This window comes from Stenotrophomonas bentonitica (assembly GCF_002887735.1).
Lineage (GTDB): Bacteria > Pseudomonadota > Gammaproteobacteria > Xanthomonadales > Xanthomonadaceae > Stenotrophomonas > Stenotrophomonas bentonitica_A.
The window spans coordinates 1-57,671 of sequence record NZ_PKQP01000008.1; the positions used below are offsets into that span (position 1 = coordinate 1).

At 64.7% G+C, this 57,671-nt stretch carries 42 protein-coding genes and 1 pseudogene (1 of these 43 running past the window's edge); 22 read left to right on the plus strand and 21 right to left on the minus strand.

What is annotated here, in order from left to right; translation table 11 throughout:
- Positions 1 to 2,617, plus strand: a 2,617-nt coding sequence (locus C0R07_RS14380) for a Tn3 family transposase (protein WP_102789234.1), incomplete at its 5' end; no start/stop codon positions are given.
- Here the strand turns inward: C0R07_RS14380 and C0R07_RS14385 are convergent.
- Complete coding sequence (locus C0R07_RS14385; protein ID WP_174704360.1) at positions 2,584 to 3,162, minus strand: adenylate/guanylate cyclase domain-containing protein; 579 nt, start codon at positions 3,160 to 3,162, stop codon at positions 2,584 to 2,586. The two genes, C0R07_RS14380 and C0R07_RS14385, sit on opposite strands and share 34 nt — an antisense overlap.
- A gap of 2 nt (positions 3,163 to 3,164) precedes the next feature.
- Entirely contained in the window at positions 3,165 to 4,085 is a 921-nt protein-coding gene (locus tag C0R07_RS14390; protein ID WP_102789235.1) for a TIR domain-containing protein, read from the minus strand.
- A gap of 136 nt (positions 4,086 to 4,221) precedes the next feature.
- Here C0R07_RS14390 and C0R07_RS14395 point away from each other — a divergent pair, with 136 nt between their 5' ends.
- The 7 genes and pseudogenes from C0R07_RS14395 to C0R07_RS14415 all read left to right on the plus strand — a co-directional run bounded on the left by C0R07_RS14395 (position 4,222) and on the right by C0R07_RS14415 (position 12,370).
- Positions 4,222 to 5,754: an adenylate/guanylate cyclase domain-containing protein gene (locus C0R07_RS14395; RefSeq protein ID WP_102789236.1), complete on the plus strand. Its 1,533-nt coding sequence runs from the start codon at positions 4,222 to 4,224 to the stop codon at positions 5,752 to 5,754.
- Positions 5,754 to 6,458 (plus strand): annotated as a pseudogene (locus C0R07_RS20310) (E2 domain-containing protein); the annotation flags it as partial. The gene C0R07_RS14395 and the pseudogene C0R07_RS20310, both read left to right, overlap by 1 nt.
- Position 6,459: 1 nt before the next feature.
- The gene (locus C0R07_RS14400; protein ID WP_146027614.1) at positions 6,460 to 7,098 is read left to right on the plus strand and encodes a Pycsar system effector family protein; all 639 of its coding nucleotides are present in this window, start codon (positions 6,460 to 6,462) and stop codon (positions 7,096 to 7,098) included.
- An 862-nt stretch (positions 7,099 to 7,960) separates the two neighbouring features.
- Positions 7,961 to 8,194 (plus strand): hypothetical protein, encoded by a 234-nt coding sequence (locus C0R07_RS14405; RefSeq protein WP_102789238.1) that lies wholly within the window; start codon positions 7,961 to 7,963, stop codon positions 8,192 to 8,194.
- Between the two features lie 779 nt (positions 8,195 to 8,973).
- Positions 8,974 to 9,522, plus strand: coding sequence for a hypothetical protein (locus C0R07_RS19755; protein WP_146027615.1), 549 nt, complete (start codon positions 8,974 to 8,976; stop codon positions 9,520 to 9,522).
- On the plus strand, positions 9,519 to 11,408 hold the full coding sequence (locus tag C0R07_RS14410) for a hypothetical protein (protein ID WP_146027616.1): 1,890 nt from the start codon (positions 9,519 to 9,521) through the stop codon (positions 11,406 to 11,408). Before C0R07_RS19755 ends, C0R07_RS14410 begins: the two co-directional genes overlap by 4 nt.
- The gene (locus C0R07_RS14415; protein ID WP_102789240.1) at positions 11,405 to 12,370 is read left to right on the plus strand and encodes a hypothetical protein; all 966 of its coding nucleotides are present in this window, start codon (positions 11,405 to 11,407) and stop codon (positions 12,368 to 12,370) included. The genes C0R07_RS14410 and C0R07_RS14415 overlap by 4 nt, the downstream gene beginning before the upstream one ends.
- Positions 12,371 to 14,554: 2,184 nt before the next feature.
- Here C0R07_RS14415 and C0R07_RS14430 read toward each other — a convergent pair.
- Positions 14,555 to 16,126 carry an NAD-dependent succinate-semialdehyde dehydrogenase gene (locus C0R07_RS14430; protein WP_254427859.1) on the minus strand — a complete coding sequence of 524 codons (1,572 nt, stop codon included), beginning with the start codon at positions 16,124 to 16,126 and terminating at the stop codon, positions 14,555 to 14,557.
- Here C0R07_RS14430 and C0R07_RS14435 point away from each other — a divergent pair.
- Positions 16,099 to 17,676: a PQQ-dependent sugar dehydrogenase gene (locus tag C0R07_RS14435; protein WP_102789244.1), complete on the plus strand. Its 1,578-nt coding sequence runs from the start codon at positions 16,099 to 16,101 to the stop codon at positions 17,674 to 17,676. The two genes, C0R07_RS14430 and C0R07_RS14435, sit on opposite strands and share 28 nt — an antisense overlap.
- Positions 17,677 to 17,817: 141 nt before the next feature.
- Here C0R07_RS14435 and C0R07_RS14440 read toward each other — a convergent pair whose 3' ends face one another.
- Complete coding sequence (locus tag C0R07_RS14440) at positions 17,818 to 18,879, minus strand: BRCT domain-containing protein (protein ID WP_254427860.1); 1,062 nt, start codon at positions 18,877 to 18,879, stop codon at positions 17,818 to 17,820.
- Positions 18,880 to 19,001: 122 nt separating this feature from the next.
- Here C0R07_RS14440 and C0R07_RS14450 point away from each other — a divergent pair, with 122 nt between their 5' ends.
- Positions 19,002 to 20,117 carry a hypothetical protein gene (locus tag C0R07_RS14450; RefSeq protein WP_254427861.1) on the plus strand — a complete coding sequence of 372 codons (1,116 nt, stop codon included), beginning with the start codon at positions 19,002 to 19,004 and terminating at the stop codon, positions 20,115 to 20,117.
- A gap of 112 nt (positions 20,118 to 20,229) precedes the next feature.
- Positions 20,230 to 21,069, plus strand: coding sequence for a restriction endonuclease (locus C0R07_RS14455; protein WP_102789247.1), 840 nt, complete (start codon positions 20,230 to 20,232; stop codon positions 21,067 to 21,069).
- A gap of 105 nt (positions 21,070 to 21,174) precedes the next feature.
- On the opposite strand, the gene C0R07_RS14460 is transcribed toward C0R07_RS14455, so the two are convergent.
- The 3 genes from C0R07_RS14460 to C0R07_RS14470 all read right to left on the minus strand — a co-directional run bounded on the left by C0R07_RS14460 (position 21,175) and on the right by C0R07_RS14470 (position 24,923).
- Entirely contained in the window at positions 21,175 to 21,696 is a 522-nt protein-coding gene (locus C0R07_RS14460; protein ID WP_102789248.1) for a DUF6622 family protein, read from the minus strand.
- 155 nt (positions 21,697 to 21,851) lie between these two features.
- Positions 21,852 to 23,234: an aldehyde dehydrogenase family protein gene (locus C0R07_RS14465; RefSeq protein WP_102789341.1), complete on the minus strand. Its 1,383-nt coding sequence runs from the start codon at positions 23,232 to 23,234 to the stop codon at positions 21,852 to 21,854.
- Positions 23,235 to 23,267: 33 nt separating this feature from the next.
- Positions 23,268 to 24,923, minus strand: a complete 1,656-nt coding sequence (locus tag C0R07_RS14470) for an acetolactate synthase large subunit (RefSeq protein WP_102789249.1) — start codon at positions 24,921 to 24,923, stop codon at positions 23,268 to 23,270.
- 294 nt (positions 24,924 to 25,217) lie between these two features.
- On the opposite strand from C0R07_RS14470, the gene C0R07_RS14475 reads away from it, so the two are divergent.
- Both C0R07_RS14475 and C0R07_RS14480 read left to right on the plus strand, forming a co-directional pair.
- Positions 25,218 to 29,831 carry an autotransporter outer membrane beta-barrel domain-containing protein gene (locus tag C0R07_RS14475; protein ID WP_146027617.1) on the plus strand — a complete coding sequence of 1,538 codons (4,614 nt, stop codon included), beginning with the start codon at positions 25,218 to 25,220 and terminating at the stop codon, positions 29,829 to 29,831.
- A 77-nt stretch (positions 29,832 to 29,908) separates the two neighbouring features.
- Complete coding sequence (locus C0R07_RS14480) at positions 29,909 to 31,096, plus strand: DUF6708 domain-containing protein (protein WP_217350026.1); 1,188 nt, start codon at positions 29,909 to 29,911, stop codon at positions 31,094 to 31,096.
- 58 nt (positions 31,097 to 31,154) lie between these two features.
- Here the strand turns inward: C0R07_RS14480 and C0R07_RS14485 are convergent, their stop codons facing one another.
- The 8 genes from C0R07_RS14485 to C0R07_RS14520 form a co-directional block, all read right to left on the minus strand.
- Positions 31,155 to 32,327, minus strand: a complete 1,173-nt coding sequence (locus C0R07_RS14485) for an MFS transporter (RefSeq protein WP_102789251.1) — start codon at positions 32,325 to 32,327, stop codon at positions 31,155 to 31,157.
- A gap of 101 nt (positions 32,328 to 32,428) precedes the next feature.
- Positions 32,429 to 33,334: a LysR substrate-binding domain-containing protein gene (locus C0R07_RS14490; protein ID WP_102789252.1), complete on the minus strand. Its 906-nt coding sequence runs from the start codon at positions 33,332 to 33,334 to the stop codon at positions 32,429 to 32,431.
- Positions 33,335 to 33,484: 150 nt separating this feature from the next.
- Positions 33,485 to 34,462, minus strand: a complete 978-nt coding sequence (locus C0R07_RS14495) for a hypothetical protein (RefSeq protein WP_139146394.1) — start codon at positions 34,460 to 34,462, stop codon at positions 33,485 to 33,487.
- A gap of 67 nt (positions 34,463 to 34,529) precedes the next feature.
- Positions 34,530 to 36,782: a TonB-dependent receptor gene (locus tag C0R07_RS14500; protein WP_102789253.1), complete on the minus strand. Its 2,253-nt coding sequence runs from the start codon at positions 36,780 to 36,782 to the stop codon at positions 34,530 to 34,532.
- A gap of 226 nt (positions 36,783 to 37,008) precedes the next feature.
- Positions 37,009 to 38,007: a dipeptide epimerase gene (locus C0R07_RS14505; RefSeq protein ID WP_070474085.1), complete on the minus strand. Its 999-nt coding sequence runs from the start codon at positions 38,005 to 38,007 to the stop codon at positions 37,009 to 37,011.
- Between the two features lie 184 nt (positions 38,008 to 38,191).
- Positions 38,192 to 39,634, minus strand: coding sequence for a serine hydrolase domain-containing protein (locus C0R07_RS14510; RefSeq protein ID WP_102789254.1), 1,443 nt, complete (start codon positions 39,632 to 39,634; stop codon positions 38,192 to 38,194).
- Between the two features lie 37 nt (positions 39,635 to 39,671).
- On the minus strand, positions 39,672 to 41,294 hold the full coding sequence (locus C0R07_RS14515; RefSeq protein WP_254427862.1) for an N-acyl-D-amino-acid deacylase family protein: 1,623 nt from the start codon (positions 41,292 to 41,294) through the stop codon (positions 39,672 to 39,674).
- Positions 41,291 to 42,448, minus strand: a complete 1,158-nt coding sequence (locus tag C0R07_RS14520) for an alpha/beta fold hydrolase (RefSeq protein WP_102789256.1) — start codon at positions 42,446 to 42,448, stop codon at positions 41,291 to 41,293. The genes C0R07_RS14515 and C0R07_RS14520 overlap by 4 nt, the downstream gene beginning before the upstream one ends.
- 202 nt (positions 42,449 to 42,650) lie before the next feature.
- On the opposite strand from C0R07_RS14520, the gene C0R07_RS14525 reads away from it, so the two are divergent.
- From C0R07_RS14525 to C0R07_RS14540, 4 genes are read left to right on the plus strand one after another with little or no spacing between them, the layout of a single operon-like run.
- The gene (locus C0R07_RS14525) at positions 42,651 to 44,003 is read left to right on the plus strand and encodes a TolC family protein (RefSeq protein WP_254427873.1); all 1,353 of its coding nucleotides are present in this window, start codon (positions 42,651 to 42,653) and stop codon (positions 44,001 to 44,003) included.
- Positions 43,996 to 45,012: an HlyD family secretion protein gene (locus tag C0R07_RS14530; protein WP_019183699.1), complete on the plus strand. Its 1,017-nt coding sequence runs from the start codon at positions 43,996 to 43,998 to the stop codon at positions 45,010 to 45,012. Before C0R07_RS14525 ends, C0R07_RS14530 begins: the two co-directional genes overlap by 8 nt.
- Positions 45,009 to 46,196 carry an ABC transporter permease gene (locus C0R07_RS14535; RefSeq protein WP_102789258.1) on the plus strand — a complete coding sequence of 396 codons (1,188 nt, stop codon included), beginning with the start codon at positions 45,009 to 45,011 and terminating at the stop codon, positions 46,194 to 46,196. The genes C0R07_RS14530 and C0R07_RS14535 overlap by 4 nt, the downstream gene beginning before the upstream one ends.
- A complete protein-coding gene (locus C0R07_RS14540; protein ID WP_019183697.1) occupies positions 46,193 to 47,305 on the plus strand; it encodes an ABC transporter permease in 1,113 nt (370 codons plus the stop codon). Before C0R07_RS14535 ends, C0R07_RS14540 begins: the two co-directional genes overlap by 4 nt.
- Positions 47,306 to 47,337: 32 nt before the next feature.
- Here the strand turns inward: C0R07_RS14540 and C0R07_RS14545 are convergent, their stop codons facing one another.
- Positions 47,338 to 47,694, minus strand: a complete 357-nt coding sequence (locus tag C0R07_RS14545) for a YkgJ family cysteine cluster protein (RefSeq protein ID WP_102789259.1) — start codon at positions 47,692 to 47,694, stop codon at positions 47,338 to 47,340.
- Between the two features lie 161 nt (positions 47,695 to 47,855).
- Between C0R07_RS14545 and C0R07_RS14550 the strand changes: the two genes are divergently transcribed.
- Positions 47,856 to 48,260, plus strand: a complete 405-nt coding sequence (locus tag C0R07_RS14550; RefSeq protein WP_102789260.1) for a response regulator — start codon at positions 47,856 to 47,858, stop codon at positions 48,258 to 48,260.
- A gap of 94 nt (positions 48,261 to 48,354) precedes the next feature.
- Here the strand turns inward: C0R07_RS14550 and C0R07_RS14555 are convergent, their stop codons facing one another.
- The 4 genes from C0R07_RS14555 to C0R07_RS14570 are packed head-to-tail and all read right to left on the minus strand — an operon-like array spanning position 48,355 to position 53,249.
- Positions 48,355 to 49,626 (minus strand): carbohydrate porin, encoded by a 1,272-nt coding sequence (locus C0R07_RS14555; protein ID WP_102789261.1) that lies wholly within the window; start codon positions 49,624 to 49,626, stop codon positions 48,355 to 48,357.
- Entirely contained in the window at positions 49,623 to 51,020 is a 1,398-nt protein-coding gene (locus C0R07_RS14560; protein WP_070474065.1) for a c-type cytochrome, read from the minus strand. The genes C0R07_RS14555 and C0R07_RS14560 overlap by 4 nt, the downstream gene beginning before the upstream one ends.
- A complete protein-coding gene (locus C0R07_RS14565) occupies positions 51,017 to 52,657 on the minus strand; it encodes a GMC family oxidoreductase (RefSeq protein WP_102789262.1) in 1,641 nt (546 codons plus the stop codon). The genes C0R07_RS14560 and C0R07_RS14565 overlap by 4 nt, the downstream gene beginning before the upstream one ends.
- 46 nt (positions 52,658 to 52,703) lie before the next feature.
- Positions 52,704 to 53,249 (minus strand): sugar dehydrogenase complex small subunit, encoded by a 546-nt coding sequence (locus tag C0R07_RS14570; RefSeq protein ID WP_102789263.1) that lies wholly within the window; start codon positions 53,247 to 53,249, stop codon positions 52,704 to 52,706.
- Positions 53,250 to 53,430: 181 nt separating this feature from the next.
- Between C0R07_RS14570 and C0R07_RS14575 the strand changes: the two genes are divergently transcribed.
- A complete protein-coding gene (locus tag C0R07_RS14575; RefSeq protein WP_070474060.1) occupies positions 53,431 to 53,676 on the plus strand; it encodes a hypothetical protein in 246 nt (81 codons plus the stop codon).
- A gap of 6 nt (positions 53,677 to 53,682) precedes the next feature.
- Complete coding sequence (locus C0R07_RS14580) at positions 53,683 to 53,877, plus strand: hypothetical protein (protein ID WP_070474059.1); 195 nt, start codon at positions 53,683 to 53,685, stop codon at positions 53,875 to 53,877.
- 123 nt (positions 53,878 to 54,000) lie between these two features.
- Here C0R07_RS14580 and C0R07_RS14585 read toward each other — a convergent pair whose 3' ends face one another.
- Complete coding sequence (locus C0R07_RS14585) at positions 54,001 to 54,300, minus strand: hypothetical protein (protein WP_046272818.1); 300 nt, start codon at positions 54,298 to 54,300, stop codon at positions 54,001 to 54,003.
- Positions 54,301 to 54,508: 208 nt separating this feature from the next.
- Here C0R07_RS14585 and C0R07_RS14590 point away from each other — a divergent pair, with 208 nt between their 5' ends.
- A complete protein-coding gene (locus C0R07_RS14590) occupies positions 54,509 to 56,095 on the plus strand; it encodes an SDR family NAD(P)-dependent oxidoreductase (protein WP_102789264.1) in 1,587 nt (528 codons plus the stop codon).
- A gap of 122 nt (positions 56,096 to 56,217) precedes the next feature.
- A protein-coding gene (locus C0R07_RS14595) for a bifunctional diguanylate cyclase/phosphodiesterase (protein ID WP_070474055.1) crosses the window boundary here: on the plus strand, positions 56,218 to 57,671 show its 5' portion. Its footprint extends 334 nt past the window's final position; 1,454 of the gene's 1,788 nt are visible here — the first part of the coding sequence; it begins with the start codon at positions 56,218 to 56,220; its stop codon lies beyond the right edge, outside the window.

The following is a 57,671-nucleotide window of genomic DNA, read 5'->3' on the forward strand; positions in this document are numbered from 1 at the left end:
GGCCACCGGAGCAGCCCAGACCAAGCACACTATCCCGGACATCGTGAACGTCCTGCTCGAAGAGCTGGTGCACCACCGCTACGAACTGCCAGGCTTCCGCACCTTGGAGCTGGCCGCCATTGGCGCACGCGAGCGGGTCAATTTGGGGTACTACCGCAGCATCAGCCACGCACTGACGCCTGCCACACGCACGCTCATTGACGAATTGCTGCGCGCACCGGAAGGCTCCAGATTTACTGGCTGGCAATCGCTCAAGCGCGAGCCTGGCCGGCCGACCAACAAGGAAGTTCGTTTTTATCTGCAGCACATCCGCATGCTGCAGCAGTTGGCTGACCAACTGCCTCCCATCGATGTGCCGGTGCCCAAGCTCAAGCAATTCCGTGCAATGGCTCGGGCCTATGACGCCAGCGAACTGGCCGAATTGGCTGAGGACAAGCGCTATGCGCTGGCCACCATCTTCATTCGCTCCCAGCACGCCAAGACGCTGGATGATGCAGCCGAGTTGTTCATCAAGCAGGTGCGCGGGCTGGAGAACACGGCCCAGCAGAAGCTGCTGGCTTACCAGCTCGAACATGCCAAGCGGGCCGACTTCCTCATCGGCCAGCTCAAGGAGATCCTGCAGGCCTATCAGCTCGACGGCAGCGATAGTCAGCGCGTGGATGCCATCGACAACAGCCTGGAAGCGGAAGTGTCGACCTTGCTGGCCGAATGCGAAGAACATATGGCCTACGCCGGGAAGAATTACCTGCCTTTCATGCTGCAGCCCTATGGCGCGGTCAGGCCGCTGCTGTTCAATGGGCTTGAGCTGATGAACTTGCGGGCGACCAGCCACGATGCCGGCATGGAGCCGTTGATCGCAGCCGTGCTCTCGCTGCGCAACCAGCGCCGTGAGCTGATCGAGGTCGCTTCCCTCGGTTTGGACCCGGAAAAGGACTTCGACTGGATGTCCAAGCTCTGGCGTCAGCACGTGTTCGGCAAGCGGGCCAGCGCGGCCGGCGCCGGCTGGATGCACCGGAAGTATTTTGAGGTGGCCGTGCTGGTGCAGGTCAAAGACGAGCTGAAATCCGGAGATCTCTTCATTCCCAGCAGCGAACGGTTTGACGACTACCGCGAGCAGCTGGTCGATGAAGCCACCTTGGCCCAGGAACTGGAAGCCTATGGTCAGGTGTCAGGCCTGCCCACCGACGCCGAGTCTTTCGTGGCGGGGTTGCGTGCACAATTGACCGCCTTGGCCGATGAGGTTGACGCGCGTTTCCCGGAAAACGCGCATGCGGACATCCTAGATGGGCGCCTGGTGCTGCGGAAGGGGCAACGGGCCGAAGTCTCCAGCGCGATTACCGCCGTGGATCGCCTCATCGCCGAACGGCTCCCAGAGTCCAGCATCGTAGATGTCCTGATCGATGCCAGCCAATGGCTGGATCTGCACCGTTTCTTCCGCCCGATCGCCGGTACCGAGAGCCAAGTCGAAGATCTGCCCCGACGTGTGATCACCACGCTATTTTGCTATGGCTGCAACCTGGGGCCGACGCAGACGGCGCGGTCGATCAAGGGTTTCAGTCGGCGCCAGGTCGCTTGGCTCAACCTCAAATACGTGACCGAGGATGTGCTTGAGAAGGCCATCGTGGAGGTCATCAATACCTACAACAAATTCGACTTGCCGGGCTATTGGGGCAGCGGGAAGAGCGCCTCAGCAGATGGCACCAAATGGAGCGTCTACGAGGACAACCTGTTGTCGGAGTACCACATCCGTTACGGCGGTTACGGTGGCATCGGCTACTACCACGTATCCGACAAATACGTGGCGTTGTTCAGTCACTTCATTCCCTGTGGCGTGCACGAGGGCATCTACATCCTCGACGGCCTGCTGGCCAACACGTCCGACATCCAGCCTGAGATCGTCCATGGCGACACGCAGGCCCAAAGCTACCCGGTCTTCGGTCTGGCCCACATGCTGGGCATCCAGCTGATGCCCAGGATACGAAACATCAAGGATCTGAATTTCTTCCGGCCCGAACCTGGCAGGGCCTATAAGAACATCCAGGCATTGTTCGGAGACAGCATCGACTGGCAACTGATCGCCACCCATCTCCACGACATGCTGCGGGTGGTGATCTCGATCCGATTGGGCAAGATCACCGCGTCCTCGATCCTGCGCCGGCTGGGCACCTATAGTCGGAAGAACAAGCTGTACTTCGCCTTCCGGGAACTTGGCAAGGCCGTCAGAACGCTGTTCTTGCTGCGCTACATTGATGACAACGAGATCTGCAAAACGATCCATGCTGCGACCAACAAGAGCGAGGAGTACAACGGCTTCGTGAAGTGGGTCTTCTTTGGCAGCCAGGGGATCATTGCTGAGAACGTCCAACACGAGCAGCGCAAGATCATCAAGTACAGCCAGCTGGTCGCCAACATGATCATCCTCCACAACGTGGAGGGCATGAGCCGCACCTTGGCTGAGATGCGGAAGGAGGGGATTGAACTGACGCCCGAGATCCTGGCCGGCCTGTCGCCGTATCGGACCAGCCACATCAATCGCTTCGGCGACTACCATCTCGACCTTGATAGGGAAGTGGCGCCGCTGAGCTATACAGCGAAAGTCCTTGAACAGGCCCCATAGACGGGGAGATCCGCTATCGGGACAAGGAAATTATGATTTTGTTTCAATCGCTTAGGCGGTTTTTGGCCCTGTACGTAACGATTCCCTGCCGACCCTCTACTACTGTCGATTCCGACCACCTGCTTCACGGTGCCGGCCCAGTGCGGATACTGGCGCCGCAGTGCCGGCACGACGATATTCTTGACCGCGTAGTTTATTTTCAACCCTGCCTTGGCCGCTGGCGTGGCTTGCCGGTTACCGACCCAGATACCCATGACGCGGTCACCGTCGTAGGAGGTAATCTTGCCGCCCTCCTTCTTGATGATGGTGGCGGCGCAATGCAGGAACGCTTTGTAGATCTCCGCGCTCAGCCACCAATGCTCGGCATCGACCATCTTGGTGGAGCCTTTAAGGTCTGCGTACAGGACCGTGGCGCGATCAAACTCGACTGCGTCGTTGCCGAGCCGCAGATCCTCAGGATCGGGCACGACCTGGCCCTGTCGGGTTGACCATTGGTTTTGCGTGATCGCTTCCACTGCTGCCGTCATCTCTTCCAGCACTGTCATGGTCAGTCTCTCGGTCCAGCGGCGAGAATCCGGGCGCGGATCTGCTCGCACGCCGGTGCCAGCAAGGCACGGGCATCGGCACCAGGTTTGTATCGGTAAGGAACGGTAGTCAGCCCCGCCAGATCGCTCGGCAGCTTCAGCTTGTCTTCGCGCGGCTCCATCAGGAAGGCGCGCCGACGTCCCAGAAACCCAATGAACATGCCCAGCTCAAAGACGACGTTGTCGCGCATGACCGGCCACTCGTCACCGCGGCTGATCACCATGTCGTCGGCATGCGCCACGGCAATTGCAAAGTCCGCCTGCTCCAGCTGGGCCTCCAGCTCATCAAGGGTGTAGTTGGCCGCGCGGAAAACGCCGTGGTCCCAGACCACCGTCAGGAAGGGATCGTGCTCGAAATGCTGCACCAGCAGGCGGGTGACCGGCAGCGCCTCCACCGAGGACATCACGAAGACCCGGACCCGTTCGCGGGGGGCCGTAATCATTCGGTTACGCTCCTTCAGCCGGCGCGACAGAGCAGCTGCCAAGCGCCGCCAGATCAATGGGTGTGCATCGGCAGCGCGACTGAAATCGCTTTCAGGCACCTTCAACACCACTGTGGGCTCGGTGGCGGTAATGGTGGCCGCACGCAACTGGGTCGGCTCGATGGCTGCCATCTCCCCCACGTGTTCCCCGACTCGGCGGGTATTGACCACCTTGCCATTGACGATCACGTCCACCGCACCGGCAACGATGAAAAACACGTCGGTTTCGGCATCTTCTTGCGTGATGAAGGACGCGCCAGCCGCGACTTCCAGCAGTTCCCCGGCCTCAGCCAGCTGCGTGGCAGCAGCCTCCAGCCCCGCCAGGGTGCGGAACTCGGCCAAGGCCGCCACCAGTCGCCTGCCGCCGTCGGCAGAAAGTCGCTCGATAATGCTCGCCCCCATACCTTCCCTCCCTTGAAAGTGTGAACTGGCTCCCAATATACGACAAATGAACCAGCCGAAAACCGGTTGGTGCCCGGCCCGAGAGCGACGCGACCCGCTCCGGCTCGGTCTCCATTTGGCCGCAGGGAGCAGGACGATGGGACATAGCTGGAAGGAAGACCGCACCAAGAAGCGCCTTACCACGCGTTACGAGGAAGTCCGTAAGGTCGATATTCGTGACTACACGCGCGAGACCTCGTTGGACAATATCGCGGTCAACCGCGCCTATCGGGTTAACGGCGCGCATGTCTACATCGACATCGTCAATCTGCAGGACATGCTCAACTGCACCAATGTTGAAGGGGAAACGTGCCACAAGCGCGCTCTCCGCTTCCTGAATCAGCATTACCGCGCCGTCCACCGCCTCCTGGTCGAGAGTGAGACGGTCCGCGTGGATTTCCACAACCAACGGTTGCATGCGGTGGTCACCAAGCCCTATGGCGATGCCGATGAGCGCGCACGGATCGAGCGCGCGGTGGCCATTGCCCAGCTGACCATCGACGTTCTGGCCGAAACGGGCGATACGGATGAGCACATCCCTAATGCACAGGTCCGTGTGGGTATCGACAGCGGGCTGGCACTGGCCGTCAACAACGGTCGCCGCGCCAGCCGCGAGCCGCTCTTCCTGGGCTCCCCGGCAAATCAGGCCGCCAAGTGCGCCGGCCATGGCGTGGCGGAGGGCATTTACCTCACCCATGGTGCACGGGCGCTGCTCGAGCTGCCGGCGCTGAGCGGCGACAAAGACCGCACCACGCCGCTGACCCAGGATCAGGTGGCGGCCTGCGTTGAGGCGGCAGGCTTGGGCGTTTCCAAGACGCGGATCATAGAGCTCTGGAAGGAGGAGCAGGAGGACCTGCCCATTGGCGAATTCGAATTCAGCCGCCCTACCCCGCCGATTTCCGATCTGGACTTCAGCCTGCTTAGCGCTGCCAAGTCCAAGCGCTTCGAGGGTGTGTCGCTGTATGCAGACATCGACGGCTTCACCAACTTCGTAGATAAGCATCTGGATGAGGATCCGCAGCATCTGGTACGCGCTCTCCACGTGCTGCGGTCAGAGCTGGATGCGGTAGTGCACTTGGACTTTGCCGGGCGGCGCATTCGCTTTATCGGCGATTGCCTGCAAGGCGTGCTGCTGGAAGGTACCTCAAAGGAGACCGACACCGAAGCGACGGTGAGTACAGCTGTACAGTGCGCAGGCGCACTTCGCAGCAGCTTCGCCGTGGCCATTGACTACTTGAACTCCGAGGGTTCGATCACCGAGGAGCTGGGTCTGGCCATCGGCTTTGAGCTTGGGCCGCTGGCACTGTCCCGGCTGGGAATGAAGGGCAGTTTGGTGCGCTGCGCAACCGGCAGGGCGGTGCTGGCCTCGGAGGCCGAACAGCGGCAGTGCGATGGCGTGCAGACCGCGATCGGTGAGAAGGCCTACAACGCCGGTACCGACGCAGTTCGTCGAGTGTTCGCATCTGACCGAAAGGTGGCCAACCTCGATTACGCGGCAGCGGTGGAAGAACTGGCCGCGTCGGGTGACCCAGTGGCCAAGGCGGTGTTGGCGGCCCATTACGCAGAGGCGGCCCCCGCGGTGGTTCCCGGCCTTGAACAGCCGATCCGCCCGCACTCAGATATCCACTGATGGCGTTGGCCTTCGAATTGCTGCAAGGCGTGGCATCGGACTACGGTGCCACGCTGCATCGCGCCGCAGGCGGAGGGAGGGCTGAGATCTCGGTCACTCGTCCAGGCGGGGCTGTGCATGTTTTCACCCTGGCGATCTCCATCGCCGGGGAGCACGTGTCTGCTAAGGAAGCCCCAGGACACCACCAACTTCCGCAATTCTGCCCTGACAGACACATCAACCCCAACCAAAGCTTCTGCCTGGGATGGGGTGACGGTAAGCCGGGGCACATTATCGACGAAGCGGCAGCCAGACAGTGGTGGTCGACGGTGTATCGATTCTTGGCCCATCAAATCAGCGCGAATGTACGCAGGGTCTTCCCAGGTGCAGAAAACGGCCGCGCCCATGGCGACGCGGCCAAGCATCAAGCTATCGCGGAGCAGGCGGCCGAATGCCTGGGCCCAGAATTCAAGGCGGCGGCGCAAGCCGGTCTGTTCGAAGTCCGGCAAGATGTGCGGCCGGGAAAGCGTCGACTGGAGCTGTGGCGTGGCGATCAACTGATTGCGCGCGTTTCACTTCGCAGCAATTCCCTGATTTCCGGAAAGCTGGCCTGCCCCTGCGGTTGCCGACCGAAGCGCACGACAGCGGAATGCGCGGACCACGCCGAAGCTCTGGCGACCTATGTCCTGGAGCGGCACCGCTGCGCGCTAGCCGACAGGGCCTTCCTTGATCAATGCGCTGCAGCGGGAATGGCTTGCTGCGGGACCTTGGAGACATGCGGTCTTCGCAACGCCATCCGGCGCAAGCAAGTCGGATGCACGAAGAAAGAGAACCCTCAACATGCAAGAAGTTCGAGATACTGGCGACCGCCAGCCAAATCAAAGCGACCGCGTTAACGCTGCATGGCAGCAGCTTCAACTCGTTCTTGGCTTCTTCTCGCGAGTGGACACGAAGCTATCGGTGGGTCTGGGCATCAACCTGGGCATGCTGGCGATGCTCTCCACCCGAATCCCCAAGCCAGAAGATCTCACCCTGCTTGTTTCAGTCGTTGGCGTGCTGTTCCTGACGCCCCTCACTTTGAGCTTCTGGAACCTGTGGTTGGGCTATTTTCCCGATCTTCGCGGCGGATCCAATTCGCTGATCTTCTTTAGTCGAATCGAAAAAATGACCGAGTCTGAGTTCCTGCGCGCGTGTGAAACCAGAACGCTGGATGGGTTTGAGCGCGACGTGTTGGGCCAATGCTGGAGGAATTCCAAGATCCTGGTCGCTAAGTTCAAGTGCTTGAAGAGGTCTTACCTCGCTACCGCCCTGACCATTGCACCTTGGATGGCGCTCATTACCCTGCTGCCACCGCCTGTAAAGTAGCAGCACGCTATCGATCCGGTAAAGTCGGCACCATGGCACCTTGATTGAATGAATCCCCCTCGAATCAGGTGGGGGCGTCACCCCTTGGCAGCCATTGCATTTGGCTTTCGGGAAACAAGAGGGCCGACGGTCGCCAGGGTCTTTCCCTCATACAGTCCTCATCCATCGCCATTGCACCCCATCGAGCCACCAGCTCGACAGTACGTCCATGGAACGACTGCCTCACCGGATCGAGGGAAGCGGCGTGCGTGATGTCGCCCTCGCCGGCATACGTCCCAGCGGCGGCAATCCATCTCGCAGATGTCCGACTTCGGCCAGAAGTGGGCATCTACCCTACCCCCGATAACGAATCCTAATCATGAAGCTGGATGCCTCCTCCCGCGTTTGGCGGAGGACAACTTCCGGCCCAAAGCACCTCACAACCCGGCGTCCGAGTCTTCTGCTCGACTGCGTCTTCTACGCCGCCCTCTACTCCGCGATTCCCAGTGCATCATGCTTTCTGATTTGATCTTCCGGCTAAGCACCGGCTCTGGATGCCCTATCCATGGGGGGGGCGCTCCTCAAGGGAGATCGCTTTTCGGAACGTTGCAGGAGTCGAACGCTACCGGGGTGTCTCCTAGCTCCTCACAAGCGGTCGCTAATGACACGAGGAACTCAACCGCAAGCTTTCAAGCTTTGAAAGCCCAACCGGCGCAATTTCGCATTCCCAACCATGCGATTTGAAAGTGCTTCCACGCCTAATTGCCCGCAATTAAGTGCATTGCAATCAATATGTTAGCCATATTGCAGGGGGTTGCGCGCACGAGTAGAGTTGTTGTCAGTGCGCGACCTTGCGCGGCCAGACCACGACTGAGTACGGCAGATGTCCGAAGACTCGCTCGAAACGAAGTACCTGCGCACCTTCGGCGCTGTTCTGTCTGCGGCCCAGACCGCAAGGATCCTTGGCTACAAGAGCACTGCGTCGTTGGCCAAGGCGCGCGCACGCGGGTCGCTGCCCTTCCAAATGTTCCTGCTGCCCAAGCGCCGCGGCTGGTTTGCCGACACTGTCGATGTTGCCGCCTTCGTGGATTCTGCGAAGGCATCGTCCGGCGGCTAGCCGCATTTCCCAACCCACCAGGAAGCCCTGAGCATGAGCTGAAACCGCCCTCTCTGACCCCTGGAAATGACAATGCCCCCGCGTCAACGAGGGCATTAGCCTCTCGAAAGAGCGAGAGGTAGGAAGTACTAAACACCAACAGGTTTAGGCTCCTTCATTTCTTCCGCGAAGTCAAGCCGCCAGTGATGGTCGGCCAGACAGGTGTTGCCTTTACATGGGCCGGCATATGCCGACCCGAGTGAAGGTTGCGCCCTGGCCCGCCCCGTCCCTCGCGGTGTGGTGCCACCGTGCACCTAATCCGGAGAAAACCATGCTTTCAGGAGCTGCCTGCCCGGTAATGTTCGACACTGCTCGGGTCAATCACCCCAACCTGCGCCCCACCGAAACTTCTTATGCCGCTTGGCCTGTACGCCGAAGCCGGCTAGTCGCCACTCTGCGCGGCATCACCCGCCACTACCCCGTGATGACTGCCGCGAACAGTCACCATGACTGGCTAGCTGGGTACGCGGCTCGCTTCTTTCAGTTTCGGTGCCATGCCCTTGCCGCTCCTCCGGTCACCGCCTCCCCTGCCGGCCACCGGCTAGGGATTCAATGGGAGAGGCGTCATGGCTAGTCTTCCCCACCCTTCAGTCACCTCATCAGACACCCCGCCCGCGTCTAGCAAGGAGGCGTACACCGCTCGCCCACTCACGCCCTCTGAATCCACCAGACTGGACGCCTACTACTACCAGTCACCAAGGAATAACCAACGCCTGGTTGCTGTCGTGGAACCATGCCGCTTGGCCTTGGCGCTGGATCTGGAGTTTGATCCAAGCGTGGCAACCTACGTTGAGCGCCCTAGAACATTACTGGTGCGTGGCCGAGATGTTGAGCTCTGCTTCTGGATCTCCAGGAAGTGTGGCACCGAAAGCTTCATCGTATTCCGCAGACAGGCCGCCGCCACTGTTCCGGCGCTCCGCGCCGAACAGCAGTTTTGCGCCGAACTGATGGAAGCTTCACAGCGTGCGGGTTTGGACCTTGCAATCCGGAAGTTGCAGTCCATTCTTGCAGCACGGGTGGCCAATGCCACGCGACTTGAGCTGCTTCCTTATGTGCAGGCAGCTAGACGGTCGCGAGGAATCAGTGTCTTCATTGACGCAGTGATGACCCACATGAGAAGGCACCCCGTCAGCTCTTTCCATGCAATCGAAACGAGCCTGCGCCCGACGTTCGATTGGCGGGATATTCGCAGTGCGACCTGTCTTCTGGTACATCGCGGGGACCTGGCGATCAACTTCAATGAGAGGCTTCGGACCTCGTCGTCAGTTACGCTGGGAGCAAACCCATGAGCGGGGTGAGTCGCGAGGAGCTACTGTCCTGGGATCTGCTTAGTCCTCAAGGGCTGACCTCAAACCAACTCAAGTCCTACCAGGCTCGCGTTGACGCAGTTCATGCCGTCGTCGCAGGCTCCTCGATCGCTGCGGTCGCGAAGCGTCACGGGCTGAACGCCAAGACGCTTGCATTGACGCTGCGAAACACACAGCAGACGTCCCCAGATGGGCGGCCGTGGGGTTGGCGCGCCTGCCTGCCATACAGAGTAAGAAATACCAGCCAACGCCTTGCCGCAGAATTTCCAGCCGCTGCGGGACCGGGAGCATTCAATTCGTTCCTGAGAAAGCTCCCGGAATTCGAAGAAATGCTCATAGGCTACGCCGGCCCACTGCCTTCGAGAAATGAGCGCAGCCCCAAGTTTGATCGATTCTTCAAACTACTGAAGAAGACTGTGCAGAAGTCGGTTCCGGCAGATCGCTATCCAGCTAACGACAAATCATGTGCGAGGAGAAGCGTCCTGCAGTACCTAAAAAGACTGCGTCAAGGCTCTCCGTTTGTAGATGATGGCTTCGAGATAGAGGACGCAACCCTAGCCAGCCAGCTGAACGAAGTGTTTGCGCTACAGATGGGTGACTGGGTGCAGTTCGATGGACACTCTTTGGACACGAATTTCAATGTTGAAGGCGAGGACGCGGATGGGAACCCGTTCTTCCAAACGATCACGAAGACGTGGTTGATAGTCGGCTACTTCGCGCTGATGCGGCTCTGCTCTAGCTGGTGGCTCTCCTTCTCCACCAACTACAACGGAACCGAATTCAACGCGGCATGCGCAGAAAGCTTGCGAGAAAGGTCCGTTCGTGACCTCGTTGTGCCCTCAATGAACTATGAGCCAGGGGCGTGCATCGGATCCTTGTCCGTCATTGGATTTGTGGCAACGGGAGCAATTACGAGTGTCGACAATGCGATGGCTCACAAATTGAAGGTCAATAGGTTGCGAATGGCGTCGGAGCTGATGGGTGTCATTCATCTTGGGCATAGCCATGTTCCTGAAACGCGTGGTCACCTCGAAGCGTGGAACAAGCGGATGGAAGAAGCGGTGGTCCGAAAGCTGCCAGGCGGGTTCCGGCCGGCGGGCGAGCTGTCCGATGCGACCAAAACGAATGGCTACAAATTCGAGAACTTCCCAATGCAGCCCACGGCACTCGAAGATCTCATGGATGTCACGATCGCGGCTTCTAACATATCGCCGATCAACACGCTCCAGAACCGCACGCCAGTCGAGGCGCTTCAGTCTTTTGCAGCGTCTGGCGGATGGCTGTTTGCCACCAAGGATCACGAGGATCGGGCTCGGTCACTTTCGAAGCACAACTTCTCCGTAACCATTCGTGGAGATCGACGTAAGAGGCGTCAGCCCTATGCGCGCTTTGGGCACGCGAAGTATCGAGCCGCATCAATGAAGAACAGGTGGGACTTGTTAGGCCAGAAATTCGCGGCAGAGGTCGACATCCACGATGGAAGGTTCTTGCATCTATACACCGCGTCAGGAGAGCTGTTCGTAGTCCTGAGGGCGCTCCGCCCTTGGGGTCGCTCACCGCATAGCCTTGCGCTTAGGCGGTTAATCCAACGCCGAAGCCGAACGGATGGCTTCGAGATCAGTGGTGCAGAAGATGCGGTCATCGCGTACAGGGAGCATGTAAGAAGGAACTTCAGCTCAGAGCACGGCGCTGCGCTTGCAGCAACGCGACACCGGCGTGACCTAGATGCGGCATCTGAGGCTTCACCGGTGGCTAAGGAAACGACACTGCCTTTGGCCGAGACCGGCCAACAGCGAGCACCTGCTGAGGACTTGTTCGTACCCATTACCGGCCGGGTCAACTTGGGCAGGAAGGGGCCGAAGCAATGACAACGTTCAACTACAAAGGAGAGCCCATCATCCCGACCCGCGGCATGGAAGATGCTCTGACCAAGATCATCTCCGCACTTGAGGTTGACTACCGCGGTATCGGGTTTCATTCGCTGACCCGGTTCGGAAAAAGTACCCTCGCGCAGTTCATCTGCGCAAACACTGAATGGACAGAATGCAAATACGTGGCCAAGCAGGCAAACCTCCGGGTGCTTGGTCCTGGAGAGTCCGCATTCCTGGACTGGTTCATTTCACAGCTCGGCTCACAAGTGATCTCCCACCAGGCTGCTGACCGAAAGATCGAGAGGATCGTTAATACCGTTGATCTGATGCTCAGGTCTGCAGGCGGCGGATCGCTATTCTTCATCGCCGATGATGCAAACTTGCTGGAGCAAGCCGCCTTTCAACATTTCATTACAATCGATAACGCGCTGGAGAAGAAGGGCATTTCGCTCTTTGTCATCTTCCTGTTTCAGGACAATCACACTTCCAGCCGGCGCGAAGAGATCAATAGAACCACGGTCACACCTCAGGTCCGTGGGCGCTTCTTGACCCGCTACCATCGCCTGCATGGAATTCGAGGGGCCCTGGACGTTGAGACGTTCTTGGAGCGCTTCGAGGACGAGGTAGAGGCTAGCGCCGGAGCCGGCGTTACCTTGCCCAGGAGCCTTGCGCCAGAGCTCTACGACGGGGAGTTCCGTTTACGGCATTTCAGTGAGCAGATCTGGAATGCCGGTTGCAGCTGTCGCGCCGCAGCCGGGCACTCCAGTCAAGATGAGTGGCCTCTCAAGGCTATGCGCCTCATTGCGTACTACTTGGCGACCAGGGTCATCTGCAAAATTGGCTTCAAGGAGGTCACGTCTAGTGACATTGAAATGTCGGTCGCCTTCTCGGATCTTGCTGCCTTTGATGGCGAATCGGGAGCGCTGACTTTCACAGCAGATGGAGGCATCAATGGATAGCGACAGTGAGGTCAGAACTGTAGCCCACCTACCGCCAGCGTGGAGTGCCGGCATTTCCCCGTTCGGATTCGTTGTTCAGACGCTGAGATTCAATAGCCTTTACTGCAGTGATGGTCATGGTGCGTTCGGCATTCGCCCAAGGTACACCGAGGATTTGTGTCGTCAGCTCTGTCTCTCTGCAAAGGCCAGAACTTCGATTGCGGCAAGAATTCCTGCTGCGTCTATCCTCGCGCCACTGTGGCAGCCAACTGCTTGGCAAGCATTCGGCGGTTCTGCGACGCACTGGCGTCCATACCTGTCGGGGTGTACTGAGTGCATGAAAACTGGGTATCACTCGATGTTGTTCCAGATGCCTTGGGTCAACCGGTGTCCGTGGCACTCGCAACCCCTCTCATCTCAGTGCGACCATTGCTCGAGACCGCTATGGCATGGCTTTCGCTCCGATGCCCCTCCCCTACTATGCCCATGCGGGCATGACCCGGTTTCGAGCCGGAATACCCTTGACGAAGAAGGTAGGATCGAGGACCTTCGTGGCAGCTGGATAAAGCGATACCTTCGCTGGGCCGGGGCGAGTCGAGGTCGGCGAACGCTGATCGGGGTGGGAGATGATCTGACGTCCGCCGAGGAGGCGGCAGTCCTGTTTCGCGGCAGGGCTTACCCTTGGTACCGACCGAAGTACGCCTCGTCGGACGTGCTCATCAGGGCGTCTACCGTACGTCATGGGCAATCCGTCGAAGCTCGCTCCCAGAAGGCCGCGTTCTCGCGCCTTGCCCCGTCCATGGGGCCAGGTCGTGACTTCTTTCTTGAGCTTCCTCAGGCGCTTGAAAGACCGATGGCGCGTATCACGGCCTCAGTTGCGGCGAAGTTCCGCGAGTCGACCTTCTCGGCACGTGAGCGAGCCTGCTTAGGCTTGCCTGAGGCCTCGGAAGGTGGGGGGCAGCCATCCTCGCGCGCTTCGGTTGTATTGCTCCCCGCCTACAGAGTCCGCGAGCACCTGTTCCTGGATGGCCGTGTATTGGGTAGGCCCACACAGGCGGTCCTAAGAGAGATCGCGCAGGCAATGTCTCTCCTCCCGTCTGACAACCCTGCGATCGAGGCCCTGGCGCGGGCATACGAACGGGTACTGGGTCGCGGCTTCGCGAGCTCCGCCCTTCACTTGCTCGGCCGACTTGACGGCTCTGCTACCGATGATGAAGCCGCACTGATCCGCCCAGTGGTGTTGATCAGACATAGAAGGAGCTCGTGCCTTCTGACTCTGGCGTGGCTGGGCTGCGCCCGCAAGGAGCGAAGCAGAGCCGGCGGTCAGGTGTAGTGGATGGAGGATCCTTCCCTGCCAAACCTGGACCGCCCCTTACTAGTTCGTTGAGATGCAGAATTGTCTGCATCGGATCTCCGAAGAGCGGAATTGTCGGCATCTGACCTTCCAGTGGAAGGAATGTCTGCGACTGGCATCCTAGGCACAGAAAGATCTGCGTTGGATCATGGAGATTGTGGCGTTGCGATAGAATTATGACCCAAGAAATCAGTGACTTAGCTTGCCGTCAAATCTCTGCGACGAACAGCAGAAGCTAGGCCGTAGCCGACACAAAACCCCATTCGCACCCCTGGCTACCGCTCCCGACATCGCTGCCAGTCGCCTGCAGCAGCATGGACCTGCTCCCATCCATTCGGGAGTTTCCGGAACGCCTGACCGCCGATACATGCTGTTCCCGAACGCTTGGAGTCCTCTGATCCCAAGGGTGGCAGGTTCATCACGCTGTCCGACGGTCCCGGGCGCCCGGCGCGTTGGGCCTCAGCTGACAGAGTACGGGCCTCAACGCGTTCGCAGTAAGCTTTCATGCCGGGATGTGGGTGATTCGGCCACGCCAATTCTTCGCAATTGAACGGCGTGGTGCTCTTCGACATCGAGTTGTAGGCCGCCTTGGGCGCCGGAGGCAACGGCTTGGGTCGGGGACCCGTTGCAGAATGCACTTGCGCCAGCGAAGAGCAGGCAAGCGAAAAAAGCAGCAATCCTGCTGAAATCCTTTTGAGCATGAGCTTCCCCCTGTGCTGGGGGAAGCTTACCGCTTCAAGCCTGCGCCCGACGAGCGTCGGAGCCGCTACGCCCGACGCCCTACCCGGCTCTGCCAACGCACGCAGGGAGGCGCAGAGTCCTGTAGCCCGGCGCCGGTGCCGGTGCCGAAATCAAGCCGACGCTGTAGCCGCAATCTTGATCGACTTGACGTTCACGAACTCCTTCAGACCTTCCGGACCATGCTCGCGGCCATAGCCCGACGCCTTCACACCGCCAAACGGAAGCGTTGGCGATGCCACGTCGAAGGTGTTGATGAAGATCATGCCGGTGTCGAAGTACTTGGTGGCCAGCTCCCGGGCACGTTGCACGTCGCGGCTGAAGATGCCGCCGCCCAGGCCGTAGCGGCTGTCGTTGGCGATGCGCATCGCATCCTCATCGTCCTCGGCGCGGATGATGGCCGCTGCAGGGCCGAACAGCTCATCCTCGTAGGCCACCTGCCCCGGCGCCACATCCGCCAGCACCGTGGCCGGATAGAACCAGCCCGTGCGGTCCGGTACTTCGCCGCCAACCACCAGGCGTGACCCCTGGGAGACGCTCTTGGTCACCTGTTCGTGCAGCTTGTCGCGCTGCGCCTTGGAGACCATCGGGCCGAGCTGGGTGTTGTCCGCATTCGGGTCGCCCATCCGGATCGCTTCGAAGGCCTCTGCATAGGCGCTCACGAAGGCCTCGTAATTCTTCTTTGTCACGATGAAGCGCTTGGCGTTGACGCAGGTCTGCCCGTTGTTGAACAGGCGGCCTTTGACGCAGGTCGCCACCGCCAGCTCCAGGTCGGCGTCGTCCAGCACCAGATAGGCGTCATTCGAGCCCAGCTCAAGCACCGTCTTCTTGAGTGCCGCGCCGGCCTTGGCGGCCACGGTGCGTCCCGCGGCCTCGCTCCCGGTCAGCGTCACCGCGCGCACCAGGTCGTTCTCCACGATGTCATTGGACTGGTCGTGGGTGATCAGCAGCACCCCGAACAGCCCCTTGGGCAGCCCGGCGCTTTCGTAGATGTCACGCAGCAGCAGCCCACTCCCGGTGCAGCTCTCGGCATGCTTGAGCAACACCCCGTTGCCCGCCATCAGGCTGGCGATGGAATAGCGGATGGCCTGATAGGCCGGGAAGTTCCACGGCTGAATGCCGTAAACCACGCCGATCGGGGCGTGAGTCACAATGCCGGTGGCGCCCTCCACGTCGCGCTCTTCATCGGCCAGGGCGACGGGCCCTTGCTTGGCGGTGTAGTCGCAGATGCTGGCGCACAGCTCGACTTCGGTACGGCTGTCTTCAATGAGCTTGCCGACCTCGTCGGTCATCAGCTGCGCGAACTCTTCCTTGCGCGCACGAAGCGCCTTGGCGATGTCCGCGATGACGTTCGCTCGCTCATCCAGACTGCGCAGTCGCCACTGAAGAAATGCGTCATGGCTTGCCTTCACCGTGGCGGCGGCTTCGCCGTCAGACATGTAGGAATAGGTGGCGAGCACTTCTTCGGTCAGCGGATTGATGGTCGTGAGTTGCTTGTTTGGCATGGGAAGAGAGGCTTTACGTAGAGGGGAGGTCCGTAGAGGGTCGCCGCCGTGCAGTTCCTCCGCTGTGAATTCTTCAGCGGAATGCATCACTGGAGGTTCACCGGATCTCATTGCTAGAGTGTGGATTCGGCCTGCTTTGACGAACTCCCTGCATGCGCTCCTGGTTGCGAACAGTCTCAATCACCCTCACTGCTGCACTGGCCACGGCCGCTGTTGGCAGCCTACTCCAGACCCAGATCAATCTGCATGCCCTTACCCAGCTGGCCCTGCAAGTCAGCTGGCCGGCACGGGCCGCAGTCACCGTCGAAGATCTGGCTCGGTTCGGACCTGTAATGTTCAGCTTTTCGCTGGCCGGCGGCGTGCTTGCGTCATGTCTGCAGCCAATTCTGCGCCGGCTTGGCCTCCATGCCCTGCCCTGCGCACTGCTCGCCGGTGTAGCCGGGCTGGCGGTCGTGCTGGCGCTGCTGCGCAGTGTGATTCCGATGCCGGCAGTGGCCGCCATCCGGGAGATTCCCGGCTTCGCCCTGCTCAGTCTGTGTGGGCTGGTGGGAGGCTATGTGAGCTACACGCTGAGGGCGCGTGCCGTGCGCGAAACGCACCCCCACGGCGGAGTTGCCTTGCTGTTGCCGGCTGGCCTGGTGCTGCTGCCGCTTGTCTCATTCATGTTTATGCAGCCAACGGCGCAACGTGCACAGCCGCCTGCGGCAAACGACTACCAGGTCGCAACCGTTGCCAGCGGCCTCCAGTGGCCGTGGTCGCTGGCGGAACTGCCCGATGGAACGCTGCTCGTCACCGAAATGGCTGGCCGCCTGAAGCTGATTGACCGCGCCGGTGCACGTGTGGACGTCAATCTCTCCGAAATGCCCGCGGGCTATCAGCGTGAACGCGTGATCGGCCTGATGGACATTGCGCTGTCGCCGGATTTCGAGACCGATCGCCGCGTGTATCTGACGCAGGGTTATCGAGATCAACGCGGCGTGGGTGTTCGCTTGATCCGTGGCGCGCTGGAACGCGTTGGCGATGCGTGGTCCATGGAACAGGTGGAGATTCTTTTCGAATCCACGCCAAAAGCCAGCGACGGCAACAATGGCGGCCGCTTGGCCTTTCTCGACGCGCACACCCTGCTGATGACCGTGGGCGACGGTAGTGCCCGCCGGGAGGAAGCGCAGAATGTGCGCAACTCGCTGGGCAAGGTGATGCGCATAGAGCTCGCGCCTGGCGCGAGCGTGGGGACCCTGTACACCTCCGGGCATCGCAACCCGCAGGGCATCGTGCATGACCCTGTCACAGATTCCATCCATGTCAGCGAACACGGGCCGCGCGGCGGTGATGAGCTCAACCGACTTCGACCGGACGCAAACTACGGCTGGCCGATGGTCAGTCACGGGATCGACTACCCATTTGCACGGGTGAGCCCGTTTACCCGGCACAAGGCGTTCGAGGACCCTGAGGTGGTCTGGTCGCCGTCCATCGCGCCCTCGGGTCTTGCCGTGTATCAAGGCGCCCTCTTCAAGGGATGGCAGGGAGATCTGCTGGTGCCTGCATTGCGTGAGCGGAGCATCCGCCGGCTCGTTCGTGACGGTGATCGCGTGGTGCGCCAGGAGCGGCTGCTCGTCGAATTGGGTGAACGGATTCGTGACGTCATGGTCGCTGCAGATGGCTCCGTCTATGCGCTTACCGATGGGGTGGACGGCAAGCTACTGAGACTGATACCGGAAGAAACCCTGTGAGCATGCCGCTCAGGTGAAGTCGTGTGCGGAGGATTGACTCCGCACGCTCACGCTCGCCAGCAGGCGCGCGCCGAAGGCAAGCATGGGGCCACCGACGCTGGGTGTATCGCTGGCCCTAAGGCTGTTTGCGGCCCAGGCGAATCAGCCGCCGTGGTCGGCCAATGCATCGTGAAAGTCGAGCTCGTGGACGAGTACGAGCCGTGACCCTGATTTACGAAGCTCAATGGCCTTTTCGACCTTGCGTCCGTAGCAGGCAAAGGCCCAACAAGGATTGCCTTCCGCGCCGATGACCAGGTAGTGGACCTTCTTCGATGGGGCTGAGTGGGCCGATCCCCCGAGCCTCTCGACGATCTGTTGGAACTCGGTGCGGGTGAAGCGTGACGATGCGCCGGTAAAGCAAAAGCCCCTATCCAGAAAGTTGATCTCGGGATCCACGGCGCACAAGCCGACGATCCTCTGTTCTTTCAGTACGAGCGGATTGGTAATCGTACGGTCGTCGAGCAGTGGCGTGAACTCCGCGAAGAATGCGAGGAGCAACGCGTGTTCCTTCGGGTCTATCTGTCCGTCGGCGAGTACGCCTGTGATGAGGCTCCCCACCTCGTCAAATGGCCAGCATGTCCTCAGGTGCTCGTGATCTGCCATCCAATCTGACAGGGCGCGGAGCTCTTCCATGGAGATGTGCGTATCCGCAACGATGCCCCCCAGGATTCCGTGCAATCGCTGCAGGTCGGCAGTCACATCGGCGTAGAACTCGGTGGAGCGCAGCCGTTCGCACAGCCACAGGATGTCTGCGCGCTCTTCCTCGGTCAGGACGCCGTCGGCCACGGCGGTAGTGACAACCGGCACCAGCTCGTTGAATGGGTGCTGCTCTCGCACTGCCTCGTGCTCGACCAACCACAGGTTGAGGTAGTCGAGCTCAAGGGGATTGATCTGGCCGTCGATCACGATCCCTTCGACGATGCCGATCAGGGCGTTGACGGATTGGTTCAGTCGGGCTTTCGAGGTGAACCTGAAGTAGCTGCGGTGATCGGGGTGCATTGAGGTACGTCCCTGTTGGACGCCGTCCAGCGGCGTGTCATGGAAACTTACCGCGTCATTGACATCTGGCGCCAGAGGCAGGCTGGCCCCTGTAACGATCCAGTTGCAGCATCGCAGCTGCGGCGTGACTACAACCAATGGCACACGAGCCAGGGGGCTGTGCACGCTATGTTGGTTCCAATGGAATGGAGGGAGTACGTGTGAGGCGTCTATTTTTCTCGGCAGCGCTGCTGTTGATGTGTGCGACGGCCGGAGCAGGTTCCAATGCCGCCGACGGGACGACAACCGTGATCGTGCTTGGCGTGGACCACGCTGCCCAGCTTGTGGCCAAAAATGACCGCCCTGCCCGCCTTGCGGCCTTCCTGGCGCATGCCAGGCCCGATGCCATCTGCATCGAGCGGTCGCCGCAGGCCTTCGCACGCAACGACTATTACGAGTTCACCTACGAAGTTCAGGACGTCGTGGTTCCTTTCGCCCGGCGCAACGGGATCGATCTGTGTCCCATCGACTGGGAGCCACCCGTCGAAGATGCCAAGCTTGGATTCGGCCTGGACCTGGGGGCCCCGCCGGAACTGCGCCCTGCCAGCGGGTTCCAGCAGTTCCTTTCATTCCCCTCCCCGAGCCAGCTCACGCGGGATCTCTTCCACGCCGACGAGGCAAAGAACGTGGAGCGGATCGCGCAATGGGCCGCAACGCCGGCCAAGCGGGCAGCGGATGACCTGCCGCGCAGGCTGTATCTCTATCGCACCTACCTGCAGGCGCAGCGGGTAGCCGCCGCGGTGAAAGCGCGCCCCGGCGGCACGGTTGTCGTGGTGGTTGGCGAGTTCCACAAGCGGGACATCGAAGCGATCCTGGCCGCTTCCCCGGACCTGCGGATCGTACAGCCCTCCAGCCTCGGCGAACCCGGTGAGGCGCTGGTGCAGCGGGAGGGGCGCCGTGAGTACCACGCCGCTGTCGCCAGCTTCAACCTGCTGGGCGTCCAGTCTGGCACCGGCAACATGGACCGCGCGTTTGTTCGGGAGTCGGTGCAAGCCCTCAAGGTAGAGCGCAACTCGCCTGAAGTCGCGTTGCTGCAGACGCGCCTGGATGTGCTGGAAGGCAGGGCCACGCCGGCGATGGCCGTGGACCGGTACCGATCCGTTGCCACGGAGGCGGGCGAAGCACGCTTCACGTGGACCGGGGTGGCTGACGCGTCACGCCTTGACTCTTACTTCGACCCCTTCGGTAACCTCAACGTACGCCAGCGGGCGCTGCTCGAGACGGCCCGCGAGTTGTACCGTGCCGAGCGTGGCGAGGAAGCAGCAGGGATACAGCAGACCCTCGGCAGCGAGCTGAGCAACCGAAAGGCGGCTCAGCTTGCCGGCTACTGGGAGCGCTACGTCGTGAGGCCGGCAAAGCCGTGACGTGCAAGACGGCGAGATCGCACTGACCGGGAGCGGCTTACCTCCTGCCGCACGGCATCAGATATTGGCCCTCAGGGTGGTATGTTGGCGCCAGGGGAAACAGGCTGCCTACATGGGACGTAGAAGGACATCGACCGGATTTGACGCCTTGATCGGCCTGCCTTGGCCGGTCGGGATCCTGGTCGGCATGGCCGGCTACAGCGCGCTTCGGTACGGGATCCCGTGGTGGTTCTCGCGCCAGGGCGGCACGCTGGCTGCCGGCCTTGCGGGAGAGTTCGGACAGGTACTCGCCCCGCTCGCCTGGGTGCTGCTGGGTCTCTGCTGGATGGCCGCCCTCCTCTCGTTCCTGCGTGCCAGATATCGGCGTCACCTGCTGGATAGCAGGACCACGCTGGAGAGTCTGGCCGTCGGTGGCTGGCGCCAGTTCGAACAGTTGGTAGGCGAAGCGTTTCGCCGGCAGGGCTACACCGTCGAAGAGACGGGCCTTGGCGGCCCGGATGGCGGCATCGATCTGATCCTTCGCAAGGACGGCCGGCGCATTCTGGTCCAGTGCAAGCAATGGAAGCGCCAGCAGGTCGGCGTGAGCGTTGTGCGCGAGATGGCTGGCCTGTTGGCCCACCATCGCGCGGATGCGGTCAGGATCGTCTGCATTGGGGCATTCACCCGCGACGCTGAGGCGTTTGCACAGGGCAAGCCCATCGAGCTGATGGACGGGGCAACGTTGCTGGAGATGATCCAGGCGTCACGCAACGCGGATGTGTGGCCAACCGCGCCCAACCCACGTATTGAGCCAAAGATCGCACCGCCGAAGGAAACACCTGCGTTGAGTGAGGGCTGTCCTCGATGCGGCAGCACACTGGTGCAGCGAACCAACCGGCGCACCGGTGAGTCGTTCTTTGGCTGCAGTCAGTTCCCCCGCTGCCGGGGAAGTGCGGATCGACGTCTCGCTTGAAGCCACGCCGATGCTGTGTCGCGCACTCTGCTCGGTGCCTGGGTCGCGGTGAACCATAGCCGGATGAGTCTCTGACCGGGACTGCCGACGTGCGCCGGTACCAACTCAGCCCGCCGCATCCAGGGTTCTACCCAGTACAGCAAGCCGAGACGCGCGCAGGTACCGCAGATACTTGCCGAGGAAGATGCCCGTGAACCCGCCAGACAGCAGCAGATACGCGGCGCGGAAACTGCCGTCCGCGCTCAGTGAGGGGGATACGGATAGCGCGCACTCGAAGCCGTACTTCACCGCAAACGTCACCAGGAGCAGCGGCAGGAGACTGTAGTCCGCACTGCGCCACAGCTCTCCCGTCGACGGATTCAGGGTGAGCGTTGCCCGGCGCAGCAGCAGCCATCCAAGGCCCACGCCTGCACCGATGCCCACCGACCACTGACCCCACGCTTCCCAGGCATTGCCGAACCGGTGGTTTATCGACACGATGCCCCACGCCACGAAAAGGGCCGGCACGATGGCCAGTTTCGTGAGCGAGGTTTCTCCAGGTTTCATGGCGGCGACGCCCCGTGCGACCAGAAAGACCAGAAGCGCCCAGACCCACACCGGGGTGTTCGAGAGAAGGGGATGCAGCATGTTCACGGGGCGTCCTTGAGCTGGGTGGGTGCCGGCGATGCAGCGCCGTGCGGGAATGGGTCCATTCTCGCTTTGCACCGACCCGTCACAAGTGACAGGTGTCAGGCATACGGACGTACATTACGCAGCCAACGCCGTAGACGTCGCCTGCCCGCTCAGCTCCTGCGCATCAGGATCATCTTCTCCTGTGACATGTCCCGCATCGTGTACGGGATGCCGCCCGTGCCATACCCCGACTCGCGGCGCCCGGCGAAGGGCATCCAGTCGGTCCGGAACGCGGTGGCATCATTGATCATCACGGCCGAGGCATCCAGCCGGTTGGCGGCGCGCATGGCGATATCGATATCCTGCGCGAATACGCTCGCCTGGAACGCGGTAGGCAGTGAGTTGGCACGCGCGATCGCCTCGTCCAGGTCGGTATAGCGATACACCGCCACCACCGGCCCGAACACTTCCTGCATGGTGATCCGTGCGTCGCTGGCCGGATCCAGCAGCACCGTGGGCTGCAGCATGGTCTCGGAAAGTCGCTTGCCGCCGGTGGCCAGCTGCGCCCCGCCACTTACTGCTTCGTCAATCCATTCGGCGACGCGGTCGACCTCGCGTGGCTGGATCAGCGGGCCGACATTCGTGTCCTTCAGCGTGGGGTCGCCGGTGCGCAGGCGCTCGACCCGTGCGATGAGTGCCTGGGTAAAGTCATCGGCAACATCCTCGTGGACGAAGACGCGCTGGGTGGAGACGCACACCTGGCCTGCATGGTAGTAGCCGCCTTTGACGACCGGTTCGATGATCCTGCCGAGGTCGGCGCTGCGATCGACGATGGCCGGGGCGACCCCGCCGTGTTCCAGCGCCGAACGCGCACCGTGTGCGAGCTTGGCGTGCAGCGACCACCCTACCCTGGCCGAGCCGATGAAGCTCAGGAAGGCCACCCGCTTGTCGGTGGCCAGCGCCTCGGCCAGGTCGTTGCCCTCCGGCAGGAAGCTCTGGCACCACGGCTCGGGCAGCCCGGCCTCGTGCACCATCGCGACGAATTCCAAGCACGACAATGGCGTCGCGGAGGCAGGTTTGATGATCACCGGGCACCCGACGGCGATGGCCGGCGCCACCTGGTGGACGATCAGGTTCAGGGGGTGGTTGAACGCAGAGATCGCGGCAACCACGCCGATCGGCTCCCGCGTGGTGAACGCCCAACGGCCCTCCGCCGCGGCCGACAGCCCCATCGGGATTTCGCGACCGGCGAAGTTGCGCAGCTCGTCGGCGGCGTTGTGGACACCGTCGATGGCGCGCGTGGTTTCGACGATGGCGTCCGGCAGCGGCTTGCCGCCCTCCCGGGCAATCTGCAGCGCCAGATGATCACGCCGGGCGTCCATCAGCGCGGCGAGCCGGCGCAGGATCGCGATGCGCTGGTGCGGCGCGAGCCAGCCGTCGCGGTCCTTGAATACCCGCTCGGCGGCACTAAGCTTGCGCTCCAGGGCCGCGGCGGTATCCAACCCGATCTCGGCGATGGGGGCACGGTCGAACGCCTGGACGACAGTCAGCATGTTGGGTTCCTTGCTCAGCATCAGGGATGACGATCAATCACAGCCCACGTCCGGCGTGCGGTTGCGAAGTTCATCGACCAGCACGCGGGTGTTCTCGGCATAGTCGATCGGTACATCCAGCACGTGGACGCCGCCGCCGGCGAAAGCGGCTTCGATCATGGGCACCAGGTCGCCTACTGCGGTCACCCGGCTCCCCTTCGCACCGTAGGCTTCGGCATACTTCACGAAATCCGGATTGCCGAAGCGCATGCCGAAATCGTCGAAGCCATCCACTGCCTGTTTCCAGCGGATCATGCCGTAGGCGCTGTCGTTGAGGATCACCACCACCAAGTTGAGCCCCAGGCGCACCGCGGTTTCCATCTCCTGGGAGTTCATCATGAAGCCGCCGTCACCGCATACGGCCATGACGCGGCGCTGCGGGTACAGCATGGCAGCCATCATCGCCGACGGCAGGCCAGCGCCCATGGTGGCGAGCGCGTTGTCCAGCAGCAGCGTGTTGGCCACGTGCGTGCGGTAGTTGCGCGCGAACCAGATCTTGTACATGCCGTTGTCGAGGCAGACGATGCCGTCGTCCGGCATGGACCGGCGCACGTCGTGCACCAGCCGCTGCGGCGTGACCGGGAAACGGTCCTCTTCGGCGCGGTCGTTGATGCGGGCCAGGATTCTCTGGCGCAGGGCGATCATGCCCTCGTCCGCAGGCAACCGCCCTTCCAGCCGTTCGGCCAGGGCATCCACCGAAGCCCCGATGTCGCCCAGCACTTCGATATCCGGCTGGTAGACCTGCTCCACGGTCGCGGACTGGAAGCTGATGTGCACGACCCTGGGTCCGCCGCCGCTCTTCATCAGGAACGGTGGCTTTTCGATGGTGTCATGGCCGATGGCGATGATCAGGTCGGCGCGGGCGACCGCCTCGTGCACGTAGTCGCCCTCGGAGAGCGCGGCCGTACCCATGTAGAGGTTGGAGCCGCCGGTGACCGCACCCTTGCCCATCTGTGTATTGAAGAACGGCAGGCGCGTGCGCGCAACGAATGCGGAAAGCGCCTCGGCGAGCCACGGGCGGCTTCCCGCCGCACCGATCATCACCAGCGGCCGTTTGGCGGTCAGGATGGCCGCTTCTGCGCGGTCGAGCGCGGCAGACGGTGCGATCGGACGCTCCAGCGGATGAACCGGGATGACGGGGATATCCTCCACCTCCTCGCCGGCGACATCCTCCGGGAGCTCCAGATGCACCGGCCCTGGGCGCTCTTCCATGGCCACGCGGAAGGCATCGCGCACCGTGGCCGGAATCGCGGCCGGGCTGACGATCTGACGCGTCATTTTCGTGAGCGGCTTCATCGAGGCCACGATATCCACGATCTGGAACCGTGCCTGCTTGGCGCTCATCACCGGCTTCTGCCCCGTGATCAGAATCATCGGCCACGCGCCGAGGTGGGCATAGGCCGCGCCGGTGGAGAAATTCAGCGCGCCCGGGCCGAGCGTGGCCAGGCATACACCTGGCCTGCCGGTGAGCCGGCCGTGGGTGGCGGCCATGAACGCGGCCGCCTGCTCGTGGCGGGTGAGCACCAACTCGATGCGCGAGGTCCGGAGCGACTCCAGGAAGTCCAGATTCTCCTCGCCCGGCACACCAAAGATGCGGTCGACGCCCTCGTTCTCCAGCGCCTTGACCAGTAGATCCGAGCCCTTCTGCATAGCTTCGATCCTTGCGGTGAAGTCAGGATCACTATACCCGGGCCGATGTCAGCGCTGCGTCGGATGTCTGCGGGAGGCTGTGCGCCGCGGGTGCCGGTAGTTTTACTGACCTCACCCCGCACGTATTGCGGTTGAGCACGTGGAGCGCTGTGGCCAGACTCGAGTCACACCCGGTGCCCGCCATGCGTGGCGACGTCGTGCATGTAGATCAACACAGCACATCATGGATAAAACGTGGAGACTTCCCGATCTGGTCGCCGAGCAGCCTCCGGCGTGACGTGTGCGGGTACGTTCGTGTCACCGCAATCGATCCGCGGCAGCCTGCTCGTGGTCGGGCTGGCTGCGTCGGCGCCCTGGTGCGCATTGGCGCAGAGCGTGGACGCGGCCAGCTGTATCACGGTACCGGCAAGCGTACCCGCCCAGCAGGTCCGCGCGAACGGCACGGTCCTGACGGTCGCAAGCGGCACCTACGCGCCGACCACCGTCGGTGCACCGGCCTTCTATGCCGCCAATGCCGGCGTGATCAACGCTACCGGCGCGGTGGCGTTGATCACCAGTGCCGCCAACACGGCCACGGTCTGCTCGACCAACGCGGGCGCGGTCAACTTCCTGGCGGCCGGCTCCACCGTCAGCCGGCTGGGCGCCGGGGGGCCTGCTGCCCGCCTGGAGGCAGGCACCACGTTGACCTCCAACGGCACGCGTTTCTACACGTCCCTGGCCAACAGTGAAGGCATCCAGGTCGCAGGCGGCCGCTTCACCGGCAGCGGCGATGTCATTGCCACCGGGATATTGCTGGGGACGCAACCCGGCAATCCCGCCACCTACGGTCTGCCGGTGGACGCCAGCGGCAATCTCGTCACCGATCCCGATGCCTACGTGGGCAAGGCCGCAACGGCGGCCCACGGCATCAGTGCCATTGACGGCACCGTCCGGTTGAATGTGGACAGCGCCGGCGTTCCCACGGGTGGCACCACATCGATCCATATCCTCGGCACCGGCGCCGGTGCAACCAATGGAAGCCACGGGTTGCTCGGCGCCAGCGGCGCGCAGTTCGACGTGCATGCGGTGAACATCCTCACCCGCGGCAACAACAACAGTGGTGGACGCTTTGCCACCGGTTCGCGCCTCCAGGCATCCCAGCTTTCCATCGATACCACCGGCACCGGCGCGACCGGCCTGGTGTTCGCTGATGCGCAAGGCACCTTGTCCGGGCTGACCATCAACGCCACCGGCATCACCGCGCACGGGCTGTCGGCCACCGGCACCTCCCAGGTGCAGGTTGATGGGCTGGACATCCGCGTGGCCGGGCAGAATGCGCACGGCGTGCTGGCCGGGAGCGGCAGCACGGTCACACTGGCAGGAGCGCCGGGTGTCGTCATTGCTGCAGGACAGACCGGCAATGCGCTGCGGGCCGAAGGCGGTGGCAGCGCGCTTACGGCAAACGGGCTGCGCCTCTCAACGCTGCTCAACGGTGCCATCGCTGGCCATGCGCTGACATCAGGCACGCTCACGCTGAGCGGCAGTGCGATCTACACCTCCGGCATTGCCGGCGGCAACGCGGCGGTTGGCCTGCAGGCCGCCAGCGGCGGTACCGTGGTCAGCCAAGGCAATGCCCTGCTGACCGGCGTACAGCTCGGCACGGATCCTGCCGCCGCCAGCTATGGCCTGCCGGTGGATGCCGGCGGCAATGCCACCACGGATCCTGCCGCGTATGTGGCCACCGGCACCACCGGGGCGAACGGCGCGCAGGTGTCCTCCACGGGTGGCACGCTGCGGCTGGACGTGGCGGCCGATGGCTCAGCGTTGGGCACCACGACCCGTATCGAGACCTACGGCAACAACAGCACCGGCGTGCTGGTAGCCCAGGCGGCTTCCGCGACCTCGCGGCTGCAGGCAGCAGACACGGTGATCACCACGCACGGGATGAACGCCAACGCCGTGCTGGTCCAGGGCGCCGTCGGCGGGGTCGGACCACAGGCGGCGTTGCTGCGCCTGGACACGCGCACCACCGATCTCAATGCCAACGGCGTGTATGGCCAGGCTGGCGCGCAGGTCAGCGTCACCGACAGCATCCTGACCACCTCGGGAAGCGGGGGCGGTATCCGTGCCGATGGCGCGGCAACCCGCATCACCGCGCGCAATCTCTACATCGGCGGCGGTGGCGCGGGTGGCATCGGGCTGAACGCCACCGGCGGCACCATCGACAGCGCTGGAACGACCATCATCAACTCAGGCCGCCCCGGGATGACGCTCAACGCCAGCGGTGGCACCGCGGGCACGCTGATCTCCAGTGGCGACACGATCCGTACCGGCGTCCTGCTGGGAACCGACCTGGCGCTGCCGACCTTTGGCAGGCCGATCGATGCAGGCGGCGACCCGGTGACCGACCCCGCTGCCTTCATGGCGTCCGGCATCTCCGGGCACGGGGTGTATGTGGGCACGGCCGGGGGGCGGGTCTGGATGAACGTCACTCCGGTGACGGGGCAGGCCGACGGCGCACGCAGCAGTATCACTACGCTGGGCAACGCCAGCGAAGGCTTCAACATCCAGGGCGTGGATGCGATCGCGACCCTGGCCAATGTGAGTGTCTCCACGTGCGGCACCGATTCCATCGGTGCACGCGCGGCGGGGGCTGGGCAGATCCGTACGAGCGGCATGACCGTCACCACCAGCGGGTTGCATGGCTACGGGCTGGCCGCGTATGCCGACAGCCTGCTGACCGCGACGGCAAGCAGCATCGCCACCACAGGCTTGCAGGCGCACGGGCTGATTGCCTGGGCCGACAACGGGCACCTGCTGCTGGGCGGCGGCAGCCATGTCACTACCCGCGGTGCGCTGGCCCACGCAGCGGTGGCATGGAACGGCGGTCGGGTGGACGTGGCGGATACCACGCTGGCCACGACCGGTCCCGGCGCGGCGGCGTTGCTGGTCCGTGGCGACCCCGCCCCAGCCTCGGCGTTCGTTACGCAGTCCACGCTATCCGCTGCGGACGGCCCCGGCGTGGGCGCCATCGGTGCGGCGCAGATCGACCTGACCGGCACCACGGTGCAAGGCCGCGACCTGTGGCTCAAGGTCGGTGCCATTGCCGATTTCGACGGGCTCGACGCCGCTGTCCCGCTCCTTCCCCCGGACCTTCCGCCCGATGATCCGCCAGTGCCCCTGCCGATGGCCTTACCGGCGCCGCAGGGTGTGTTGCCGGCCGCCGACACCCCGACCCTTGCCAGCATCACCGCGACCGGCAGCGTGCTCACCGGCGCCGCGATCACCCTGCCCGGCAGCCTCTCCAATGTGGCGCTGCATGACACGCTGTGGAACCTGACCGGCAGCTCCACGCTCACCACGCTGCTCAATGATCGCAGCCGGATCGCGTTCGCGGTGCCTGGCGGAGATCCCGTCCAAGTGGTCAGCTACAGAACCCTGACCGTGTCGCGCTACAGCGGTAATGGCACGCTCGCGCTGAACACCTGGCTGGGCGACGATGCCTCGCCCTCGGACCAGCTGGTCGTGGTGGATGGCAGCAGCAGTGGCCCGGGCGTGCTGGAGATACACAACACCGGCGGACGTGGCGACCGGACGCTGGCCGATGGCATCCGTGTGGTGCAGGCACGCAACGCCACCAGCACGCCCGACAACTTCGCGCTGGCGGCACCGGTGGTGGCGGGTCCGTACGAGTACTTCCTGTACCGCGGCGGCGCGGCCACGGTCTCCGGCGCGGATGTGGAGAACAGCTGGTACCTGCGCTCGGTGATCGACTGCGCCAGCCCGGGCGCGCCGGTACCGCCCTGCCCCGCCCCTCCTCTCCCGCCGCCACCGGATCCTGCTCCGCCGGATCCCGTGCCCCCTGAACCGCCCAGCCCCTCGCCACCCCCGGCCTATCGCCAGGAGGTGTCGCTGATCGCGGCCGTACCGGCGATGGCCCAGGTGTACGGCCGCACCCTGATCGATACCCTGCACGAACGGGTCGGCGATGAGCAGCTGCTGCATCAGCGCGGCGACCTGGATACCGAACGTAGCGGATTCAATGGCGCCTGGATGCGCTATCTCGGCCACGACGGCGAACATGATGGTGGCCGGCGCGGCATCTATGGCGATCGCGGGCCCGACTTCGACTACCGTTTCGATGCGTTGCAGATCGGTACCGACCTCTACCGGCGCGTGGATGCCGATGACCTGCGCCGCCGTCACGCCGGTGTCTACCTCGCGTATGGCAAAGGCAAGGGCGAGGTGCGGCACAACCTCCTGGATTACCGCTTCCATGCTGGCACTGACCGGTTCAAGGCCGGCTCAGTCGGCGGCTACTGGACAGCGTTCTCCGCCAAAGGCGCCTATATCGACGCCGTGGCCCAGTACACCTGGTATGACATGCGCCTGCAGTCCCCGCGCACGTCCGACAGTTTTGTCGATGCCGATGGGCTGGCGCTGTCGCTGGAAGGCGGCTGGCCGTTCATCCTCAACGAGGGCGACGGGTCCTCCGGCGAGGACGGGCGTTGGCGTCTGGAGCCGCAGGCGCAGGTGATCTGGCAGCAGATCGACGTCGACGACCTCGATGATCACACCGCGCAGGTGCACTTCAGCGACGGTGACTCGCTGGTCGGGCGCATCGGCGCGCGATTGAATCGCACCGGCCAGCACGAGACCGCGCAGGGTGAGGCCCGCAGCAGCAATGCCTGGCTGCGCGCCAACGTGTGGCACGAGTTCCGCGGCACGCCCCGCGCCGCGTTCGCCACCAACAGCGGCTACGTGCAGTTCGCCGTGGATATGGGCGGCTCATGGGGCGAAGTGGGCATCGGCGGAACCTGGCAGGTCACCCAGACCGGCTACCTGTTTGCCGATCTCGATTACAGCTGGAGCTTCAATGGCGACGAGAACGCGTGGAACGGCAAGCTGGGCATGCGGTGGAACTGGTAGACGCTGTGATTCCAGGGGATGGTGACAGCCGATAGTGCCTGTGAAATCATGCGCGGTTGTCCGCCCGGCGAGCTTGCATGTTTCAACGATTCTTCAGGAAGAGCCGCACGACTGTGGCAGCGACCGCTGCGCTCGACGTCCGCAGTCAACGCCCTTCAGCGGGCGAGATCCGGGTTGAAGGCGCGACCGAGACGCTGTTCCTGTCTCCCTTGCCGGTGTACACCGGGCAGGTGCAATCCTCCCGTCGCCATTTTTCGGACATCAATGATGTGTTCCTGGACCTGGGAGGGAGCAACTGGGGAACCGTAGAGGGCGGCAAAATGCTTGCCGGCGGAATCGTCGGCCTGTTCGTGCTCGCGTTCATCGTGCCCGCGCTCATCATGTTCTACCTGGTGCTCGCCTACCCGGAGAACTTCCCGACGCCATGGGCGGATTTGAAGATGTTCATTCAAGTGTTTTCTGCCGGCGCGCTTCTCGGCATCCTCCCCTTGGGGGCATTCGCCTACGGGATGTTCTCGGATGAGTTCAAATGCGCAAAGCCCTATCCGGTGCGCTTCAACCGTCAGCGTCGCGAGGTGTGCTACATCGACCGCGAGAGCGGCCGTGCCCTGATCGTGCCCTGGGAGAGCATCGTTGCCTGGGTGTCCAATTCACAAGGCATCACCCCGTATGGCACAACGCGCCAGTACACCTTCGGCATGGGCCTGGAGGATGAAGAGCGCGACACCGTGCAGTTTGTCCTGCTGCCACAACCCAGTGATTCGCACTCACTGGGCCTGTGGGCGTCGATCCGGAACTACATGGAGGACGGGCAGTTGTTCAATGCACCCAACCCATGGTTCCAGGCATTGGGGTTGGTCCCGACCAAGGATCGACTGAAGCCGTATGAGGGCATGCACACCTTTGAGATCGAGCGTGAGGATGCTCGCGCGATGGGTTCGCTCGACGACGGCGGTGATGATCTGACGCTGGAACAACGGGAGAAGTATGGCTACGACAAACGCTCCTACTGGCCGCTCCGTCGCTGGTACGCGTGGCGTGTCCTTACCTTCTGGAAGCTGCCCTACCTGCTCGCCGAATGGGTCCATCGCCGCGGCCGTCCTTCGCTGCCGGCCGTGGTGGAAGCCTGGTCCCAGGCATTGCCGGAAGCGCAATGGGCCACCCCCAGCGGGGCGCTTGTGACCGCCAGCAAGCGCGTGAGAACGGCCATGGATAAACAAGGCGCGACGTTCGTCGATGCCTGCAAGGCAGCCGGCTTCAAGTGAGGTGACTGCTCCAGAGCATCTCGAGGGTATTGAACGGCAGCGGACGTGATCCACCACTTCAAACACGCGATCCGTGCCTGCGGCGAGCAAGGCGATACAACACGGTGCCAGCCAGTACCGCGGCCACGGCCCCTGTCAGCGGTACCGATGCCAGCGTTGCATAGCTGATCGTAAGGCTGCCCATGGCGCCCCCGAGCGCGGTGCCCAGGTTGAAGGAGGCGATGTTCAACCCGGCCGCGACCGGGCTGTAGGCGGGAATCAAGCGCTGCGCCTGCTTGAGCAGACGCAGCGTCAGCAGCGTCACGATGCAGAAGAAACAGATGCCCAGCGTGCCGATCAGCAGCATCATCATGGCCGGCATGCTGGCGAACACGTAGAGCCCGAGCAGATTCAACGCCAACGCGCACAGTGCCAACTGAAGGCTGCGGTCCCCGTCCATCGCGTCGCCCAGCGCTCCCCCGAGCAGGTTGCCTGCGATCGCACAGACGCCGAACAACAGCATGCCCAGGCTCAGCCACTGCACGTCCACACCAGTGACCTGCTGCAGATACGGCGAGACGAAGGTGAAGAACGAAAACGTCGCGACGCTCACCAGCGCGCCGATGCCGGCCGTCGTCAGGAGCTGGGGATGGATGATGGCCTGGATGCCCTTCCATGCCCCGCCGCGGGACGGGGCCGAACCGGCAGCTCCCCTCGGCATGCACAGCGCCAGACCCAGCATGCCGACCACGCTGAGGACGCCGATGGACAGGAAGACCACGCGCCACGACCAGAGACTGCCCAGGTACGTGCCGATCGGAACGCCGAACGCCAGCGCGAGGGTCAACCCGATCCACACGACCGACAGCGCCCGGCCGGATCGCTGCGGGTCCACGAGCCGGGTCGCCGCGTCGGAGGCGACCGCCATGAAGACGCCGTGGCCGAGGCCGACCACGAAGCGGATGGCCAGCAGTGTAACCAGATTGGGCGAGGCGCTCATCAGCAGGCTGCCCAGTCCGAGCAACGCCGTGGCCAGCAGCAGGATCTGCCGGTCCCGCCAGTGCGCGACCAGGGCGGTGATGAACGGTGCGCCGATGGCCGCGCCCAGTGCATAGGCGGCAATGACCGTGCCGACGAGGGATATCCGCGCCCCGAGGTCATCGGCAATGGTGGTCAACAATCCCGCGACCACGAACTCGGAGAGCCCGAACGCGAACGCGCACAGGGAAAACACATAAATGGCAGCAGGCATCGCAGGTCCTATCCAGCAGAGCTGCGGAAGCCTAGTGCCTGGCCATGTGCGGGTGAAGGACGGTTTACATACTGCAGCAAGACGCCGCGCGTCTTGTCACCTCAGGGCAGAGAACGGGTCTGCAGAATCGCCTGTATCAACCGGTCGCGGATCGCTGAGGTCCGGGTCTCGTTCCACGCCATGAACAGCTCCAGCCGTGACACGTCCTCCGCCGCTTCCACCTGGAGCGGACGGAACATAACGTCCTCGCGCGTTTCCGTCGCCAGCGAAGCGGGCAGCAGCGCGATACCGAACCCCGCAGCCACCAAGGCAATCAAGGTCTGCATCTGCCGGCCGTGCTGCACGATGTCGGGCACGAACCCGGCTGTCTGGCACAGGCCGATCAGCTGGTCATGAAATCCTTTGCCGAGTGTCCGGGGCGAGGCGACGAATGCTTCGTCCCTGAGCAATGCCAGGTCGATGCCCGCCTTCGCCGCCAGCGGATGACCGGCCGGCAGCGCGACGCAGATCCGTTCGCTCAGCAGCCTTTCCATGCGCAGGTGCGGCGTCGTGGTGCCCGGCGTCCGCATGAAGCCGATATCCGCCTCTCCCTGCTCCAGGGCGTTGACCTGCTCCTGGGTGGTGGCCTCCCGCATCGTGAAGGCGATGCCCGGGTTGAGCTCGCGAAAGTGGCGCAACGCCTGCAGCAACGAGGCATAGGGGGCGATGTTGATGAAGGTCAGGGTCAGGTGGCCCTCCATGCCCTGGGCCACGCGGCGCGTCTGGGCGACGCCCTCCTCCAGCGACTGCACAGTTCGGCGCGCGGTCTCAAGGAAGGCTGCCCCCGCCGGTGTCAACGCGACGCTGCGAGGGGTGCGCTCGAACAACGGGGCTCCGACGGCGCCCTCCAGCTTGCGGATGGCCTGGCTCAGCGGCGGCTGCGCCATGTGCAGCCGCTCGGCGGCGCGATTGAAGTGCAGCTCCTCGGCCACGGCAATGAACTGTTGGAGCAGGCGGGTCTCTATCACTGAAACACCAGACCTCTTGAATGCCGGAATTGAGGGTGTTCAACATACCAAATCTCTACGTTGTCCAGAGCGCGCCAGCAGGCGTCTGCTGGAGGGACTGGTCATGATGCTGCTGCTCGTCAGCGATGCTCGACGAGGGGCCGGACAGCGTTACTTCGTGGCGTCGCGCGCCGTCGCGTCCGCTTCCATCAGCTCCCGGCGCTGTGCCTCGATCCAGGCGTCCCCGGCGGCACGTGCCTGGGCATCGAGTTCCTTGTTCTGCCGGTCGTTTTCCTGGTACTGAGCCCACACCTCGGGCGTGATCGTCTCCAGTCGATGATCGGGGCGCAGCTGGATCGAGGGGGACGCCCCCATGGCCACCGTGAAGTTATCGAACAGCCATTGGCGGCGCTGCTCAGGCGAGGCATACAGAAGGTCCGGCTCCGCATAGGTCCGCATCGGCAGTGCCTGCTCGGCGAGGGGCGTGTCGGACGAAATCCTCGCCAGCCTGACGACCAGTCGCTCATGGTCCCGGTCTTTGTGATACAGGGCGGCGATGTCGCCATCGATCCACAGGACGTACGCGTACCCCGCGATGGGATGGACCTGGAAGGGGTGTTCACGGACCAGGATGAGATCACTGCGGTCTGTGTAGAGCGCCCGCCAGCCCGGCGGTGCCGGACGGATGCCGCAGTCGACGGTCCCTGCCGTGATCTTCTCCAGCGTCGCCCTGCCGCGGCTCGCGGAAAGCCGCGTTGTCCAGCAGCGTGAGCTGTCACGATTGTGCGATGCCATCAGAACTGCGTCTTCGTCCAGCACCACCGCATCGGTATGCACAAACGGGGCGTCTGTGGCGGCATGATCCTGCAGCAGCGTCGCGAAGTCCTTATCTGACAGCGCACTGCCATTCTCGTAAACGGCGTACGTGGTGTGGTGCTGGTACTTGCTGCTGTTGATATCCAGCCTGCTTTCCGTCACGGCCACGACCTTCAGCGTGTCTGACGAAAACACGGTCTCCCGCTGGGTGCGTGCACATCCAGCGGTGAGCAGCGCTGCACACAGCAGCAGCGCAGCAGAAAGCAGGACGGAACATCTTCTGGCGTGCATCGCGCTGCTGCCTGCGGGTCGGGATGGGATCCGTGCAAGCATATCCGCTTCGGCCACGGTTACCGGGCAGCACGGCCCCAAAGGGGCCGCACTGCCCTGCCCCGCTGGATCAGAAGCTGTAATCCAACGAAACACCCACGGTACGCGGCTGCATCATCACCGCATTCCAGCGCCGGTACTGCTGCGCACCGGCCGCAGGAATCGTCCTGCCAGCCGCCACGTAGATGTCCTTGTTGGTGAGATTGGTGACGAAGAAGCGCACGGTCGTGTTCTGGCTGCTGACTTCGGCGGTCAGGTCCACCGTGGTGTAGCTGGGCAGGTCAAAGGACTGTGTCGATGCCACCGATGCCGCACGCTCGCCGTAGTAGCGCAGCGCGCCGCCGACGCTCCAGCCCCATTCGCCGCTCGTCGGGAACTGGTAATCGGCCTGCAGGCTGCCGGCCCACTCGGGCACCTGTGGCAGCTGGGCACCGGATTCGGCCTGGTTGGGGCCGCCCGGGCGCGCCGGCGGAATCGGCGCGGTCAGCTTGGCATCGGTGTAGGTCAGGCTGCTGCTCAGGCGCAACCCATCGACGGGCATCAGTGCGCCGGTGAACTCAACGCCCTGGCTGCGTGCTTCGCCGCCGTTGACGCCATAGGAGATGCCCTGGGCCGTGAGCAGATTCAGGCGGATGTCATCCCAGTCGATGCGGAAGGCGGCCACTTCCACCAGCGCACGACGATCCCAGAAGTGGCTCTTCAAGCCGGCTTCGTAGTTGATCAACGTGTCCGACTTGACCTGCGCGGGGACTTCCGGCGCGGCCGGCAGGATGGGGTTCGGGCTGCCGGCGCGGTAGCCGGTGGCTACGCGCACGTAGGCCATGGTGTCCTCGCCCAGGAACAAGCGCGGGCTGGCGCTCCAGGTGGTCACGCTCTCGGAGGATTCGGTGATCCGCTGCACCCCGTCACCACCCAGCGGGCCGCCGAGGGTCTGGCGGAACTCCTGGTCGTTGCGGGCATGGCGCACGCCCAGGGCCAGATCGAAGCGGTCGGTGAATTTCCAGGTGGCGTTGCCGAACAGCGCCTTCTCTTTGTAGGTGGTCAGCACCGAGGCGGTGAACAGATCGAGCACCGGGTTGAAGGCCGGGCTCAAGGCGCTGCCGCGCTCGATGTAGGCCGCGTCTTCATCGGTGTAGAACGCGCCGAGCTGCCATTGCAGGCGGCTGTCGCCCTTGGAGGTCAGGCGGAATTCCTGGGTCCACTTCTTCAATTCGATATCCGTGTCCAGGCCGGCGTATGCCATGACCGGGCCCACGCCGGGTTTCTGGCCGAGCAGCGGAATGTACTCGACCGACTGGTCCTGCAGGCGCCAGGAGTTGGATTTCATCCAGCTGCTGGCCGAGGTGAAGTCGGCCCAGCCCACGTCCCAGTCCACTGTCAGGCCGTACACGTCGTACTTGATCGTGCTCGGCTGCAGGAACAGGTACTCGTTCGAGTAGCCGGGCAGCTTCGGCTTGAACGTGACCGGGTCCAGGGCGACCGTCGCGAAATTGTCGCCCTTGTTTTCCTGGCGCATCGCGGTGAGCAGGACGTCCACCGTGTCCGAGGCTTTCCACAGCAGCGAGAGGCGGCCGGCGTTCTGGTACACGTCGTTGGTGTCGCGGCGATGCAGGACACTGTTGTCGATCCAGCCCGGGCTGGTCTGCTCGGCATAGCTGGCGCGCAGGGCCAGCTGACCCTTCACCAGCGGCACGTTGACCGCAGCGCGTTCGGAATGACCCACCCGGCCACCATCGTCAACGACGCGCATCGTCGCCCCGGCGCGGCCCGCGAAGTACTCCAGGTCCGGCCGCTTGGTGACGTACTTGACCACGCCACCCAGCGCGCTGGCACCGTACAGCGTGCCCTGCGGACCGCGCAGCACTTCCACGTTCTGCACATCGTAGGGAAGCAGGTCGAACATGCCCGAGGTGGCGCCGGAGAGCGAGCCATTCGCGGTCAGTGGCACATCGTCCACGTAGATAGAGGTCGAGGCGGTGTTGCCCATCGGGGTGATGCCGCGGATCGAGATCGTCGAGCGGCCCGGCGCGCCGAGGCTGGTGATCTGCAGGCCGGGGACCAGGCCTGCCAGATCATTCATGTTGTTGACCTGCAGGCGATCGAGCTGCTCTTCACTGATGACGCTGATCGACATCGGGATGTCGGTCACCACTTCCACGCGTTTCTGCGCAGTGGCGGTGACCGTGCCCAGCGTATGCACGTCATCGCGCTCGGGATTCTCGGCGGCGACCTGTGCCAGTGCCGTGGCGCTGCAGCCCAGGGCCAGGATGCCTGCAGCGCAGGCCAGCGACAACGCGTTCATTCGGAGCGAACAGTGACTCATGGTGATGAGACCTCGGTAGCGAAGCTGGGAGCCCACGGCAATGGGCACGGAATGCGGCAGTCAGGGCACCCCGGCGTTCTGGGGTGGGGGCCGGCCTGGCAATGACGCTCCTGGGGACGAATGGCTGCTTACAAGCCCATGTAGGACACAATAGTCCTGTTCAGAGAACTGTCAATCCTGCGACGCAGCATTGACATCAAATCGTGCGCCAGGCGCGCCCCGCGCCTCAGCGTGCGGCGCCCCAGACGGCCTCGTCGCACCAGATCGTGCCGTCGCGATAGACGACCCCAGGCGTGCGGTCCTGCTTGAGGAACGTAGGGCCATCCAGATCGACGAGATCGCACAACTGCCCGACCACGAAGCCCGGCGCGGCGCCCAGGCTGCTGCAGACCATGCAGCCGACCATGACGCCCAGATCCGCTTCGCGCGCGGCTGCCGCGATGAGCAGCGCCTCAGTGAGGCCGCCGCACTTGTCGAGCTTGATGTTGTAGACGTTGAAGCGACCCTTCAGGCCGTCCACGTCGGCCAGGGTGAGCGCGCTTTCGTCCGCGGCCAGCGGAATCGGCGAGACGAATCCATCGAGGTCGGCTTCGCGCCCGCGGGCCAGCGGCTGTTCGATCAGCGCCACACCGGCGTCCACCATGGCGGTGGCCAGCCGGTCGAGATCACCAATCTGATACCCCTGGTTTGCGTCGACGCCCAGCCACACATCCGGCCGTACCGCGCGGATGGCCGCGACGCGGGCGATGTCCAGGTCGAGATCGCCCGTCAATTTCACCTTGATCGAGTGCGCCTGACGGTAGGCCACAGCGGCCGCCGCCATCGCGGCCGGCTCATCGGCGCCGACCGTGAAGGTTGTCGGCAGTGGCCGCGGTGCCTCCAGCCCTGCAAGCGCCCATACGGGCGTTCGCGTCTGCCTGGATTCCAGTTCCCACAGGGCGGCATCGACCGCGTTGCGCGCGCCGCCGGCCGGCAGGATCGCACGTAGTTCCTCGCGCGTGGGATGCGCCTCGATCGCATCGCGCGCCGCTTCCAGCTGGATGCGCATGGTCTCCACGTCTTCGCCCAGGTAGTACACCCCGGTCGCCTCGCCACGCCCGATGTGCGTGCCGTCATCCAGGGTGACGAGGACGGCCAGGCGACTGTCGAACACGTGGCTGGAAATGCGGAAGGGTGCCGCAAGGCGCAGGGCGTCGACGGCGATGCCGAGTTTCAGGCGGGCCATCAGACGTGCGCCCTGGTTGCACCACGCTCACGCGTCAACGGGGACGTTCCCAACAGCTGGATCAAGCACATCTGGTTTCCCTGCCTCATGGTGAGTAATTCTCACATTGAGACATTAGTTCTCTCCTAAGAGAACTGTCAACGGGCGCCGGGTTCGGCGCCCTCCCCTTTCCCTGCTTTTCTGGTTACTTTGCGGCGGGAGCGGCGGGCGCAAGCGCGGCCGCGATCTGCGAGAGGTACTTGTTCCAGTCGAACTTCTGGCCTTCCGGCGTCCAGCCCAGGCGCACGATCACCGCATCCTGCGAGGGAATCACGGCCACGATCTGGTGGTTATGGCCCATCGCCATGAAGGCATCTGTCGCGACATCCTGCAGCACCTTGCGTCCTTCTCCGCCGGCTTCGGCCCGGTTCAACCACAGCTGCGCGCCGTACGAGGGCCGCGGTGAGGCCGGGGTCGGTGTCACCGCGAAGTCGAGCCATTGCTGCGACAGCAGCCGCTTGCCGCCCGCCTCGCCGTGGTTCAGATGCAGCAGTCCGTACCGCGCCCAATCGCGTGCCGTCGCGTACCCGTACGAGCTGCCGACCAGCACACCCGATTCATCCGGCTCGATCAGTGCACTGCGCATCCCTGCGGGCTCGAACAGCCGCGTCTGGGCAAACCGTGTCATGCCTTCCAGCGTCCCACCGGTCGCCTCGAAGACGATCCGCGACAGGATATTGGTCGTGCCGGACGAATAGCTCCAGAAGGTTCCCGGCGCATGCTCCAGCGGCAACGCAGCGGCAAGCGCCCCCATGTCGCCAGCCTCGAACAACATCTTGATCGAGTCGTTACCGGGCTTGTAACTCTCCACGAAGGTGAGCCCGCTGGACATCGTCAGCAATTGGCGCAGCGTGATCGCGCCGCGCGGGTCGCCGGCGCCCTTCCACTCGGGCACCGGTGCCGGCTCGTCCAGTTTGAGCACACCGTCATCGACCAACAGGCCGACCAGCGTACCCATGATGCTCTTGGTCGCGGACCAGCCCAGCATGCGCGTGCTCTGGTTGAAGCCGGGCGCATAGCGTTCGGCGACGATCGCCCCGCCCTGCACCACCACGATCGCCCGCGTGTCGGGATAGCCGCCGACGTTCTGCTCATCAAAGGCGGCGCTGACCGCGGCATCGAGTGCAGCCCGGTCAAGTTTCGCTTCAGCCGCCGCCTGCAGCGCCGGCACGGGCGTGTCGCCCTGGGGCCAGGGGCGCGCCGGCAAGGGAGCAAGCGGTTTGAGCCGCCCCGCCTGCGTCTTGAGGGCCTTCAACGGAACATCGCCGGTGGTCAGGGTGCAGCCGACCGCCGGGCGATACAGCGCGGTACGGGTCGGCGTGCCGGGCGCGGAGGCGGTGACCGTCCCGGCCTTGCGATCCACCGACAGCGCGACCGTTCTGGTGAAAGGCGCCAGCGCATGCACGTCATCGCGCAGGACGTCGGCTTCGGTGCGGTTGGCCACGAAAATGCCGGCGCACGCAAGCTGCGCCGAGACCGCGGTACCCAGATCGTCCGCGCTGGTGATCGGCGGTGCGGCCGCCAGCACCGGCGCGGAGGCGGCGAGCGCCAGGGCCAGAAGGCTGCAGCGGAAGGAGTATCGAATCATGAGGTGGGTCCTGAAGTTGGTGTGGCGCGCACGTGGATCAGCGCGTGTGGCAGGCGTGGCGCAGCGCCGAGCCCGCCCGGGCGCCGGTGTGCCTGCCACCCTCGAAACTCACCACGCCGTTGACGATGACGGTCTCGATGCCGGTCGGCGCGCCGGCCGGTACATCCCAGCTCGCCACATCGTCCAGCGTGTCCAGATCGAACAGCACGATGTCCGCGCGCATGCCCTCACGGATCAGCCCGCGGTCGCTCAAGCCCATCCGCTGCGCGGGCCAGCCGGTCATTTTTCGGACGGCATCCTCCAGCGTCAGTACCTGGTTCCGCTTCACATACTCGGCGATGATCCGCGGGAAGGTGCCGTAGGCGCGCGGGTGCGGCAGGCCGATGGCACCTTCGCTGCCGTAGTTCACCGCCGCCGCGGCATCACTGCCGATGCTGACCCAGGGCTGGCGCAGCGCGAGCTGTACGTCCTGCTCGCTGATCATGAAATACAGCGCGACCGCGCGGTTGGGCAGCCCTTCGAGCGCGATATCCCAGGCCGCATCGGCCGGGTCCAGATTCAGTTCGGCACCGATCTCGGCCAGCGTCCTGCCGTGGAAGCGCCGGTACTTGTCACTGAAGCTGTTGGCCAGGCGCACGTTCTGGAAACCGCCCGAGGCGTGCACCAGGTTCGACCAGCCGGGCATCGATCCAGCGGCGACTTCCTTCTTCATGCGTTCGCGCACCTTCGGATCGCGCACGCGCTCGATGCCCTTCTCGAGCCCATCGGCCCAGACCCAGCTCGGCGCGATGATCTCCAGCCCGGTGCCGCCGGCGGTATATGGGTACAGGTCCGCGGCGACATCGACACCGCGGTCGCGCGCCGCATTGATCGTGGCCAGCGCCTGCGGCATCAGCTTGCCCCACTCCGGTGCATAGGCCGCCTTCAAGTGGAAGATCTCCACCTTCACGCCGCCCTTTTCACCGATCTCGATCGCTTCTTCGATCGCCTTGACCACGCCCTCGCTTTCGTCACGCATATGGGTGGCATAGAAGCCATCGCATTGCGCGGCCACCTTGGCCAGCGAAATGAGATCCGAGGTGCTCTGGAAGCTGCTGGGCGCATAGATCAACGCGCTGGAGATACCGAACGCACCGGCCTCCATCGCGATCTTGACCTGCTCACCCATGGCATCCAGCTGCTTGCGGGTCGGGGCACCGGCGACATCGCCCATGACATGCACGCGGGCCTGGGTAGAGGAGTAGTAGGTGCCGAAGTTGACCGCGATGCCCTGCGTCTCCAGCTGCTTGAAGTATCCCGGCATGCCCGCCGCAGGCACCGGCGGTCCGCCCTCGCCGCCGATCAGCGTGGTCACGCCCATGCGGAGCTTGTTCTCCGCGGCGCCATCCTTGAGCAGCGCCGCGCCGGACTGGTCCATCATGTCGATGAAGCCGGGCGACACATAACGCCCGCGCGCGTCGATCTCGCGGGTGCCGGTCCCCGGCACCTGGCCGACCCGTGCCACCCGCCCGTCTTTGACCGCCACATCGGCACGGACCCAGGGGTTGCCGGCACCGTCCAGTACGCGGCCGCCACGGATCACCAGGTCATAGTCGGCGGCGGCCGCATGGGCGGCGAACAGCATCGACACACCGGCCCAGAGCAGAGTGCGCTTCATCATTTCATCTCCTTGTCGGTACGCGCGTCTGCACGCACGTCATCCACGACCTCACGAACCGCGTCCACCACCCGATCCGGCTGATCGATCTGGATGTAATGGCCGGCGTCGCTCACGATCTGTTGTTGCCCGCGGCTGGACATGGCGGCCTGCTCGGCATGCAGGGTGCGCCATTCCTGCTTGAACCGGGCGCCCTCCTCCGCGGTCAGGCCCATCTTTTCCAGCTCCTCGGGCTTGAACGGCTTCAGCGCGGTCAGCACGATCACCGGGCGATCGCCAAACGAGGTGACCGCGCGGGCATCGTCCATGGTGCTGTCGAAACCATCCACTTCGGCGGTCGCGCCCTTGACCGAGGTACTGGAGAAGGCGGTGATCTCCGCCGCCTCATCCTCGGGGCGGGGGCCATGATCGGCGCGCGAGAACAGGAAGCGCACCAGGCCGGTCCGCGACAGTGCCGTCGCGGCATGCATCAACAGCGACACTTTCTTCGGGTGGACGTTGATGCTGACCACGCTGCCAAGCCGGGCGATCTGATCTGGATGTGAGGGGTCGACCATCACCAGCCCGGCGACCTGATCGCCGTAGCGACCCACATAGGTCCGGATGTAGGGCCCGCCGATCGAATGGCCGACCAGCACCAGCGGATCGGTGATGCCGGCGCCCTTCAACAACGCATGCAGGTCATCAGCCACGGCCGATGCACGCTGCGGGGAATCCTTTGCGTCGCTGCGCATGATGCCGGCACGGTCGTAGGCGCAGGCACGGGTAAAGCGGGCGATCCGGTCGTGCACGCGGGTCCAGTCGAGCGTGCCGCCCGTGCCCAGGCCGGATTCGAAGATCACCGTCGGCGAGCCGCTGCCCCGGCACTCGATATGCATCTGCCGCCCGCCGATGTCGACCATTTCGCCGCGCAGAGGATGCTCGTCCGCCGCGTTCCGGCGCGCCAGCGCCTCGTACACGACGCCCACCAGGGTGAGGAGAATCACGAGCGCCAACAGACCCAGCAGGATCCACTTCACCCATCGCCCAAACCGCCGCCAACCCTTTACTGCTGTCATGTCGTGCTCTCTTGAAGGGCGTACTGAAGCGCGTTTCGCCCCGCGGTTCCGGCTCGCGCGGCGTTCAAGGGAGGACCACCCCATGCGGCAGACAATCATCCCGAATGGGATATAAACGTCCTGATAGGAGAATTGTCAATGTGCAGTGCGCCACTGTCCGGGTTCCCACGGTCACCGTTGTGAAGACCCGCACTTCACGCGACGCACACTACCCTCTTGCCGTCACACCCCACGGAGCTGCCCCCTCGTGAGCCGGCATCTGCCGCCAACGCGCGCGTTAAAAGGACTTTCCAGTCTCTCCCTGCTGTTTTTCAGTGGCCTGGCCATCGCCCAGCCCGCCCCGGGCGCCGCCGCTATCCCCGCGCTGGACTGGCAGCAGTCCCAGCAGCGGCTGGAGCAGGTCTCCGATGCGCTGGCCGCCGCCGATGCGTCGGTGCGCAACAAACAGGACCTGCAGGACGCCACCCGCCTGTTGCGGTTGCCGGAGATCACCGGTGAAGTGCGCCGCCTGCAGTTCCAGAAGACCCTCACCCTCCCCTTGGGTTCGCTGGCCCCGGTTGCCGAAGCCTTCGGTATCGATTCGCCGCTGCAGTTCACCGAGCGTGACTGGCGTACCCGCCCGGTGGTGACCGCGGTGCTGCCGCTGTATACCGGCGGGCTGATCCCGGCGGCGCAGCAGGCGGCGGCCGGCGCGACCGACCAGGCCAGTGCCGAGCGCGAGTCGCAGCGGCAATCGCTGAGCGTGCAGCTGGCCCAGGCCTATTTTGGTCAGCGCCTTGCCGAGCAGGCCGTCGATGTGCGGCGGGATGTCCGCGATGGCCTGCAGCGCCACCTCGACGACGCCTTGAAGCTTGAGCGCGAGGGCTTTGCCACCCGCGCCCAGCGCCTGCAGGCCAACGTGGCCCGCGACAAGGCCGAGCGCGATTACCAGAAGTCGCTGAACGATCTGCAGACCCTGAAGGCAGCGCTGGCCACCCTGCTCCGCAGCGGCGGCGAGGTCCGCCCGGTGTCGCCGCTGTTCGTGCATCGCGCGCCGATCGGTGCACTGCCCACCTTCGAACGCGAGGCCCAGGCCCGGCAGCCGCAGATCGCCCGGCTGCGCGCCCTGGTGGCGCAGGCCGAACAAGGCGTGCGCGTGCAGCAGGCCAAGCTCAAACCCACCGTGTTCCTGTTCGGCCAGTACGATTTCCGCCGTCGCGACGAGATGCTGACCGATCCGGACTGGGCATTCGGCATCGGCCTGAAGTACACCTTCCTCTCGCCCAGCTCGCGCCCGGCCCAGATCAGCGCCGCCCGCGCGCAGCAGGAGCAGGCGGAAGCCGGCCTGCGCGAAGCCGAGAACCAGGTGACGCTGGGCGTTCGCAAGGCCTGGTACGAACTGGACACCGCCCGCCAGCAGTTCCTGTTGCTGGACAGCAGCATTGAACAGAGCCGTGAGAACCTGCGCCTTCAGGAGCTGGCGTTCCGCGAAGGCCAGGCGACCTCGCTGGACGTGATCGATGCACGGCTGGGGTTGGGGGGCGCGCAGGTGGAACGCGCGCAGGCCGCCTATCAATACGACGTAGCGCTGGCACAGCTGCTGGAGATCAGTGGACAGATGGACCGATACGAAGAATTCCGCCGCCGGGGCGACGAGGTGATCGCGCATGAATGACACATTGCAGGCCGCCGCCGACGCGCCGCCGCCGAAGAAGCGCAAGGCGGGCATCCTCATTGGCCTGGCCCTGGTGGTCGTCGTGGTGGTCGGCCTCTGGCTGGCCTGGCGTACCCCGGCCGAGCAGCTGCAGGGCATGGCCGACGCCGACACCATCAACGTAGCCGCGAAGATCACCGCGCGTCTTGCCGAGCTGAAGGTGCGCGAAGGCGACCGGGTCAAGGCCGGCCAGGTGCTGTTCGTGCTCGACAGTCCGGAAGTGGCGGCCAAGGAAGAGCAGGCGCATGGTGCACTGGAAGCGGCGCGTGCTGTGGCCGACAAGGCCGACGAAGGTGCACGCAGCGAGGATATCCGCGCTGCGCAGGCCAACTGGAAGCGTGCCGAAGCCGGTGCCACCCTGGCCGAGGCGACCTATCAGCGCGTGCAGAACCTGTTCAACGAAGGGGTCATGACCCGGCAGAAGCGCGATGAAGCGTTGGCGCAGGCGCGCAGCTCGCGCGAGCTCTCCAATGCCGCACGGGCGCAGTACGACCAGGCGCTGGCCGGTGCCCGTGACCAGGACAAGCGCGCCGCGCAGGGCCAGGTCCGCCAGGCGCAGGGCGCGGTGGCCGAAGTCAACGCTGCCCGCGATGAGGTCAACGGCCGCGCGCCGGTGGCCGGCGAGATCAACAAGCGCATGTCCGATATCGGCGAGCTGGTGCCGGCCGGCTACCCGGTCTTCACCCTGGTCGACATCGACCACATGTGGGTTTCAGTGAACCTGCGCGAGTCGCAGATGCGCGGCCTGAAGGTGGGCAGCCGCCTGCACGGCAGCGTTCCCGCGCTGGACCGCGACGCCGACTTCGAGGTGTATTTCATCAATCCGGCGGGCGACTACGCCACCTGGCGCGCCACCCGGCAATCGTCCGGCTATGACGTGCGCAGCTTCGAGATCCGGCTGCGCCCGGTCGCCCCCATCGAAGGTTTCCGGCCGGGGATGAGCGTGCTGTTCGCGTGGCCGCAGGGATGAACCGCCGGGCGCGGGCGGGCATCACCGCCTCGCTGCAGCGCGAGCTGCAGCACCTGCGACAGGATCGTGCCGATCTGCTGCTGGTCACCTTGCTGCCAGCGCTGATGCTGGGCGTGATGGCCTGGCTGTTCGCGGCCTCGGTGATGCGCGATATCCCGATCGCCGTCGTCGATCTGGACCGCAGCGCCGAGAGCCGGCAGCTGGCCCGGATGCTCGATGCAAGCCCCGGGGTGCGCGTGGCCAGCCAGCCGATCAGTCTGGCCGATGCGCAGTCGCAGCTGCGGCGGCTGGACGTGTTCGCCGTCGTGCTGGTGCCGCGCGATGCGACCCGCAACGCCCTGCGTGGCGAACAGGGCACGGTGTTCGCGTACTACAACGCCACCTACCTCACCACTGGCCAGTCCGCCGTGCGCGACATCGTTGAAGCCGTCAGCGCCTGGAATGCGCGCCTGCTGGGCGGGCGCATCGGCAAGCAGGTGGGCCCGGCCAAGCTGCGCGCGCCGCCGATCGCGGTGCAGTCGGACATCCTGCACAACCCGGCACGCAGCTATGAGCTGTTCCTGCTGCCGCTGCTGTTCCCGGCGGTTCTGTCGCTGGGGTTGGCGTTGGCGGTCGCAGCCAGCCTGGGCCGCGAAGTGCGCGACGGGCACCTGCGCGCGTGGCTCGGTGATGCCCCGTGGTCGGCCATCGTCGGCAAGATCGCGCCCTATGTCTTGCTGTTTTCGGCGTATGGGGCGCTCGGCGTGCTCTACCTCGCGCGGGTCCGTGGCGACGGCATCGCCGGCAGCACGTTGTTGCTCATGCTGGGCCAGCCGCTGTTCTATCTGGCCTGCGCGGCGGTGGCGCTGCTGTTCGTGGCGCTCACCCGCGACATGGGCAGCGCGCTCTCCGCGATCGGCCTGAGCATCGGGACTGCCTTGGCATTTTCCGGGGCGACGTTCCCGGTGGTGGATGCGCCACTGTTCACCCGCATATGGAACGCGCTGCTGCCCCTGACCGCCTACGTCAAACTGCAGACCCAGCAGCAGTTCGTCGGCGCCCCGTGGAGTGTTTCCCTGTGGCCACTGGGTACCCTGCTGCTGATGGTGCTGGTGGCGGGCGGCATCGGGGGGTGGCGCTTGATCGCCGCCGCGCGGGCTGCCGATCCGGGTACGCCGGCCGCGGCCTCCGGAGCCAGCGCATGAGCCGCTTCGGCAGCAGCCTGCGCCTGACCCTGCGCACGGTCCTCACCGACCGCTACGCAGTCGTGCTGATGGTGGGCGCGGTGGTGCTGTACTCGTTCTTCTACCCGGCCGCCTACCGCCACCAGGTGGCGACCAACCTGCCCATCGTGGTGGTCGACCACGACCAGAGCGCGACCAGCCGGGAACTGCTGCGTCGCGTGGATGCGCTGCGCACGGTGCGCATCGTCGACCAGCCGGCCAGCGTCGACCAGGCCCGGGATGAAATGGAAGCCGGCCGGGCCGAAGGCATCCTGCTGATCCCCGCCAACCTCGAGCGCGACATCCTGCGTGGGGGCAACGGGTATCTGGTGCTGATGGGCAACGGCGCCTACCTGGGCCGCGCCAGCTGGGTGCTCGGCGGCGTGGCCGATGCCCTGACCGCGTTCGCCCGGGAAGCGGCGGTGTCCCAGGCAGCCTTCATGGGCGCGCCGCAGGCACCGCCGATCACCCTGGTGCAACGCCCGCTGTTCAACACCCAGGAGGGCTACGGCAGCGCGATCGTCCCCGGCGTGGCCGAACTGATCGTGCACCAGACCCTGCTCATGGGCATCGGCGTACTGCTCGGCGCGCGGCGGCTGGCGCTGGGCCGGCGGCTGCGTTTCGACCTGCCGACGCTGGCCGGGATGGCCGTCGGCTTCGGTGCGATCGGCCTGCTCGGCCTGCTCTACTACGCCGGCTTCACCGCGTGGGTGCAGGACTATCCGCGCGGTGGCAATCCGCTCGGGCAGCTGCTGGGCGGCACCTTGTTCATCGCAGCCACGGTAGCGTTCGGCCTGTTCGTGGGCAGCTTTTTCGCCACCCGCGAGCGTGCGTTCCAGGTCGTCATCGCCTGCTCGATCCCGTTGTTTTTCCTGGCCAACCTGTCCTGGCCAGCGGTCACCTCGCCGCCGGCACTGGTCGCGCTGGCGCACCTGCTGCCCACCACACCCGGCATCAACCTGATGGTGCGCTTGAACCAGATGGATGCCAGCCTCAGCGAAGTCAGCCACGAAATATGGACGCTGGCGGCGCTGCTGGCGCTGTACGGCGGCCTCGCCGTCTGGCGTCTGGGCGCCCGCAGGTCGAGCTGAGGGCATGGCGTCCCGCACAGCCACAGTGCCCGTCAGATGAGGACCTGGCGGGTGCTGCGCAGGAACTGGTGGATATCGGCTTCGACGCTTTCGTCCAGCATGTAGACCGGTCGCTGGCCGTTCGGGCAGCGCAGCGTAGGCGTGGTCCCGAACATGCGGCAGATCAACGGCCGCTCTTCGTAGACCTCGCAGCCATTGGCGCCCAGGTACGGGCAACTCAGCGCTTCCAGGGCGGCGGCATGCTCGGCATCGCTCTTGAGCGGCAGGCGGGCAACTTCCTCGCTGGAGGCGGTGACCGGCCCACAGCAGTCGTGGCACCCCACCACGCAGCGGAAAGAAGGAATCTGCTCGCGCAGCCGCTGGATCGCGTCACGGGTCGCATAGGGCATGGGGAGGGCACTCGTCAGCGTCAGCGGCTGGCCATTTTACGCCTCCGGCGGCCGCGGGGGCGGCGGCCGACCGGCGCGTGTCAACGGACAGGCAACGGCCCTTCCCTCGTCCTTGACGCGTGCAGGCACACCATGGAGGCCTCTTCTTTTGTCCCACCCCCATGAACCGTTCCACTGTTGTACCTACAGGCCGTACCGTACTGGTTGTTGAAGACGAAGCCGAGCTCTCCCGGTTGTTCATCGAAGTGCTGCAGGAGGCAGGTCATACGGCGGTCAGCGCTGATTCCGTGACGGATGCGCTCAGCGCCCTCACCGGCCAGCGATTCGATGCGGCCATCCTCGACGTGGAGCTTCGCGACGGATCGGTCTTCCCTGTGGCCGACCGACTGGCCGCCACGGGCACCCCTTTCCTGTTCGCCTCCGCGGTCTATCACCAGATAGTGCCACGCGCCCATCAACGGGTGCCCTTCGTGTCCAAGCCCTTCGACATCCGCGTGTTGCAGCAACGGGTGGCAGAAGCGCTGGCCACAGGATCGGGGTCAACGGGCAACCCACAGCAGGCCTAGTGCCCCAGCGACGACGCAGCGCCGCGACCGCGCCACCGTACGGTCGCATGGTCCCGGACAGAGCGCCTGCATTACGGGCGCCCTTTCGCCCCCCTCACAGCGTCGCCTGCGCCTGCAGCGTGAACACCCAGCTGTCCGGGCGGCTGTCATACGCACCCGGCCGCGCGACGTACTGCACCGCGGGCCGCAGGATCAGCCACGGGGTGACCTGCACGCCGTAGTTCAGCTCGACGAACTGCTCGTTGCTCTGCACGTCCTTGCCGGTAATGCGCTGGTACTCGGCGAGGCGGTCGGAGATGTCCAGCCGGGTCCAGGCGAGACTGAGCACGTCGTCTTCGCGCGAGGCCACGACACCGCGCCAACTCAGGCCGGCCTCCCACGAGTAACGCATCAGGCCGGTCTTGGCATCCGCGCGCGTGGCCACGCCAAATACCGACACCCCGCGCACGGTGTCGCCTTCGGGTTTGAGCACGCGCTGCGCCAGCTGGATGTAGGAGCCGCTGCGATGGGAGGCATGTGGCGCCGCCGGATTGCCGATATCGTCGGCGTTGGAGGTGTCCAGGTAGTAGCCCACCTTGTAGGTGCCGCCGTAATGCGCGCCGGTGTTGCCGTGGCTGTAGCCCACTTCGACAGGCAGGAACAGACCGGTCTTGCCACGGTCGGACACCCGGAAGCCGCTGCCGGCCTGCTTGCGCATCGGCACGACGTCATAGATGCCGGTCTGGGCGTACCAGCCGGAAGGGTCGGCCCATTTCACCCGAAGGCCCCACTGGCCGGTAGGGTTGTCGAGCCAGCCGGAACTGTAGATCGGCCCCAGCGGGTGGCCGCACTGGCCGTTGTTGTTGAAATTGCAGGTATAGGGCAGACCGCCGAAGTCGTTGCCCATCGAGTAGAAGCCGCCCTTCAGGCTCAAGCGCTTGTCCAGCAGCCAGCGCTCGTAGGAGAGTTCATTGAAACGCAGGTTCTGGCCCTGCCCGTAGAAGGCCTGGTTCTGCACGTAGGAGCCGGTGGAGCGGTCGTTGACCGCGTTGCCGAAGCGGTCGGAAAAGACCACGCGCATCGTGCCGTCAACACCGAAGGCCTTGCCGGTATCGATCATCGCGCCGATGTCGACGTGCTCGGCGGTCGACCAGCCAGTGCCTTTGTAACCGTCGCTGTTGACGCCGGTGGCGACCACGATCCGGGCGCTCGGGGTCACGCCGCGGTCCTGCAGCCATATCCGGGCCGCCCACGCCGCGCTCAGCGGTGTCTGGGCGATGGTATCCACCGGTTTCGGCTTGGGCGCCTCGGCGTCGGCCGCCCAGGCCGGTACGCTGGTCGCGGCCGCCAACAGACCAAGGGTGATCAGACAGGGGGTGTATTTCATGCCGAGGCCCTCCGCAGCCTGCGTTTCTTCCAGGCGCGTCGCACCATCGCGATCACCACCACGAACGCCGCAAGCCCGAGGATGAGCAGCGGCAGCCACAGGCGTGCGATCTTGGCCAGCAAGGGCTTCTCACCGCCGTCGCGGATCAGCGCGACCTGCGCTTCCGTCACCTGATCACCGGGGCCGAAGTTGGTCCGTACATACGTCGCAACGGCGGCGATATCGGCATCGCTCAACGCCTGGACGTAAGAGCCCTCGGAGAAATGCGGCATCACCACATGCTGGCCATCCACCTCGCGGTCGATGCCGCCGATGATGGTGGCCACCAGGTTCTGGGGCCGGGTCATGCCGACGGTGCTGTTGTGCACCAGCGACGGGTAGTAGCCGTCCTTGCTGCCCTCGCCCTGCGGCCCGTGGCAGCTGGCGCACAGGCCGGAATACAGCACCGCACCGGAGGTGATCGGCGCGTCCGTGCCGCGCACCGGCTGCTCACCGGGCGCCTTGGCGGCATCGCCCCAGGCGAAGGCGGCGCGGGTGGCGTCCTTGTCGGCCACCGCAGGCACGGTCCGCAGGTAGGTCACGATGGCGCTGATGTCTTCATCGCGCAGCTTGGAGAGGCTGTTGGTCACCGCCTCGGCCATGCCGCCGCCGGCCTGTCCCTTGCCCTCCACCCGGCCGGTCTTGAGGTATCGGGCCAGTTCGTCATCGCTCCAGCCGCCGATGCCGCTGATCGGATGGGAGGTGATGTTGGGGGCATACCAGTCACCCAACGAACCGCCGGCGAAGGCTTTGCCACCCACCTCCTGCATCATCAACCCGCGCGGGCTGTGGCAGCTGGAGCAGTGCGCCAGCCCTTCCACCAGATAGGCGCCGCGATTCCACTGGGCGCTCTGCGCCGGATCAGGTTTGAAGGGCGTCTTGTCCAGGAACAGCAGATTCCACACCGCCATCGACGAGCGGACGCTGAAGGGGAACGGCAGCTCGGTGGTCTGCGCCTCTTCATCCACCGGCGCGACGGCCTGCATGAAATAGACGTACAGCGCGTGGATGTCATCGTCGGTCAGTTTCGCGTACGAGGTGTAGGGCATCGCCGGATACAGATGCGCGCCGTCCTTGCGCACGCCCTCGCGCACCGCCTTGGCGAAATCGCCTTCCGTGTAGTTGCCGATGCCATGGCTCTTGGACGGGGTGATATTGCTGGCCCAGATCTCGCCCAGTGGCGAGGCGATCGCATAACCGCCCGCATACGGCTTGCCCTGCTTCGGGCTGGTATGGCAGGCCACACAATCGGCGGCCACGGACAGGTAGCGACCGCGCTCGACCGTCTCGTCGGCGCGTGCAACCTGGCTGCCCCCGGCCAGCAGGCCGAACGCGATGAGGAGGAAGGTCTTCATGCGGCACGCTCGATCGCATCGGCCGCGCGCAGCGCCAGCGCAGCCATGGTCAGGGTGCTGTTGACGACGCTGGCCGAGACCATCGCGCTGCCACCCGGCAGCCACAGGTTCGGGTGGTCATGCGCGCGGCAGTCGCCGTCGACCACGGAATCCCGGGGGTCGGCACCCATGATGGTCGAGCCCATGATGTGGTTATTGGCATTGAGCGCCGTGGTGATGACGAACTCTTCGGCATTGAAGAGCTTGCCGATGTGCCGCAGCTGCTCGCAGGATTTGTCGTAGCCCTTGCGCGCGTAATCGCCCAGCGAGTAATGGATGTCCGGGCAGGCCAGGCCATGACCATCGACGCGGGTCTTGGAGAGCGTCAGGCGGTTGCTCGGATCCGGCAGCGGCTCCAGGCTGATCGACAGGTCCACCCCGTAGATCGCGCGGCGGCGGATTTCCGCATCCAGGGCCTCACCGGCCAGCCCCATCTTCAAGGCCTGGTCGGTGGCGATCGCCACGCGGCTGATGTTGTTGAGGATGATCTTGGTCGCCGAGTACTCCGAGCGGAACGCCCCGTCGCGTGGCCCGACCATGCAGCTGGACTGCGCCGGACCACGTCCCAGCCAGATCGGCCGGTCGGCAATGAAGGAGCAGTGGAAGCCGGAGTGGTCCAGCATGTTGCGGCCGACCTGGTCGGAGGAATTGGCAATGCCGTTCGGGTTCTGTTCGTTGGCGGCCAGCAGCAACAGGCGCGGTGTTTCCAGCGCGTTGCAGGCGATCACGAAACTGCGGCCGGTGGCCTTGTGGCTCACCTTGTCGCTGTCATACCAGTGGATCGCGGTGACCCGGTTCTGGTCGTCGGTATCGATCCTGTACGCCACCGATTCGGCCAACACTTTGGCGCCCAGCGCCTCGGCGGCCTGGACGGTGTGCACGCCGTTGTACATCGCCCCGATCGGGCAGATCGGCTGGCAGTTGTTGTTGCCGCAGCAGGCAGGCCGGTCATTCCACGGCTTGATCATGCGCCCCTGCGGAATCGGCACCAGGTTGTAGCCGTGCGGATTGACCACCTCGGCGAACACCTTGTCGCCGTTGCCCCACGGAATCATGTCGGCCAGGTAGGGCTTCGAGCGCTCCGAGGGGCTCTGCTGCGCCGGGTCGTTCGGCCCGGACACGCCCATGGCCTCCTCGGCACGGCAGTAGTACGGCTCGATGTCCTCGTAACTGATCGGCCAATCGCGACCGACGCCATAGGCTGATTGCATCTTGAAGTCGACCGGGAGATGGCGCCAGCACGACGCCGCCCAGTGCCAGGTGGTGCCGCCGACGGCCTTGATGAAGCCCTGATGGAAGCTGCTGGCATCGGGCCCGGTCAGCCCGACGTAGTCGTTGGCCGGGAAATACAGCGGCGCCGTCGCGAATTTCGATTGCGGGAATGGCCCCTGGAAGTCGCTGCCGATACGGCGCTCGAAACTGACGTTGCGCCAGTTCTCGACCACATCGGAGCGGTTCAAGCGGGGCCCGGCCTCGAGGACCAGAACCGATTTGCCGGCGCGCACCAGCTGGTGGGCGATCAATGCACCGACGACGCCCGAGCCGACGATCACGACGTCGGCATCGACGTCGCCATCACGGAAAACCGGAGCTTTCATGAGAGGGATTCCAGATCAGTAACAGGAAAAAGAGAACCGCGCAGGCTTATGCGTGGGCTCGAATCGGGGCCGGCGGCTCAGCGGTCCACCAGGCGGGTCCGCCCTGGACATAGGTCGGTGGCGAAAGGCCGTCGTCCACGCAGCGCTGCATCAGCGCATCGCGATAGGACACGGTCACGGCGTGGACCCCTTTGCCCACCGTGCCGGTATACCAGGCAGTGATGATGGCAAGCGCCGCGGGCTTGGCCTCGCCGGCGGCGGCGACCAGCGTCGTGGCACCGCTCACCTGCCCGGCCAGCGTGACCAAGGCGGGGAACTGCGCATGCAGGTCGGGCTGCAGGGTGGCGAACGCCTTTTCGATCCGTTCGGCCGTGGCCGGGTCAAGGTCGTTCTTGTCGGTCAGGGCGCGGGACAGCGAGAGGAAGGCGGTATCGGTCCTGGCCGCCGGCGCTGCTGCGGCGGGCGTTGCCACCGCAGGCGCTTTATCACGACAGGCCGCGAGCAGCGAAACCGAACCAACCGCAAGAAGGAAGCCTCGTCGTGTGAGGCCGTGCCCGCGCCGGTTCTCGTCCACTCCCTCGGGAATACTCATGATGTCTACTCTGCTCCGTAACACGCCGGCTCCCCGCCCGCAGACCACGGAACGGCTAAGCATCGACGGCGGCAAGGGTACTCCATGCCGCTGTCGTCACAGAGTGATCAACGAGGTGATCACGGATCAGCAACAGCCTCAGCGTTACAAACCGGAGTGGTATCACTCCCGGAGAATCGTCATGCGCACCTTGTTGCTCACCGCCCTTGCCACGATGGCGCTGTCTGCCTGCAGCCAGGCCGAGCACACTGATCAAGGCAAGCACGCCGATACGATCGAGCAGCCTGCCACCGCCCCGGCCGCGGGCGATACGTCGCGCAACGTGCCCGGTGGCGGTAGTGGAACGGCCGCCTCCGAGGCGCAGGACTCCGGGCACGACACCGGGACCAGCGCGGAACCGAAGCGCGAATCCCCGCCGAAGCCGTGATCCCCCATGACCCCGCTCGATAAACCCGTGCGCCGGGAGGTCCAGATCGGCGACCAGGCGTACACGCTGACCATCGATCCCGACGGCCTGAAGCTGGTGCCGAAGGGAAAACGGAATGGCCTCACCCTGAAGTGGACCGAATTGGTGAATGGTGACGCCGCGCTGGCCACTGCGCTGCAGGCCTCGCTCGCGTCAGGCTGAGCGAGCGAGACGTTCGTGCCGATCAGGGCTGGACGTTGTTCTTGGATCTGGCGTGCTCATCGGCCGGCAGATCCGCACCCTGCAGCTGCGGGTCCGCATGCTCATGCGGCTGCCCGGATCGGATCAGGTGCCGCACACGCCCGCCGCACGCCACTGGCGCAATGCGGCCCCCTTCAGGGACTGCTCGCCGCAGCCGGTGGGGCAGCGCAGCAGGCGCGCCGCCGAGGTGCTGACGAATCCTTCCCCTTCCCGGGCGTTGAACACCACCTCACAGGACAGGCACCGCGCCACCATCGAGTACAGATGCACGATACGGCCGCTGCTCGGGTCCTGCAGGGCGCTCACATCCAGCAGCTCGAAGTGGCAACTGTCCGGCAACGGGCGCCGGGGAAGCGGAAGGGACACGGAGGTCTGCAGGCTCACGGGGAAGGGCCATCGATTGGGTGGAGGCCACTCTATGGGGGGCGGTGTGGAGCGGATGTGGAGCCAGACGGCGCCGCTCAGCACCAAATCCCAGGATCAGGGACAATAGCCGCCCATCGTTTGCCCCGGCCTGCCGGCGCATGCCCCGTCGGGGGCCACCGCGCGGCGCCCGCCTGCCTGTCTTCCTGCTGCTTTTCCCGGACCCGAATTGAATACCATCGCCCTGCCCCCTGCCGACGACGACCTGCCCCTGACCGACCGGCTGCGCGCCGCGCTGGACCTGCTGGAGGCCATCGAAGCCGACCGCAGCGTGCTCGATACGCTGCCCGACGCCGACCGCACCCGCCTGCACCAGGTGGTGGCGAAGGTCTACCACCCCGAGCCCAAGGCGCGGCGGGCGAAGCTGAAACAGCAGGCCAAGGCCCGGCACCAGGAAAAAGTGGCCAAGGCCGAGGCACTGCTGGAGCAGACCGGCATCCGCGCCCTGCGCCGCAAGCCCGTGTTCAGCACCCCGAATTACTTCCCGCCCCATGCCGCCGGCCTGCATGACGCCTCCAATGGCGAGCATGCCGCCGCCGCGCCGGAGCCGGTGCATTCCCCGGAGCTGCGCCACTGCTATGTGTGCAAGCAGAAGTTCACCCAGCTGCACCATTTCTACGACCAGATGTGCCCGGCCTGTGCCGAGCTGAACTTCTTCAAGCGCACCGAAACCGCCGACCTGAGCGGGCGCGTCGCGCTGCTGACCGGTGGCCGGGTCAAGATCGGCTACCAGGCCGGACTCAAGCTGCTGCGCGCCGGCGCCGACCTGATCGTGACCACGCGCTTCCCGCGTGACTCGGCCGCGCGCTACGCCGAAGAGCCCGACTTCGCCGAATGGGGCCACCGCCTGCAGGTGTACGGCCTGGACCTGCGCCACACCCCCAGCGTGGAGGCCTTCTGCAGCGAACTGCTGGCCACCCGCCCGCGCCTGGATTTCATCATCAACAACGCCTGCCAGACCGTGCGCCGCCCGCCGCAGTTCTATGCGCACATGATGGCCGGTGAAACCGCGCCGCTGCACGAGGTACCGGACACGCTGCGCAAGCTGATCGGCGATTACGAAGGCCTGCGCAGCGCCGAACTGCTCGGCACCACCGCCTCGGCCGGGCTGCCGGTGGTCCAGGGCCGCGACTTCAATGCCGCCAACGGCCTGACCCGTGCCGCCGAGCTGTCGCAGGTGCCGCTGCTGGACGATGAGCTGGTGGCGCAGCAGCATCTGTTCCCGGACGGTCGCCTGGACCAGGACCTGCAGCAGGTGGATCTGCGCGGGCGCAACTCCTGGCGCATGCTGATGGCCGAAGTGCCCTCGGTGGAGCTGCTGGAAACCCAGCTGGTCAACGCCATCGCACCGTTCATCATCAATGCGCGCCTGAAGCCGCTGATGCTGCGCACGCCCGAGCGTGACAAGCACATCGTCAACGTTTCGGCGATGGAGGGGCAGTTCTACCGCAACTTCAAGACCACCCGCCACCCGCACACCAACATGGCCAAGGCGGCGCTGAACATGATGACGCGCACCTCGGCGGCCGATTACCAGAACGACGGCATCCACATGAACAGCGTCGACACCGGCTGGGTGACCGACGAGGATCCGGCGGATATCGCGGCCAAGAAAGTGAAGGAAGAGCGCTTCCATCCGCCGCTGGATATCGTCGACGGCGCCGCCCGCATTGTCGACCCGATCATCCACGGCATCAACACCGGTGAGCACGTCTGGGGTCAGTTCCTGAAGGACTACGCGCCCACCGACTGGTAACTGCATCCAGGTGCGTGTGTCGTACGTATAGCCTGGAAGGAACGCCGCCGGTTCGAGCGGCAAGGGACAGGAGGCCCACTTTTCCGGCTTCGGCCGTGGCCTCCACCCCCAGTCGAATCACGATGAGCCCCCCCACCTCACAACGCGACGAACGCAGCGCGGTCCTCAGTGCCATGCAGGTCGACGGTCTGGCGTCCCTGCCTGCACTGGACAGGCTCACCGCGCTGGCCGGTTACACCTTCGATGCCCCGGTGGCATTCGTCTCGATCCTGGGGGATGTGAAGCAGCGCTTCCTTTCCCGGATCGGCCTGCCCATGGCACAGACCGACATCCGCGCCTCGATCTGCGCCCACGCCGTCACCGCCGATGGCGTGCTGGTGGTTCCGGATCTCCGCCAGGACCCCCGCTTCCGCGACAACCCGCTGGTCACCGACAGCCCGCATCTGCGCTTCTACGCGGGCGCACCGCTGGTGGCAAAGAACGGGGTCGCCATCGGTGCCCTGTGCGTCATGGACACACGCCCGCGCACGTTCAACGAGGGTGATCAGGATCAGCTGGCCACCCTGGCCGAACTGGTCGTCGCGCAGCTGGAGCTGCGTGCGATGTCCGGTCGGCTGGACCCGGTCAGCGGGCTGCCGAGCCGGCACCAGCTGCATGCGGATCTGCCCGGCATCCTGGCGCGTTGCACTGAAGGAACGGCCTACGCCGTCGCGGTGGACATCCTCGATATTCCACGCGCCAACCAGGTGGGCCAGGTGCTGGGCCTGCGTCCGCTGGAGGCCTTGATCCGGCGCGCCGGCGTCCGCCTGCGTGCCGCGCTGGAGGGCGTGGCCACGGTGTACCACGTGGGGGTGACGCGGTTTGCTTTCGTGGTCGAGATGCCGGCCGCAGCCCAGGTGGAGGCGCTGATCCTGGAGTTGAGAACGCGCATGCTGCGCCCGCTGATGGCCGCGGCAGTGCCGATGTCGCCGCGCTTCCATGCCGGCATCTGCGCCGTCGGACCGGGCGAAGAAGACAGCCACGACCTGCTGCGGCGGCTGCTGGTCAGCATGCACGGTGCGTTCGACGCACGGCGGCCGTTCTGCTGGTACTCCGAACAGCGCGACGAAAAGATGCACCGCGCCTACCGCCTGGCCTCCGATGCCGAACGCGGGCTGCAGGCCGGCGATTTCCACCTGGATTACCAGCCCCGCTTCACCCTGGACGGCCGGCGCCCGGTCTCGGCCGAAGCCCTGATCCGCTGGACCCACCCCACCCTGGGGTCGATCAGCCCGACCGAGTTCATTCCGGTCTTCGAGCGGACCGCCCTGATGGACGAGGTGACCAACTGGGTGCTCGACACCGCGCTCGATCAGGTCCAGGCGTGGCGCGCCCAAGGGCTGGATATTCCGGTCTCGATCAACCTCTCCAGCAGTTATCTGTCCAACGCCTCGGCATGGCACGACATCCGCAGCAAACTCGAGCACAGGGCGCTGCCGTTCTCGACGATCGAGCTGGAGATCACCGAGGGCGAATGGCTGCGTCCGGGCTCCCCGGCCATCGGCCATATCGCAGCGATGGCGCAGGCCGGCATCAC

Excerpts from the sequence above, each read along its gene's own strand:
- C0R07_RS14565 (WP_102789262.1), bottom strand. The coding sequence starts at position 52,657 with ATGAAAGCTCCGGTTTTCCGTGATGGCGACGTCGATGCCGACGTCGTG.
- C0R07_RS14455 (WP_102789247.1), top strand. The coding sequence starts at position 20,230 with ATGGGACGTAGAAGGACATCGACCGGATTTGACGCCTTGATCGGCCTG.
- C0R07_RS14515 (WP_254427862.1), bottom strand. The coding sequence starts at position 41,294 with ATGATGAAGCGCACTCTGCTCTGGGCCGGTGTGTCGATGCTGTTCGCC.
- C0R07_RS14505 (WP_070474085.1), bottom strand. The coding sequence starts at position 38,007 with ATGGCCCGCCTGAAACTCGGCATCGCCGTCGACGCCCTGCGCCTTGCG.
- C0R07_RS14535 (WP_102789258.1), top strand. The coding sequence starts at position 45,009 with ATGAACCGCCGGGCGCGGGCGGGCATCACCGCCTCGCTGCAGCGCGAG.
- C0R07_RS14550 (WP_102789260.1), top strand. The coding sequence starts at position 47,856 with ATGAACCGTTCCACTGTTGTACCTACAGGCCGTACCGTACTGGTTGTT.
- C0R07_RS14500 (WP_102789253.1), bottom strand. The coding sequence starts at position 36,782 with ATGAGTCACTGTTCGCTCCGAATGAACGCGTTGTCGCTGGCCTGCGCT.
- C0R07_RS14390 (WP_102789235.1), bottom strand. The coding sequence starts at position 4,085 with ATGGGGGCGAGCATTATCGAGCGACTTTCTGCCGACGGCGGCAGGCGA.
- C0R07_RS14460 (WP_102789248.1), bottom strand. The coding sequence starts at position 21,696 with ATGCTGCATCCCCTTCTCTCGAACACCCCGGTGTGGGTCTGGGCGCTT.
- C0R07_RS14465 (WP_102789341.1), bottom strand. The coding sequence starts at position 23,234 with ATGCTGACTGTCGTCCAGGCGTTCGACCGTGCCCCCATCGCCGAGATC.
- C0R07_RS14510 (WP_102789254.1), bottom strand. The coding sequence starts at position 39,634 with ATGATTCGATACTCCTTCCGCTGCAGCCTTCTGGCCCTGGCGCTCGCC.
- C0R07_RS14485 (WP_102789251.1), bottom strand. The coding sequence starts at position 32,327 with ATGCCTGCTGCCATTTATGTGTTTTCCCTGTGCGCGTTCGCGTTCGGG.
- C0R07_RS14395 (WP_102789236.1), top strand. The coding sequence starts at position 4,222 with ATGGGACATAGCTGGAAGGAAGACCGCACCAAGAAGCGCCTTACCACG.
- C0R07_RS14495 (WP_139146394.1), bottom strand. The coding sequence starts at position 34,462 with ATGCTTGCACGGATCCCATCCCGACCCGCAGGCAGCAGCGCGATGCAC.
- C0R07_RS14435 (WP_102789244.1), top strand. The coding sequence starts at position 16,099 with ATGCGCTCCTGGTTGCGAACAGTCTCAATCACCCTCACTGCTGCACTG.
- C0R07_RS14555 (WP_102789261.1), bottom strand. The coding sequence starts at position 49,626 with ATGAAATACACCCCCTGTCTGATCACCCTTGGTCTGTTGGCGGCCGCG.
- C0R07_RS14545 (WP_102789259.1), bottom strand. The coding sequence starts at position 47,694 with ATGCCCTATGCGACCCGTGACGCGATCCAGCGGCTGCGCGAGCAGATT.
- C0R07_RS14580 (WP_070474059.1), top strand. The coding sequence starts at position 53,683 with ATGACCCCGCTCGATAAACCCGTGCGCCGGGAGGTCCAGATCGGCGAC.
- C0R07_RS14560 (WP_070474065.1), bottom strand. The coding sequence starts at position 51,020 with ATGAAGACCTTCCTCCTCATCGCGTTCGGCCTGCTGGCCGGGGGCAGC.
- C0R07_RS14470 (WP_102789249.1), bottom strand. The coding sequence starts at position 24,923 with ATGCAGAAGGGCTCGGATCTACTGGTCAAGGCGCTGGAGAACGAGGGC.
- C0R07_RS14530 (WP_019183699.1), top strand. The coding sequence starts at position 43,996 with ATGAATGACACATTGCAGGCCGCCGCCGACGCGCCGCCGCCGAAGAAG.
- C0R07_RS14540 (WP_019183697.1), top strand. The coding sequence starts at position 46,193 with ATGAGCCGCTTCGGCAGCAGCCTGCGCCTGACCCTGCGCACGGTCCTC.
- C0R07_RS14415 (WP_102789240.1), top strand. The coding sequence starts at position 11,405 with ATGACAACGTTCAACTACAAAGGAGAGCCCATCATCCCGACCCGCGGC.
- C0R07_RS14405 (WP_102789238.1), top strand. The coding sequence starts at position 7,961 with ATGTCCGAAGACTCGCTCGAAACGAAGTACCTGCGCACCTTCGGCGCT.
- C0R07_RS14385 (WP_174704360.1), bottom strand. The coding sequence starts at position 3,162 with ATGACAGTGCTGGAAGAGATGACGGCAGCAGTGGAAGCGATCACGCAA.
- C0R07_RS14520 (WP_102789256.1), bottom strand. The coding sequence starts at position 42,448 with ATGATTGTCTGCCGCATGGGGTGGTCCTCCCTTGAACGCCGCGCGAGC.
- C0R07_RS14575 (WP_070474060.1), top strand. The coding sequence starts at position 53,431 with ATGCGCACCTTGTTGCTCACCGCCCTTGCCACGATGGCGCTGTCTGCC.
- C0R07_RS14570 (WP_102789263.1), bottom strand. The coding sequence starts at position 53,249 with ATGAGTATTCCCGAGGGAGTGGACGAGAACCGGCGCGGGCACGGCCTC.
- C0R07_RS14410 (WP_146027616.1), top strand. The coding sequence starts at position 9,519 with ATGAGCGGGGTGAGTCGCGAGGAGCTACTGTCCTGGGATCTGCTTAGT.
- C0R07_RS14480 (WP_217350026.1), top strand. The coding sequence starts at position 29,909 with ATGTTTCAACGATTCTTCAGGAAGAGCCGCACGACTGTGGCAGCGACC.